The sequence below is a fragment of the Actinoplanes sp. NPDC004185 genome, from assembly GCF_053603475.1.
This window is the reverse complement of the sequence record NZ_JBSGFR010000002.1, coordinates 111377-169047: the sequence shown is the minus strand read 5'-3', so window position 1 is coordinate 169047 and position 57671 is coordinate 111377. Positions and strand designations below refer to the sequence as shown.

Annotated in this window: 47 protein-coding genes and 3 pseudogenes (2 of these 50 running past the window's edge); 16 read left to right on the top strand and 34 right to left on the bottom strand. The window is 70.7% G+C overall.

The window, feature by feature from the left end; genetic code table 11:
* The 5 genes from ACWEOZ_RS02915 to ACWEOZ_RS02895 form a co-directional block, all read left to right on the top strand.
* On the top strand, positions 1-1746 hold the 3' portion of the coding sequence (locus ACWEOZ_RS02915) for an immune inhibitor A domain-containing protein (RefSeq protein WP_451909237.1). The gene continues 660 nt to the left of window position 1, outside the view; 1746 of the gene's 2406 nt are visible here — the last part of the coding sequence; its start codon lies beyond the left edge, outside the window; it ends in the stop codon at positions 1744-1746.
* 115 nt (positions 1747-1861) lie between these two features.
* Positions 1862-2230 carry a hypothetical protein gene (locus tag ACWEOZ_RS02910; RefSeq protein ID WP_451909058.1) on the top strand — a complete coding sequence of 123 codons (369 nt, stop codon included), beginning with the start codon at positions 1862-1864 and terminating at the stop codon, positions 2228-2230.
* 164 nt (positions 2231-2394) lie between these two features.
* Entirely contained in the window at positions 2395-4764 is a 2370-nt protein-coding gene (locus ACWEOZ_RS02905) for an immune inhibitor A domain-containing protein (RefSeq protein ID WP_451909236.1), read from the top strand.
* Between the two features lie 108 nt (positions 4765-4872).
* Entirely contained in the window at positions 4873-5352 is a 480-nt protein-coding gene (locus ACWEOZ_RS02900; RefSeq protein ID WP_451909057.1) for a hypothetical protein, read from the top strand.
* 18 nt (positions 5353-5370) lie between these two features.
* Positions 5371-6291 (top strand): alpha/beta fold hydrolase, encoded by a 921-nt coding sequence (locus tag ACWEOZ_RS02895; protein WP_451909056.1) that lies wholly within the window; start codon positions 5371-5373, stop codon positions 6289-6291.
* A gap of 43 nt (positions 6292-6334) precedes the next feature.
* Here the strand turns inward: ACWEOZ_RS02895 and ACWEOZ_RS02890 are convergent, their stop codons facing one another.
* Both ACWEOZ_RS02890 and ACWEOZ_RS02885 read right to left on the bottom strand, forming a co-directional pair.
* Positions 6335-6700, bottom strand: coding sequence for a hypothetical protein (locus tag ACWEOZ_RS02890; RefSeq protein WP_451909055.1), 366 nt, complete (start codon positions 6698-6700; stop codon positions 6335-6337).
* Positions 6697-7629 (bottom strand): annotated as a pseudogene (locus tag ACWEOZ_RS02885) (SseB family protein); the annotation flags it as partial. The gene ACWEOZ_RS02890 and the pseudogene ACWEOZ_RS02885, both read right to left, overlap by 4 nt.
* Positions 7630-8446: 817 nt before the next feature.
* Here ACWEOZ_RS02885 and ACWEOZ_RS02880 point away from each other — a divergent pair.
* Positions 8447-8674 carry a hypothetical protein gene (locus ACWEOZ_RS02880; protein WP_451909251.1) on the top strand — a complete coding sequence of 76 codons (228 nt, stop codon included), beginning with the start codon at positions 8447-8449 and terminating at the stop codon, positions 8672-8674.
* 1409 nt (positions 8675-10083) lie between these two features.
* On the opposite strand, the pseudogene ACWEOZ_RS02875 reads toward ACWEOZ_RS02880, so the two are convergent.
* From ACWEOZ_RS02875 to ACWEOZ_RS02865, 3 genes and pseudogenes are all read right to left on the bottom strand, one after another.
* Positions 10084-10488 (bottom strand): annotated as a pseudogene (locus tag ACWEOZ_RS02875) (SseB family protein); the annotation flags it as partial.
* A 252-nt stretch (positions 10489-10740) separates the two neighbouring features.
* Positions 10741-11034 carry a WXG100 family type VII secretion target gene (locus tag ACWEOZ_RS02870; protein WP_360550923.1) on the bottom strand — a complete coding sequence of 98 codons (294 nt, stop codon included), beginning with the start codon at positions 11032-11034 and terminating at the stop codon, positions 10741-10743.
* A gap of 24 nt (positions 11035-11058) precedes the next feature.
* Positions 11059-11382, bottom strand: a complete 324-nt coding sequence (locus ACWEOZ_RS02865; protein WP_451909235.1) for a WXG100 family type VII secretion target — start codon at positions 11380-11382, stop codon at positions 11059-11061.
* A 313-nt stretch (positions 11383-11695) separates the two neighbouring features.
* Here ACWEOZ_RS02865 and eccE point away from each other — a divergent pair, with 313 nt between their 5' ends.
* From eccE to rarD, 3 genes are all read left to right on the top strand, one after another.
* Entirely contained in the window at positions 11696-13558 is a 1863-nt protein-coding gene (eccE, locus tag ACWEOZ_RS02860; protein WP_451909054.1) for a type VII secretion protein EccE, read from the top strand.
* A gap of 161 nt (positions 13559-13719) precedes the next feature.
* Positions 13720-14103 (top strand): phage holin family protein, encoded by a 384-nt coding sequence (locus tag ACWEOZ_RS02855; protein WP_451909053.1) that lies wholly within the window; start codon positions 13720-13722, stop codon positions 14101-14103.
* A gap of 90 nt (positions 14104-14193) precedes the next feature.
* Entirely contained in the window at positions 14194-15141 is a 948-nt protein-coding gene (rarD, locus tag ACWEOZ_RS02850) for an EamA family transporter RarD (protein ID WP_451909052.1), read from the top strand.
* 13 nt (positions 15142-15154) lie between these two features.
* Here rarD and ACWEOZ_RS02845 read toward each other — a convergent pair whose 3' ends face one another.
* The 3 genes from ACWEOZ_RS02845 to ACWEOZ_RS02835 form a co-directional block, all read right to left on the bottom strand.
* Positions 15155-15859: an anti-sigma factor family protein gene (locus ACWEOZ_RS02845; RefSeq protein WP_451909051.1), complete on the bottom strand. Its 705-nt coding sequence runs from the start codon at positions 15857-15859 to the stop codon at positions 15155-15157.
* Positions 15856-16371, bottom strand: a complete 516-nt coding sequence (locus ACWEOZ_RS02840) for a sigma-70 family RNA polymerase sigma factor (protein WP_212989641.1) — start codon at positions 16369-16371, stop codon at positions 15856-15858. The genes ACWEOZ_RS02845 and ACWEOZ_RS02840 overlap by 4 nt, the downstream gene beginning before the upstream one ends.
* 91 nt (positions 16372-16462) lie before the next feature.
* Positions 16463-17257 (bottom strand): IclR family transcriptional regulator, encoded by a 795-nt coding sequence (locus ACWEOZ_RS02835; protein ID WP_212989640.1) that lies wholly within the window; start codon positions 17255-17257, stop codon positions 16463-16465.
* A gap of 153 nt (positions 17258-17410) precedes the next feature.
* Here ACWEOZ_RS02835 and ACWEOZ_RS02830 point away from each other — a divergent pair, with 153 nt between their 5' ends.
* Positions 17411-18622 carry an MFS transporter gene (locus tag ACWEOZ_RS02830; protein WP_451909050.1) on the top strand — a complete coding sequence of 404 codons (1212 nt, stop codon included), beginning with the start codon at positions 17411-17413 and terminating at the stop codon, positions 18620-18622.
* Positions 18623-18707: 85 nt separating this feature from the next.
* On the opposite strand, the gene ACWEOZ_RS02825 is transcribed toward ACWEOZ_RS02830, so the two are convergent.
* The 20 genes and pseudogenes from ACWEOZ_RS02825 to ACWEOZ_RS02730 all read right to left on the bottom strand — a co-directional run bounded on the left by ACWEOZ_RS02825 (position 18708) and on the right by ACWEOZ_RS02730 (position 42146).
* Positions 18708-19700 (bottom strand): polyprenyl synthetase family protein, encoded by a 993-nt coding sequence (locus tag ACWEOZ_RS02825; protein WP_451909234.1) that lies wholly within the window; start codon positions 19698-19700, stop codon positions 18708-18710.
* Positions 19701-21087: 1387 nt separating this feature from the next.
* Positions 21088-22620, bottom strand: coding sequence for an NADH-quinone oxidoreductase subunit NuoN (gene nuoN, locus ACWEOZ_RS02820; RefSeq protein WP_451909049.1), 1533 nt, complete (start codon positions 22618-22620; stop codon positions 21088-21090).
* Positions 22621-22622: 2 nt separating this feature from the next.
* Complete coding sequence (locus ACWEOZ_RS02815) at positions 22623-24161, bottom strand: NADH-quinone oxidoreductase subunit M (protein ID WP_451909048.1); 1539 nt, start codon at positions 24159-24161, stop codon at positions 22623-22625.
* Positions 24158-26083, bottom strand: a complete 1926-nt coding sequence (gene nuoL, locus ACWEOZ_RS02810; RefSeq protein WP_451909047.1) for an NADH-quinone oxidoreductase subunit L — start codon at positions 26081-26083, stop codon at positions 24158-24160. The genes ACWEOZ_RS02815 and nuoL overlap by 4 nt, the downstream gene beginning before the upstream one ends.
* Before the next feature lie 12 nt (positions 26084-26095).
* The gene (gene nuoK / locus ACWEOZ_RS02805) at positions 26096-26395 is read right to left on the bottom strand and encodes an NADH-quinone oxidoreductase subunit NuoK (protein WP_203772979.1); all 300 of its coding nucleotides are present in this window, start codon (positions 26393-26395) and stop codon (positions 26096-26098) included.
* Complete coding sequence (locus ACWEOZ_RS02800; RefSeq protein ID WP_451909046.1) at positions 26392-27168, bottom strand: NADH-quinone oxidoreductase subunit J; 777 nt, start codon at positions 27166-27168, stop codon at positions 26392-26394. Before ACWEOZ_RS02800 ends, nuoK begins: the two co-directional genes overlap by 4 nt.
* A gap of 4 nt (positions 27169-27172) precedes the next feature.
* Positions 27173-27821 (bottom strand): annotated as a pseudogene (gene nuoI, locus ACWEOZ_RS02795) (NADH-quinone oxidoreductase subunit NuoI).
* A gap of 1 nt (position 27822) precedes the next feature.
* Positions 27823-29211, bottom strand: coding sequence for an NADH-quinone oxidoreductase subunit NuoH (gene nuoH, locus ACWEOZ_RS02790; protein ID WP_451909045.1), 1389 nt, complete (start codon positions 29209-29211; stop codon positions 27823-27825).
* The gene (locus ACWEOZ_RS02785; RefSeq protein WP_451909044.1) at positions 29208-31682 is read right to left on the bottom strand and encodes an NADH-quinone oxidoreductase subunit G; all 2475 of its coding nucleotides are present in this window, start codon (positions 31680-31682) and stop codon (positions 29208-29210) included. Before ACWEOZ_RS02785 ends, nuoH begins: the two co-directional genes overlap by 4 nt.
* Positions 31682-32998 carry an NADH-quinone oxidoreductase subunit NuoF gene (gene nuoF, locus ACWEOZ_RS02780; RefSeq protein WP_451909043.1) on the bottom strand — a complete coding sequence of 439 codons (1317 nt, stop codon included), beginning with the start codon at positions 32996-32998 and terminating at the stop codon, positions 31682-31684. The genes ACWEOZ_RS02785 and nuoF overlap by 1 nt, the downstream gene beginning before the upstream one ends.
* A complete protein-coding gene (nuoE, locus tag ACWEOZ_RS02775) occupies positions 32995-34188 on the bottom strand; it encodes an NADH-quinone oxidoreductase subunit NuoE (RefSeq protein ID WP_451909042.1) in 1194 nt (397 codons plus the stop codon). Before nuoE ends, nuoF begins: the two co-directional genes overlap by 4 nt.
* On the bottom strand, positions 34189-35529 hold the full coding sequence (locus tag ACWEOZ_RS02770; protein WP_451909041.1) for an NADH-quinone oxidoreductase subunit D: 1341 nt from the start codon (positions 35527-35529) through the stop codon (positions 34189-34191).
* Entirely contained in the window at positions 35526-36239 is a 714-nt protein-coding gene (locus tag ACWEOZ_RS02765; RefSeq protein WP_451909040.1) for an NADH-quinone oxidoreductase subunit C, read from the bottom strand. The genes ACWEOZ_RS02770 and ACWEOZ_RS02765 overlap by 4 nt, the downstream gene beginning before the upstream one ends.
* Complete coding sequence (locus tag ACWEOZ_RS02760; RefSeq protein ID WP_360817463.1) at positions 36236-36907, bottom strand: NuoB/complex I 20 kDa subunit family protein; 672 nt, start codon at positions 36905-36907, stop codon at positions 36236-36238. The genes ACWEOZ_RS02765 and ACWEOZ_RS02760 overlap by 4 nt, the downstream gene beginning before the upstream one ends.
* A 5-nt stretch (positions 36908-36912) precedes the next feature.
* Positions 36913-37278: an NADH-quinone oxidoreductase subunit A gene (locus tag ACWEOZ_RS02755; protein ID WP_433723921.1), complete on the bottom strand. Its 366-nt coding sequence runs from the start codon at positions 37276-37278 to the stop codon at positions 36913-36915.
* A gap of 79 nt (positions 37279-37357) precedes the next feature.
* Positions 37358-38656 (bottom strand): geranylgeranyl reductase family protein, encoded by a 1299-nt coding sequence (locus tag ACWEOZ_RS02750; protein WP_451909039.1) that lies wholly within the window; start codon positions 38654-38656, stop codon positions 37358-37360.
* Between the two features lie 87 nt (positions 38657-38743).
* Positions 38744-39025 (bottom strand): hypothetical protein, encoded by a 282-nt coding sequence (locus tag ACWEOZ_RS02745; RefSeq protein WP_360550881.1) that lies wholly within the window; start codon positions 39023-39025, stop codon positions 38744-38746.
* Positions 39026-39077: 52 nt separating this feature from the next.
* Positions 39078-39773: a demethylmenaquinone methyltransferase gene (locus ACWEOZ_RS02740; RefSeq protein ID WP_451909038.1), complete on the bottom strand. Its 696-nt coding sequence runs from the start codon at positions 39771-39773 to the stop codon at positions 39078-39080.
* A 329-nt stretch (positions 39774-40102) separates the two neighbouring features.
* Positions 40103-41344, bottom strand: a complete 1242-nt coding sequence (gene mqnC / locus ACWEOZ_RS02735; protein WP_451909037.1) for a cyclic dehypoxanthinyl futalosine synthase — start codon at positions 41342-41344, stop codon at positions 40103-40105.
* A gap of 46 nt (positions 41345-41390) precedes the next feature.
* Positions 41391-42146 (bottom strand): TetR/AcrR family transcriptional regulator, encoded by a 756-nt coding sequence (locus ACWEOZ_RS02730; RefSeq protein WP_451909036.1) that lies wholly within the window; start codon positions 42144-42146, stop codon positions 41391-41393.
* Positions 42147-42323: 177 nt separating this feature from the next.
* Here ACWEOZ_RS02730 and ACWEOZ_RS02725 point away from each other — a divergent pair, with 177 nt between their 5' ends.
* On the top strand, positions 42324-45398 hold the full coding sequence (locus ACWEOZ_RS02725; RefSeq protein WP_451909035.1) for an SNF2-related protein: 3075 nt from the start codon (positions 42324-42326) through the stop codon (positions 45396-45398).
* 2 nt (positions 45399-45400) lie between these two features.
* Positions 45401-46231 carry an SWIM zinc finger family protein gene (locus ACWEOZ_RS02720; protein ID WP_451909034.1) on the top strand — a complete coding sequence of 277 codons (831 nt, stop codon included), beginning with the start codon at positions 45401-45403 and terminating at the stop codon, positions 46229-46231.
* A 119-nt stretch (positions 46232-46350) separates the two neighbouring features.
* On the opposite strand, the gene ACWEOZ_RS02715 is transcribed toward ACWEOZ_RS02720, so the two are convergent.
* A complete protein-coding gene (locus ACWEOZ_RS02715) occupies positions 46351-47958 on the bottom strand; it encodes a glycoside hydrolase family 64 protein (protein ID WP_451909033.1) in 1608 nt (535 codons plus the stop codon).
* Between the two features lie 152 nt (positions 47959-48110).
* On the opposite strand from ACWEOZ_RS02715, the gene ACWEOZ_RS02710 reads away from it, so the two are divergent.
* Together ACWEOZ_RS02710 and ACWEOZ_RS02705 are read left to right on the top strand one after the other, a co-directional pair.
* Positions 48111-49073, top strand: coding sequence for an aldo/keto reductase (locus ACWEOZ_RS02710; protein ID WP_451909032.1), 963 nt, complete (start codon positions 48111-48113; stop codon positions 49071-49073).
* A 2-nt stretch (positions 49074-49075) separates the two neighbouring features.
* Positions 49076-50050: an alpha-hydroxy acid oxidase gene (locus ACWEOZ_RS02705; RefSeq protein ID WP_451909031.1), complete on the top strand. Its 975-nt coding sequence runs from the start codon at positions 49076-49078 to the stop codon at positions 50048-50050.
* Positions 50051-50106: 56 nt separating this feature from the next.
* Here ACWEOZ_RS02705 and ACWEOZ_RS02700 read toward each other — a convergent pair whose 3' ends face one another.
* The 4 genes from ACWEOZ_RS02700 to ACWEOZ_RS02685 are packed head-to-tail and all read right to left on the bottom strand — an operon-like array spanning position 50107 to position 54397.
* A complete protein-coding gene (locus ACWEOZ_RS02700) occupies positions 50107-51630 on the bottom strand; it encodes a hypothetical protein (protein WP_451909030.1) in 1524 nt (507 codons plus the stop codon).
* 56 nt (positions 51631-51686) lie between these two features.
* On the bottom strand, positions 51687-52538 hold the full coding sequence (locus tag ACWEOZ_RS02695; protein ID WP_451909029.1) for a menaquinone biosynthetic enzyme MqnA/MqnD family protein: 852 nt from the start codon (positions 52536-52538) through the stop codon (positions 51687-51689).
* On the bottom strand, positions 52535-53785 hold the full coding sequence (locus ACWEOZ_RS02690) for an MFS transporter (protein WP_451909028.1): 1251 nt from the start codon (positions 53783-53785) through the stop codon (positions 52535-52537). The genes ACWEOZ_RS02695 and ACWEOZ_RS02690 overlap by 4 nt, the downstream gene beginning before the upstream one ends.
* 39 nt (positions 53786-53824) lie before the next feature.
* Entirely contained in the window at positions 53825-54397 is a 573-nt protein-coding gene (locus ACWEOZ_RS02685) for an ArsR/SmtB family transcription factor (RefSeq protein WP_451909027.1), read from the bottom strand.
* 249 nt (positions 54398-54646) lie between these two features.
* Between ACWEOZ_RS02685 and ACWEOZ_RS02680 the strand changes: the two genes are divergently transcribed.
* On the top strand, positions 54647-56665 hold the full coding sequence (locus ACWEOZ_RS02680; RefSeq protein WP_451909026.1) for a HelD family protein: 2019 nt from the start codon (positions 54647-54649) through the stop codon (positions 56663-56665).
* Here the strand turns inward: ACWEOZ_RS02680 and ACWEOZ_RS02675 are convergent.
* Positions 56652-57074, bottom strand: coding sequence for a GNAT family N-acetyltransferase (locus tag ACWEOZ_RS02675; protein WP_451909025.1), 423 nt, complete (start codon positions 57072-57074; stop codon positions 56652-56654). The genes ACWEOZ_RS02680 and ACWEOZ_RS02675 overlap by 14 nt on opposite strands.
* Before the next feature lie 72 nt (positions 57075-57146).
* On the opposite strand from ACWEOZ_RS02675, the gene ACWEOZ_RS02670 reads away from it, so the two are divergent.
* Positions 57147-57671, top strand: partial view of a transporter gene (locus ACWEOZ_RS02670; RefSeq protein ID WP_451909024.1) — the 5' portion only. The gene runs 111 nt beyond the window's last position; 525 of the gene's 636 nt are visible here — the first part of the coding sequence; its start codon is at positions 57147-57149; its stop codon lies beyond the right edge, outside the window.

Sequence of the window (57671 nt, the reverse complement as noted above, 5' to 3'; positions counted from 1 at the left end):
TCGAACGACAACCCGACCGACGCCAACGGCGACGACCCGGCTGTCTGCGCGAGCAACGTCTGCAACAACACCTGGGCCCTGGTCCGCGACGCGGCCAACCGCTGGGTCGAGCTGCAGAAGGCGGCCGGGCGCACGGACGCCGAGATCGCCGCCGACATGAAGTCGTTCGACCAGTACGACCGCTACGACTTCGACGGCGACGGCAACTTCAACGAGTCCGACGGCTACATCGACCACTTCCAGATCGTCCACTCCGGCGGCGACCAGGCCGACGGTGACCCGAACCAGGGTGAGGACGCCATCTGGAGCCACCGCTGGTACGCGTACGGCACCGACCAGGGCCGCACCGGCCCGGCCGGCAACCTGCTCGGCGGCACCCAGATCGGCAACACGGGCATCTGGATCGGCGACTACACGATCCAGCCCGAGAACGGCGGCCTGTCCGTCTTCGTGCACGAGTACACGCACGACCTGGGCCTGCCGGACGACTACGACACCTCCGGTGGCGGCGACAACAACAACGAGCACTGGACCCTGATGGCCCAGAGCCGGCTCAGCGCCGCCGGGGACCAGGGCATCGGCACCCGCCCGGGCGACCTCGGCGCCTGGAACAAGCTCCAGCTCGGCTGGCTCGACTACGAGACGATCGTGGCCGGGCAGTCCAAGACCCTGAACATGGGTCCGGAGGAGTACAACTCCGCCAAGGCGCAGGCCGCGGTGGTCGTGCTCCCGGACAAGGAGGTCTCCACCGATCTCGGTGCGCCGTTCGCGGGTGAGGGTCAGTTCTTCTCCGGCAACGCCGACGACCTGAACAACTCGATGAGCAAGACCATCGACCTCACCGGCAAGACCACAGCGGGGGTCACGCTCAAGGGCCGCTACGACATCGAGACCGACTACGACTACCTCTACTTCGAGGCCTCGACGGACAACGGCACCACCTGGACCCGGCTCAACGGCACGGTCAACGGCGCTGCCTTCCCGACGGACGCCAGCGGGACGCCGGCGCTGACCGGCAGCACCGCCGGCGCGTGGGTCGACATCGCGGTGCCGCTGAACGCGTACGCGGGCAAGAAGGTCGACTTCCGCCTGCACTACCTGACGGACGGCGGTGTCTCCGAGGGCGGCTTCTTCGGTGACGACGTCACCATCACCGCGGACGGCGCGACCGTGCTGGCCGACGGCGCCGAGGGCGACACCACCTGGGCCCTCGACGGCTTCTCGATCGTCGGCGCCGCCTCGGTCGAGGAGTTCGACAACTTCTACATCGCCGGCCACCGCAGCTACGTGTCGTACGACAAGTACCTGAAGACCGGCCCGTACTTCTTCGGCTACCCCGCGCAGCCGGACAAGGTCGACCACTACTCGTACCAGGAGGGCCTGCTCATCTCCTACTGGGACACCTCCCAGGTCGACAACAACACCAACGTGCACCCGGGCGTCGGCCGCAACCTCTACATCGACGCGCACCCGGCGCCGTTCTACAACCTCGAGGGGCTGCCCTGGCGGGCCCGCATCCAGGTGTACGACGCGCCGTTCAGCCTGAAGAAGGCGGACTCGTTCACGCTGCACATCAACGGCAAGCCCAGCTACATCCGGGGCCAGGCCGCGCAGCCGCTGTTCGACGACACCAAGAAGTACTTCTACGACGAGCTGCCGAACCACGGCGTCAAGCTGCCCGCCGCCGGCGTCAAGATCAAGGTCGTCGACGTCAACGGCACGTCCATGAAGGTCAAGTTCAGCTGATCACCAGCAGTACGAGCGGCGCCCGGGGAGTGACTCCCCGGGCGCCGTCCCGTTTCCGGGGAACCGCGACGATTGCCGGCACGTCCAAGCGGCCGTGACCAGAACCGGGATCCTCGTGCTCGCCGCCGCCCTGACCGTGCTGTCCGGGTGCGCCGCCGGCAACGAGCCCACCGTCGCTCCCCCGCGGGCCGAGCGGACCGTTTCCCCGCTGCCGACCCTAACCCGGCCCACCGCTCCGCCGAGCGAGCCGACGGACGACATCAAAGCCACCGAGCTCATCGTCGGCACGGTCAACCGCGGCGGCTCAGGCCCGTGCTACGGCCTCGTCACCGACGACGGCGTCCAATATGCCCTCTATGAAGCCAAGGGCCGGACATTGACCATCGGCATTCGGATAAAGGCCGACGTCAGCCCGTCGACGCTGGATATCGCTTGTGGGGCAGGCACTCCGGTCGAGGTCAGCACTTTGACGCCGGTCGGCTGAGCGCTTCCGCGTAAAGATTCTCTTTCTTTTGGGCCCAGCACTTCCATACATCTGACTGTTTGCATACGTTCACCTGAGCCCCGAAACCCGGGGCCGTTTTCCGCCGATCCGCTGCACCCAGCGATCGGTCACGTCAACGGAGGTAGTACGTGCGCAAAGTAGTCGTGGGACTACTCGGTGCCGCAATGGTCAGCAGTGCCGGGATCATGCTCCCGGCCGCGGCGATGGCGGCCCCTCCGGTGGACCCGGCCCCGGCGACGGCCAGCAAGAAGGCCCCCGTGGACGAGCTGCCCAACCCGTTCGAGGACAAGCGCCGCGAGCTGCGCCAGGAGGCCATCAACGGCATCCTCAAGGGCACGGTCAAGACGCAGCAGCGTGGTGGCAGCACCGTGGCCAAGGTCGGCAAGACGCGCGGTGGCGGCGAGACCAACCGCCGCGTCGCCAACGCCGGCCAGGACCAGTACGTCGAGCTCAGCAACGAGCGGACCGACAAGATCTTCGTGATCCTGGCCGAGTTCGGCAACGACCGGCACCCGAACTACCCGGATGTCGACAGCGACCCGCTCACCCCCGGCCCGACCACGTTCGAGGGCCCGCTGCACAACAAGATCCCCTCGCCCGACCGCTCCAAGGACAACACCACGGTGTGGCAGCCCGACTACAACCGGGCCCACTACCAGGAGCTGTACTTCGGTGAGGGCAAGGGCGTCGAGTCGCTGAAGACCTACTACGAGACCCAGTCGTCCGGGCGTTACAGCGTCGACGGCCAGGTCTCCGACTGGGTCAAGGTCAACTACAACGAGGCCCGCTACGGTCGCGACTGCGACGTCAACGGCGTCTGCACCGACACCAACATGTGGGCGCTCGTCACCGACGCCGCCAACAAGTGGGTCGCCGACCAGAAGGCCGCCGGGCGCACCGCCGCTCAGATCAAGGCCGACATGGCGTCCTACGACCAGTGGGACCGGTACGACTTCGACGGCGACGGCGACTTCAACGAGCCCGACGGCTACATCGACCACTTCCAGATCGTGCACGCCGGCGGCGACCAGTCCGACGGTGACCCGCAGCAGGGTGAGGACGCGATCTGGGCGCACCGCTGGTACGCGTACAACACCTCGGCCGGCATCACCGGCCCCGCCACCAACAAGGCGGGTGGCACGCAGATCGGCGACACCGGCATCTGGATCGGTGACTACACCGTCCAGCCCGAGAACGGCGGCCTGAGCGTCTTCGCTCACGAGTACGGTCACGACCTCGGCCTGCCCGACGACTACGACGTCTCCGGTGGCACCAACAACAACAGCGAGTTCTGGACCCTGATGGCCCAGAGCCGTCTCTCCGGCGCCGGCGAGCCCCTCGGCACGCGCCCGGGCGACATCGGTGCCTGGCAGAAGCTGCAGCTCGGCTGGCTGGACTACGAGACTGTGGTCGCGGGTCAGAAGAAGACCCTCGAGCTCGGCCCGCAGGAGTACAACAGCACCAAGGCGCAGGCCGCTGTCGTGGTCCTGCCCGACAAGGAGGTCACCACCGACCTCGGTGCGCCGTTCGCCGGCGAGAAGCAGTACTTCTCCGGCAACGACGACAACCTGAACACCACGCTGACCAAGTCGGTCGACCTCACCGGGGCCACCTCGGCGTCGTTCGACCTCAAGGGCCGCTACAACATCGAAGAGGGTTACGACTACCTCTACTTCGAGGCCTCCACCGACGGCAAGGCGTGGACCGCGCTCGACGGCACGGTCGACGGTGCCCCGCTGGGCGTCGACGGCGCTGTGCCGCCGCGTCCGGCCCTGAGTGGCGACGGTGGCGGTGAGTGGAAGAACATCAGCATCCCGCTGACCGCGTACGCCGGTAAGAAGGTGCAGGTCCGCCTGCACTACATCACCGACGGCGGTTCCTCCGCGGGCGGCTTCTTCGGCGACGACCTCACCATCACGGCGAACGGTGCCGCGGTCTCCACCGACGGTGCCGAGGGCACGCCGGAGTGGACCGCTGCCGGCTTCAGCGTCGAGGGTGACTCGATCACCGCCGATTACGACAACTTCTACATCGCCGGCAACCGCACGTACACGGCGTACGACAAGTACCTGAAGACCGGCCCGTACAACTTCGGCTGGCCGACCAGCAAGCCGGACTGGGCCGAGCACTTCGCGTACCAGCAGGGTCTGCTGATCTCGTACAACGACACGTCGTTCGCCGACAACAACGTCAACCAGCACCCCGGTCAGGGCCGCAACCTGATCGTGGACAGCCACCCGGCGCCGTTCTACAACCTCGAGGGCCAGCCCTGGCGGGCGCGCATCCAGCTCTACGACGCGCCGTTCGGCCTGACCAAGGCCGACTCCTTCACGCTGCACGTCAACGACAAGGCGAGCTACGTGCGGGGCCAGGCGGCCCAGCCGACCTTCGACGACACCAAGAAGTACTTCTACGACGAGATCCCGTGGGCCGGCGTCAAGCTGCCGGCCGTGGGCGTCAAGATCAAGGTCGTCGAGCAGAGCGGTACCTCGCTCAAGGTCAAGTTCTCCTGATCCACCGCAGCACAGCGACGCCCGGGGCCTCGGCCCCGGGCGTCGCCTTTTCTCACCCCCACGGGAACCCGCAGGGCCGGGCCCGGGTCTCACTCACGGAGGTGGGTCATGATCTCGTTTTCCCGTACGGCCGCAGCAACGTTCCTGCTCCTCACGGGCCTGACGGCATGTTCAGCCGGGTCTCCCGTGGCACCGGGCACCTCCGTGCCGGTCACGCCCGGCGGCTCGGCGTCGACGGTCGCGCCCGCACCCAGCGGCTCGGCGTCGACGGTCGCGCCCGCGCCCAGCGGCCCGTACAACTCGGTGCCCACCGGCCCCGCGCCGTCCAAGCCGGCCGGCATCCCCAAGACGCCGACGGACATCGTCCGCTCACCCGGCTGGATCGAGGGCACCATCACCCGCGGCGGCACCGGCCCCTGCTACGGCCTGGTCACCTTCGACGGCGTCGCCTACGCGATGTACTCGGACAAGGGCACGAAGCTGGCCGAAGGTGACCACATCAAGGCCGCACTGACCCCGGCCAGACTGCGCATCGACTGTGGCCCGGGCATCCCGGTGAGCATGGGTGCCATCCAGCACTTTCCCTAGGCCCGTACGCTGGATCGCATGAGTGCCCAGGTGGACGAGGCGTGCGTACTGACGGAGGGTCCCTGGACCCACCGTTTCGTCGGCGCCAACGGCAGCCGCTTCCACGTGGTCGAGGCCGGCACCGGACCGCTCGTCCTGCTGCTGCACGGCTTCCCCGAGTTCTGGTGGGCGTGGCACGACGTGCTGACCCGGCTCGCCGACGCGGGCTTCCGGGCGGTCGCTATCGACCTGCGCGGCTACGGCGCCAGCGACAAGCCCCCGCGTGGCTACGACGGCTACACCATGGCCGCCGACGTGACCGGCCTGATCCGGGCCCTCGGCGAACGCTCCGCGATGATCGTCGGAGCGGGCGCCGGCGGCATGATCGGCTGGGCCGCGGCGGCCTTCCACCCCAAGATGGTGAGCCGGCTCGTGGTGCTCGGCGCGGCCCACCCGTTGCGGCTGCGCGCGGCGCTGTTCGCCGACCCCCGCGGCCAGGCGGCCGCGAGCGCGTCGATCCTGCGGTTCCAGGTCCCCCGCTACGAGCACGTGCTGACGAAGAACGACGCGGCCATGGTCGGCGAGCTGATCGAGCACTGGAGCAGTCCGAGGTGGACCCAGACGGCCGCGTACGAGGAATACGTCGCGCGGTGCCGGGAGGCCATGCAGATCCCGCAGGCGGCGTTCTGTGCGCTGGAGGCGTACAGGTGGGTGTTCCGGTCGGCGCTGCGGTTGCAGGGCTACCGGTTCGTCAAGCTGATGCAGCAGCCGCTGGTCACCCCCACGCTGCAGATGCACGGCGAGCTGGACACGGCGGTGCTGCCCCGCACGGCGCAGGGCTCGGGCCGTTACGTGATCGCGCCGTACGAGTGGCGCCTGATCCCGGATGCCGGCCACTTCCTGCACCAGGAGGCGCCGGATCTCGTCACCGGCGAGATCCTGCGCTGGCTGAAGGCCTGAGGCCCCTCCGTGAAGTTTGCTGGGTTCTCCGCCGCGGGTCAGGTCAGACGCGGTGCTCGTAGAGCTGAGTGACCTCGTTCGCCGGCGCCCAGCCCTGGTAGACCCCGAAGTCGAACTCCTCCAGCCCCAGCTCACGAGCGACCGGCGCCCGGCCACCGGTGTACTCCAAGCGCAGCCAGTTGTCGGCCTCGGCGAGCACGATGAACGGCTCACCCCGCCACGAACACGTCGTACGGATGTAGACGAGCTCACCGAACTCACCCGGCTGAAGCACCCGCACGTAGCGACCGGGCCGCACCTCGGTGAAGCCTTCGGCGGGCTCGGGCGCATAGACCCGCACGTTCTCCCCATCGGGCGCGGCGTCGTACTCCCGGCCGTGCCAGTTGACCACGTAGCCGTCGCGCATCACCGCTCACCGACCCGGCGCCACACCGGCGCGTCACAGTCGAAGACGGCGATCAGCTGCTCGGCACCGTCGGCGATCCGCCACAACTGCGCGCCGTGCGGCAGCCGCACACTGTCCACCTTGAACTCCGCGATGACGTCCTTGCCCTCACCGGGGGCGAAACCGTTGCCCCGGAACGGTGGCCGCTCGATGACCCAGCCGTCCATGGCCCGCAATGCCTGTTCGCTCTGGCCGCCGTACGGGATGCGGTAGAGGCTGGGCCGGTGCGCCGGCCAGCGGAGCACAAAGGCCTCCTTGGCATCCGCCTGATAGGGCGAGCCGTCGTAGACCAGGCCCAGGGCGGAGAAGAGCTCGCCCGGCGTGCGCAGATGCTCGACCTCACCGGCGCGGTGCACGAACCCGGCCACCCGGTCGTAACCCCGCTCGAGGTAGTAGTCGATCTGCTCGGCCGGCACAGCCTTCTGCATGACGGTGAGCTGCGCGGTCGGCTCGGCCGGCCGCTGCGGAAGCTCGAGGGGCGCGTCGACCGGGTCACCGCCGAGCCCGGCCTCCACAGCCCAGCTGGCCAGCGCGATGACCTGCGGACCGGGATACCGGGCGCCGATCGGCGAGGTCGGATTGACCGCGAACGACCAGGCCGGATCGGGCCAGTTGCGGATCAGATCGACGAACCGGACCCCGACCGTGCGGGTCGGCTCGGCGAAATGCTCGGCGAGCCGGTCCCGGCTGGTGAAGACGACCAGGAAACGGTCCCCGTCGATCTCCTCGGTCCGGAACGCGAAACCGGACTCGCCGGGGGCGCTGCCGGGCCGCGAGTTGGGCGCAACGGGCACCAGCACGGTGGCAAGCAGCAAGGTGGAGAGGAAGGAATCGGTGCTGCCCTCATCGACGGCACGGTAGAGGTCACGCTCGACCTCGTTCGCCGGGACGAAGTCTTCCTCGAAGTCGTCCGCGGTGTCGCCGGTCATGCCCGAGGTTGTCGCGGCCGAGCCCGACCCGGCTGGACCGGTCATGCCTGGACGGCTGGCGGCCGAGCCGGTCGCGCCTGGACCGTTGGTTGCCGGGCCGGTTGCGCCTCGATCGGTCATGCCTGAGCCGGTCGTGGCTGGGCCAGTCACGCCTCGGCCTGTTGCGGCTGAGTCGGTTGTGACTGGGCCGGTCGCGGCCCGGCTGGCCGTGGCTGGGCTGGCCGTGGCTGGGCTGGTCGTCGCTGACGCCTGCGGGTCGTTGCTCGGCTGAGGGCTGGAATCATTGCGGCTGTCGGACGAGGTTTGCGGCTGCCCGGTCGACGCCTGTCCGGTCTGCGGTTGATCGTCCGGTGCGGGGAAGTCGCGGGGTCGATCGGCGGGTGCAGGGACGGCCGAGCGCTGATCGGTCGAACCCGGCGCGCCCGAACGCTGATCGGTCGAACCCGGCATGCCCGAACGCTGATCGGTCGAACCCGGCATGCCCGAACGCTGATCGGTCGAACCCGGCATGCCCGAACGCTGATCCCCGGATCCCGGCGTAGCCGAACGCTGATCAGTCGATCCCGGCGTGGTCGCCCACGGGTCCGTGGAGCCGGGCCTGGCGGACCGCTGATCTTCCGAGCCCGGCGTTCCCGGCCGCTGATCAGTCGATGCCGGCGGGATGGTGGGGCGTGCCGCTGCGGCCGGAACGGTCGTGGACCGGCCGGCACCGCCCGCGCCGGGGATGACCGGTGGGGCCAGCCCGGGCTGCGACTGGCCTGAACCACCCGGCTGATTCCCGGTGGCCGGCCCGGTCGAGGGCGCCTGGGTGGTCGACGGCTGGGTGGCCGCCGGGTTGCGGTTCCCGGCGAGCGCCTGGGCGGCCGCGGCCATGGAGGAGGGCCGTTCCTCGGGCGGCGTGACCTGGCGGCGTGGCAGACCACCCGGGCCCTTGCTCTGGTCGTCGGCACCCTGCTCCGCCCGATCCGCGGTGGCCGGCGTGGAGCTTGCCTCCTTGGCGGCAGCCTGACCGGCGAGCTTGGCGGAGACCGCGCCGTCACGCGCGGCGAGCTTGGCCGAGATCGCTCCGGCGCCGCCCACGACCGGCTGATCCGGCGTCGCGTCGTCGGTGTCCGGCGGCGGCGGGATGTGGGCGGGCAGGGGTGGCGTCTGAGCCATCGGGGTTCGCGTGGGCAGCGGCGAGTCCGGCCGCTGCGAGGCAGTCGAGGGCGCATTGCCGGAACTCGCCGGGGCGCCACCGCGGCTGCCCAGGGCGTCAAGCGCACTGGGTGCAGAAGCAGACCGTGCAGGGATGCCGGAGCTGCCGGCCCGTGCCGGGTCACTCGGGGGCAGGGTCGGTGGCCGGTAGGCAGCGGGCACATCAGCTGCGGACCCACCCGTCTGGACGGGGGCAGACCGCGCGCCGCCGCCCTGGATCGAGGACCCGCCGGGCTCCCCCGCGAACGCCCGGGGCTCCTGCACGCCGGGGCTGGCCTGATTTACGTAGCCGGCGGGCTGGTCGGGGTAGCCACCCGGCTGGGCCGGACGAGCACCGCCGGACGTGCCGAAGCCGTTGAACTGCCCGCCGGGAATGCCACCGTCCTGACCGGCCGGGGTGCCCGGCACGCGGGAGGGAAGCCCGCTCGGCAGCACGGCACCCGGCGTCCGCAGCGGCAGCCCGCCCGGACCGACCTGCCCGCCGGAACCGGCGTCGGCCGGCTGCCCAGCGGCCGAGTCGGGGTATCGGCTCCCAGCGGTGGTCCCGCCGACATATCCGGAACCCGCCGACGCCCCAGGCCCAGCCGGTCCGGCTACGGCCGCGCCACCGGACCCCGGACCACCGTAAGCGGGAGCACCCGAGGCGGCGTTGCCATGAGCCGAACGACCAGAACCCGAATCACCGGCCCCGGGATCGCCATAGGCCGAACCACCGGACCCGCGATCAACCGAACCGGATGCACCAGCACCAGACCCGCCCGGACCAGACTCGCCCGGACCAGACCCGCCCGGACCAGACCCGCCCGCGCCCGATCCGCCCGTGCCGGAACCGCCATAAGCCGAACCGCCTGGGCCCGATCCGCCGTAAGCCGGACCAGCAGGACCCGAACCGCCGTAGGCCGGACCAGCAGGACCCGAACCGCCGTAGGCCGGACCAGCAGGACCCGAACCGCCATAAGCCGGACCGCCCGAGCCCGAACCGCCATAGGGCGAGCCACCCGAGCCCGGACCGCCAGATGAGGCGTCGCCGGAGCCGGCAGCGTCAGAGCCCGAAGCACTGTATGAAGAGGCGGCCGCAGGCGCCGGGCTGCCCTGGATCGGCCCGCCGGACGCCGGAGCCGCATAGGCCGAGGCGTTGTAGCCCTGAGCCGCCGCAGTCGCCGCCAGGGTCGCTGCCGCGTGCAGGTCCTGGATGCGGCTCGGGGCGTTGCTGCCGGCCGGGCCCGGTCCACGGGTCGGCAGGCGCAGGTCACCCCGGGAGAGCTGGGCCACGAACCAGGCCGGCAGGTATCCCTCGATGGGCAGGCCGGGGTTGACCGCCAGCCACCATTCGAGGTTTGGCCAGGTGTCGGCCAGTTCCGCGTACGCGACGCGGCGGGCCGAGCCGGTGTAGTCGGCCAGGCAGGCCTGCAGCGCCGACGGCGAGGTGAAGGCAAGGACGTGCGTACGGCCGCCGGTGCTCCACGTGCCCCAGCCGAGCGGGGCGAGGCCGGCGAGGGCGTCCGCCGAGACCGGAAGGAGCAGGTCGACACCGGCGAGAATGCGGAAGTAGGACTCCTGATCGTCGGTGCGCAGTGCGTTGCGCATCGCGATCTCGGCGTCCGTAGCCGGTTCCCACTCGGTCACGTCCACCTCTCCCTTCGCGGCGAACGGGCCATCTCAACGCGTACAACCTACAAGGTCAGGCCACGATCACAATGGGCGGCTGTACGCATACAGCCGAGAAGGTGTCCAGCGGCGTCATCGGTGCCCGTCAGAGCATGATTGTGTCGCGCAGCGATACTGTCCGATGACCCGGGGTAGCCGACCTGTCCGGTGACACGGAAACGGCCGGAACGGGACGTCCCGGCCGTGCCGCGAGATGGGCGCCTCGGGGACTCAGAGGAAGCGCTTCTCCGCGTTGCTCTCGGTCGTCGCGTAGTCCTGCGCGGACTGCTCGACGGCACCCTGGATGTCGCGGAGGATGTTCTTGAGGTCGGTGGCGGCATTCGTCCACTTCAGCTGACGCTGGTGGTACGCCGTCTGGGCCTTGCCCTCCCAGGTGTCCACCAGCGGACGCGCGACGGCGTCGAGGTGGGCGAGCTTGGTGTCGAGCTCGTTGACAGCCTTGTTGATGTCGACGCCGGCCTGAGCCAGGGAACTGAAGTTGACGCGAAGCAGACCGTCACTCATGTCGTGCTCCTTTCCAGGTCGGAGTTAGAGGGGAAGGCTGACGCCGCCGCCACCGGACTTGGTCACCATGCTGGCGGCCGAGGAGTCGGAGGTCTGGTAGCCGCTGCCGGAGGTCTTGATCGACTCGGCGGTGTCCGCGAGGGCCTTGTTGAGCTGCGCGAGGTCCTGCTGGTACTGGTTCTTCACGGACTCGAACGCCCGGCCACCGCTGCCGACCCAGGCGGTCTGCAGCACGGAAAGCTCGTTCATGAGCTTGTTCAGCATTCTGGTCAGATCTTGGTTGACCTGGTCGAACTCACCGGCGACCTTCGCCATGTCCCCGGAATTTGCCTGCGTCGTCTCGGACACCCCGGACGTCACCCCGCTTTCTTGATCGTCTGTCTCGCACCGGGTCCGGTATGGATGAGTCCCGTTGGACGAGCCCTGCTGGACGAGCCCGGGTGCGCTGACGTGGCCCTCAGATTAACTGCTCCCGCACACCGGTGGGGGGCGCCCCTGAGCTGCCGTTCATTCACTGGCGTCGCTGAGGGTAACGGGCCGGACGCGGCCACGGTAGCCCCGTCGGACAACCTGTGGATATCGACGCCGCCCCCTGCTTACGCGGCGCGCGCCATACGATGAGGCCGCTCAGGCAGCGATTCAGGGAGAGGCGGGCGCGACGGTGACGGCAGACCTGGTGGGTGGCCGGGACTTCCCCGAGCTGAGCGGCGCGGGCGAGCGGCTGCCCAAGGTACGCAACCAACGTGTCCGACATGGACGATTGTTCGGTATACGCACCGGTCAGTGGGTCAGCACCCAGGTGGCAGCGGTCGCCTTACTGGTCGGCGCCCGGAACGGCCCGATCGCCCTCGCGGCCGCGGCCTTCGTGGCAATCGTGCTGCTGGCCGTGACGTGGCTGCGGCTGCGCGGTCGCTGGGCCTTCGAATGGCTCGGCACGGCGATGCGCTTCGCCGGCCGCCGGCACACCGCGCCGGCCACGGACGGTCCGGCTGCCCTGCTCGAGTTCGTCGCGCCCGGCGCCCGCATCGAGCAGACCGAGCTCGCCGGCGACCCGGCCGCGGTCATCGTCGACGGCTACGGCCTGACCGCGGTGCTGGAGCTGGGCGACCCGAACGGCCTGCTCGCCGAGGAGACGGTGATCCTGCCGTCGCCCGCGGGCCTGCTGCCGCCCACCGGCGCCGAGCACCCGCCGTGCCGCCTCCAGCTCATCCTCGTGGGGGCGCCGGCCCCGTCGCTGCGGGCCGGCGGCGGCACCCCGGCGAACTCGTACCGTCAGCTCACCGATGGCCGCCTGCTCGGCCACAGCCGGGCCTTGCTGGCCGTGCGCGTGCTGCGCGCCGAGGGCTGGCCGGAGGAGGACCTCCGACGGGCCCTGTCCGGTCTGGTGCGCAAGCTGCTGCGCCGGCTCGGCCCGACGCCGGCCCGGCCGCTCGGCGAGGCCGCGGCCCTGCGGGTCGTCGCCGAGCTGGCCCACGACGACAGCATCGGCGCGGCCCAGGAGACCTGGCCCGGCCTCCGCGTGGGCAGCCTCACGCAGGCCACGTTCCGGCTGGGCCGCTGGCCCGACCTGCGCATCGAGACCTCCCGCCGGCTGGTCGCCCGGATGCTGACCCTGCCGGCCGCCGCGACGACGGTCGCGCTCGGCGTCGGCCCACGCTCCGCCACCGGCACGGACACAGCAACCGACCTGACCGTCCGGCTCGCCGCCCCCGACACCGCGGCTCTCTCCTTCGCCACCCAGGCGCTGCGCAAGCTGCTGGCCGGCGAGCACGCCACTGCCCGGCGGCTGGACGGCGAGCACCTCGACGGCCTGACCGCCACCCTGCCGCTGGGCATCCCGACCAGTCCCGGGCTGCCCGGCCGGCCCAGCCCCGACGTGGCCCGCACCGACCTGCTCGACGACCTGCAGCTCCCCATCAGCAACGCCGGCCTGATGATCGGCAGCAACCGCAAGGGCGAGCCGGTGATCGCCCGGCTGTTCCGGCCGGAGCAGACCCGGGCGCTGCTGGTCGGCGGCGTGCGCTGCGCCCAGCTGGTGGCGTTGCGGGCGATGGCCCTGGGCGCCCGGGTGGTCGTGCAGACGGCGCGCCCCCAGGCGTGGGAGCCGTTCATCCGGGGCGCGGCGGTCCCCGGTGAGGCGATCGCGGTCATCCCGCCGGGCCGGGCCGTGGAGATCCCGCCGGGCTCGGCGCTGCACCCGCTGCTCGTGGTGGTCGACATCGGCCCGGTGGGCGCGGACAACCGCCCGGGCGCCGGCTGGCAGGCCACGCTGGTGGTCCGCGACGACTTCAGCCCGGCCGACGCCGACGCGGCGTCCCGGGCCGACCTGCTGCTCGTCCAGCCGCTGCGCCCGGAGGAGGCGACCCTCGTGGGCGCGGCCCTAGGGCTGGGCGAGGCGGCGAAGTGGCTGACCCAGATCCGCGCCGACATGGTCGGGGTGATCAACCGGCGCGCGGTCCGCTGGGCCGTGCTCTCCCAGACCCCGATCGAGGCCCAGCTGATCGGACCACCGGTGCGCGGCTGATCCAGGACCCGGCCGGCCCAGACCCGGCCGACCCAGAACCGGCTCAGCCGGTGGGCTGACCGAGCCGGGCGAGCGACGCCGGTGGATCAAGCGCAACGACCTGGACAAGATCGTGGAGTGTCGCCCCGCCGGGTGGCCCGGGCATGGCACCATCCCGTGCCATGGGCATCCTCATCCGGCTGGTCATCACCGCCGTATCGCTGTGGATCGCGACCGTGGTGATCGACGGCATCCGCCTCACCACGGACTCCCTCGGGGGTCGGGTCGGCACGCTGCTCGCCGTCGCGGCGATCTTCGGGATCGTCAACGCGGTGCTGCGCCCGATCATCAAGACCATCGGCTGCGGGCTCTACGTGCTGACCCTGGGGCTCATCTCCCTGGTCATCAACGGCCTGCTGTTCCTGCTGGTCAGCTGGATCGCCGGGCAGTTCGACCTGCCGTTCCACGTGGACGACTTCTGGCCCAGCGCGATCCTGGGCGCCCTGCTGGTCGGCGTCGTGAGCTGGGTGCTCAACATGCTGGTCCCGGACGGCGGCGACGACTGAGCCCGGCGCGGGCCGCCACCGCCCGATTGGCCTGGTGAGCTACAACATAAGCAAGGAGCGGACCCGGCGCCGGCAACTTACGGTGAGCGCATGGGCGAGGAACGGCGAGGCTATCTGTACGGCCTCACGGCGTACGCGTTGTGGGGCTTCTTCCCGATCTACTTCAAGCTGCTCGCACCCTCCCCGCCGCTGGAGATCCTCGCGCACCGGGTGATCTGGTCGGTGGTGTTCATCAGCCTCGTGTTGCTCGCCATGCGCAATCTGCGCTTCCTCGGCCGCATCGTGCGCGACCGCCGGCTGCTCGGCGGCATCACGCTCGCCGCCGTGCTGATCGGCGTGAACTGGGCAACCTACATCTACGGGGTCAACTCCTCGCGGGTGGTCGAGACGGCGCTGGGCTACTTCATCACGCCGCTGGTCGTCGTGCTGCTCGGCGTGACCGTGCAGCGGGAACGGCTGCGGTTGTGGCAGTGGATCGCCATCGGGTTCGGCGCGCTGGCCGTCGCGGTGCTGACCGTCGACTACGGGCACCTGCCGTACATCGCGCTCGTACTGGCCGCCAGCTTCGGGTCGTACAGCTTGATCAAGAAGCGGCTCGCGCTGCCGCCCGCCGAGGGCCTGTTCATCGAGTCGGCCGTGCTGGCGCTCCCCGCGCTGGGCTACCTGGGCTGGTTGAACGCGACCGGCGGCGCGGAGTTCGGGCATGTGTCGGCCTGGCACACGGTGCTGATGCTGCTGGCCGGCGTCGCCACCGCCGTACCGTTGATGCTCTTCGCCGCCGCGGCCAACCGGGTGCCGCTGGTCGGCATCGGCATCCTGCAGTACGTCGCGCCGATCCTGCAGCTCGCCTGCGGGGTGCTGCTCTTCCACGAGCCGATGCCGCCGGCCCGGCTGGCCGGCTTCGCGCTGGTCTGGGTCGCGCTGATCATCTTCACCGTGGACGGCCTGCGGGGCGCCCGGGCCGCCGCCAAAGGGAGGACGGCGGCCGCCTCAGCGGCCGCCACCGCCGAGCCGGCCACCGCGCTTCCGCCGCGCTGACGAGCGGAGCCCGTCAGGGCACGTCGTAGGAGAGCAAGGTCCGGTCATCCGTACGCACCAGCGCCAGCCGGGAGAGCGTCCCTCCGGTGAAGTGCGTCAGGCCGGACATCTTGACCTCTTTGCCGGGTGACGCCGTCCACGAGCCGAGCTGCTCGCTCTCGTCGTCCGGCCCGTACGCCATCAGCCGGATCGTGTACGGCTCGGACGCCTTGTCACCGTTGTAGAAGCAGATCAGGTTGATCCGCGTGCCGCCCCCGGCCGAGGCCAGGTTGATCCGGGCGGTCACCGGCACCCGCTCGTTCGCCGGGGTCATCGCGACCGTCGGACCGGGCACCGACGGGTCCGGCGGGGCACCGCGGCCCATCCAGAACACCGCGCCGATGCCGACGACCAGCGCCAGGCACGCCGCGGTCAGCGCCGAGCCGAGCACCCGCCAGCGGACCCGGCGGCGTTCCTCGCGCCGCGTCGACTGCGCGGCCATGACCAGGTCCGGCATGCTGTTGCGCCGGGTCCGCGGCGGCGGCAGGTCGGGGGCGAGCAGCTTGGCGAAGTCGTCGGGGTCGAGCCGGCCCAGCAGGCCGGGCAGGACAGCGATGTCAGCCACGGCTTCGCGGCAGAAGGAACAGGTGGCCAGGTGCCGCTCGTAGGCGGCGCGCTCGGCGGGCGACAGGGCGCCGAGGACGTACGCGCCGTCGTCGTGCTCGTGGTCGCATCTCATCCCGTCACCCCCATCTCGTCCAGAACCAGGCGCAGCGAACGCAGCGCGTAGTGCGTGCGCGACTTGACCGTGCCGGGCGGCACCCCCAGCCGTGCGGCGGCCTCGGCCACCGAACGCCCCTGGTAGAAGCACTCCACCAGGACCTCGCGGTGACTCTGGGACAGCCGTCCCAGGGCTTCCGCGACCGTCCAGGCCTCCACGGCCCGGTCGGCCTCGTCCGCGCTGGGCGGCGGCTCGGGAATCATGTCGGTGACCACCTCGCCCACCCGGACCGACCGGCGTCGCCAGGCGTCGATAGCCAGGTTGCGCGCGGTGGTGAACAGCCATGACCGCACCGCGCCGCGTTCCGGGTCGAGCGCTTCCGGGTAGCGCCAGGCCCGCAGCAGCGTTTCCTGCACCAGGTCCTCCGCCCGCTGCCGGTCGCCCCCGGAGAGGCGTACGGCGTGCGCGAACAGTGCTTCCCCGTGCTCGTCCTGCAGCGCCCGCAAGAGCTCGGCATCCTGATCCTCCAAGCCTGCCGACCTCCTCCGCGCGTTCCAACCCGTACTACGTGCAGTCGGGTCGGGCGGTTCAACGGAGTGGACGAGGCGGCAGTTCAGCAGGTCAGGCGGTGGCGGCGTCCCCCGCGGAGAGGGCTTCGGCGACGCTGCGGGCGGCGGCGGTGAGCTTGGCCCGCACGACCCGGGCCGAGGTCAGCATCTCGGCGGCCGGCAGGGCGCAGGCCAGCACGAGTCGGCGTTCCATGTCCCGGTCGGCGACGACGTTGACCGCGGCGCAGGCCAGGCCCTGGCGGAACTGGCCCATCTCCAGCTGCATCCCGCGGCGCTCGCCGGCGGCCAGGTCGGCCTCGAGTGCCTCCGGCGAGGTCAGCGTGGCCGGGGTGAACGCCCGCATGCCCCAGTCGCGCAGATAGCGGGCGCGCTGGTCGGCGGTGAGGGTGGCGAGCAGCGCCTTGCCGAGCGCGGTGGCGTGACCGCCCTCGTCGAAGCCGGGCACCATGTCGTCCATGAACGGCGACCGGGCGCCCTCGGCGGACGCGGTCACCGCGATCCGGCCGCCGACGAAGCGGCCCAGATAGTGGCTGTAACCGGTCTCGACCGCGGCCCGGCGCAGCGCCTCACCGACGGACGGCGGCCCGCGGAAGGCGGAGACCAGTTCACGGTACCGATCCGCGATCTCCAGACCGACGATGTAGGTGCCGTCCTCGCGACGGATCACATAGCCCTCGTACGCCAAGGTACGGACAAGGTGATACGTCGTCGCAACGGTCAGCTCGCATCGCCGAGCGATCTGTTTCACGGTGAGTCCGCGCGGGGCCCGACCCACCGATTCGAGTACACGCAAGGCGCGTGACACGCTCCGGATGAGATCTGACGGCTCCGCCAGGGGGTCGCGCACAGCCACCTCCGACGCCGGGGACTTACACCATATGAATAATCTTCCTCCGACGGAATGCCTGAAGCGTGTCGACCATGACTGATATCTACGCGACGTGTGGTCATTAACACTCACCGTCCTGGCCGGCGCCGGTCCGGGCATACTCTCCGATTGATGGCCGAACCACCGATCACGCCCGCCCGAACCGCCGCGACCAGCGCGAATGCGGTAACCCCGCGACGGGCCGTGACAAGCGCCCTCACCACCACCATCGCCTGTTCGGTTCCGGTATTCCTCGTCGGCGGTCTTGCCGTCCAGATCAGCGACGAACTCGGATTCAGCCCGGCAGGTCTGGGGCTGGCGGTCTCGGCCTACTTCGGCGCCAGCGCCCTCGCGTCCGTGCCGGCCGGCGCGCTCGTCGAACGCTACGGCTCGACCACGATCGCCCGGGCCGGCATCGCGCTGGCGGCGGCGTCCCTGCTGACGATCGCGGTCGCGGCCCGCTCACTGTGGAGCCTCATCGCGATCCTGGCCCTGGGCGCGGGCGCGAACGCCATGGGCCAGCTGGCGAGCAACACCACCTTGTCCCGGCACGTACCGGTCCGGCGGCAAGGACTGTCGTTCGGCGTGAAACAGGCGGCGATCCCGGTCAGCTCGCTGCTCGCGGGCGCGGCCGTACCCGTGGTGGCGCTGACCCTGGGATGGCGGTGGGCGTTCGTGTTCGCCGCAGCCGGCGCGGTCGCCGCGCTGTGGCTCGTCCCGGTCGAACGCGACGACGGCCGGGCGGCGAAGACAGCAGGCGGCGAACGCGCCACGGCGGCGCTGATCGTGATCGGCATCGGCGCGGCACTGGCGGCCGGCTCGGCGAACGCGCTGGGCACGTTCCTGGTCGACTCGGCGGTCGCGGACGGCATCGCGCCCGCCCCGGCCGGGCTGGCTCTGACGCTGGGCAGCGCAGTCGGGATCGCCGCCCGGATCGTCGGCGGCCGGCTGGCCGACCGCATGCCGGACCGGCAGATCAGCGTGATCGCAGCCATGCTCACGGTGGGCGCGGGCGGCCTGGCGATGCTCGCGGTGCTCAACACGGCGACGCTCATCGTGGGGGTCGTGCTGGGCTTCGGGCTCGGCTGGGCGTGGCCGGGGCTGATGAACTTCGCGGTGGTCCGGCTGCACCCGCAGGCGCCGGCGGCAGCCACGTCCATCACGCAGACCGGCGTGTATGCGGGCGGGTGCATCGGGCCGCTGGGGCTGGGGGCGCTGGCCGCGGCGGCCGGCTACCCGACGATGTGGACGGTGGCGGGGATCGCGATGGTGTGGGCGGCCGGGGCCATGGTGCTCGGGAGCCGCATGCTGCGACGGCACGCGGACCGTGCGGCGGTGGCCTGAGACGGCGGCTGACGCCCCGAACGGGCACGCCTGCGGTGTGGGCGGGGCTTGCTCACTCAGCTCGCGCGAGCGGTGCGTGAGCGGCTCAGCTGGTGCGGTCGGCGATGAAGTCGCAGAGGGACTCCATGGCCTGGCGCGGCGAGCCCTGCGGCAATGGCGCGAGCTGCGACCGGGCCTCCTCCGCGTACGTCCGGACGGTCTCGCGGGCCCGCTTCATCGCGCCGGACTCGCGGAGCAGGCCGAGCGCCTCCGCGTGCAGGGCGTCGTCGACCAGCGGCCCGGAGGAGAGCAGCTCACGGAGCCGGACGGCGGAGGCATCGGTGTCGTCGCCGGCGAGGGCGTAGAGGACCGGCAGCGTCGGGACACCTTCGCGGAGGTCGGTGCCCGGCGTCTTGCCCGACTGCACCGACTCCGACGCGATGTCGAGGAGGTCGTCGGAGAGCTGGAAGGCGACACCGATCGTCTCGCCGTACCCGGTGAGGGCCTCGACCTGCTCGGGGGTGACGCCGGAGAACAGGCCGCCGAACCGCGCCGACGTCGCCATCAGCGACGCGGTCTTCTCGGCGATGACGCCGAGGTAGTGCTCGATCGGATCGGAACCGCGCGGCCCGACGGTCTCGGCGATCTGCCCGTGCACGAGCCGGGCGAACGTCCGCGCCTGCAGCCGCACCGCCTCGGGCCCGAGCGAGGCAGCGATGTCGGCCGCCCGCGCGAAGAGATAGTCGCCGACGAGAATCGCCACGGAATTGCCCCAGCGGGCGTTGGCGCTCGGGGCACCGCGCCGCACGGTGGCCTCGTCCATGACGTCGTCGTGGTACAGCGTCGCGAGGTGGGTGAGCTCGACGACCAGGGCGGCCGGGACAATCTCGGGCCGGGTCGGGTCGCCCATCTGCGCGCCGAGCGCGAGAAGCAGCGGCCGGAACCGCTTGCCGCCGGCATCCATGAGATGCCGGGCGGCCTCCGCCACGAGCGGATCGGCACTGGCGACATTGCTGCGCAGCGCATCCTCCACAGCGGCAAGCGTCGCCGACACCGACGCGTCGACCGCAGGGTCGATGTCGAGGCCGAACGACGTCAGCGCGCTGTCCCGGGTGCTCACCACACTTTCACGATGCCATACGACCCCGACCCGGGCGGGCTCAGGGGTCCCACCAGCAAGATCAAAAAGAACCTGAGGGTACGGATCCGGAAAAGTCCCCTCCGCGCAGGCCAGGACGTAGGTGCCCACTCCCGCTGATCAGGCGGCTACCGGCCGGGTCGCCGCCCAGGGTGGGCGAAATCACCGCCCTCCGGCAAAGATGGCACACCGCCTGAGCCGCGGCCTGGCCGCTTGGGGAGCCGCCCGGCCTTGACGGCCGTGATGCGCGCGGTGCGGCCAGCCCACACATGCGGAAGGGGGCGCGGCTGCGCTTGTTGAAGCTCGGATTGCCTTGCTGGTCGCTATAGGGCGAGTTGGCGGGGCAGCAGCGCGGCCATTGTGGCGCAGCAGCCCAGCGGCAGCTGCCGGATGGCGAGGGCTGGCTGTATGGCGACCCGGGGCGGGAACGAGCGGGCACGCGGGACGCCCGAGCACGAGACGCCGCGGCGCGGCAGCGGCAGTCGGATGGCGAGGGCTGGCTGGCCGGGCCACGCGGGAGCGGGAACGAGCGGGCACGCGGGAGCGGGAACGAGCGGGCACGCGGCGCGGTGGCGGCTGCCGGATGGCGAGGGCTGGCTGTTCGGCCACGCAGGGCGGGAACGAGCGCGCACGCGGCACATGGAACGCGGCACGCGCGAGCCGCCGCGGCGCGGTGGCGGCTGCCGGATAGCGAGCGCTGGCCGCCCGGCCACGCAGGGCGGGAACGAGCGCGCACGCGGCACGCGCGAGCACGAGACGCCGCGGCGCGGTTGCGGCCGCCGGATGGCGAGGGCTGGCTGTCTGACCACGCGGGGCGGGGACTAGCTGCGCGCGAGCACGAGACGCAGCGGCGGAAGTGCGGCAGTTGGGCGCAACGCGGATCTGGGTCCGAGCGCATCCGGGCGGCCCGCCGCAGATGCTCGTGCGGGAGGCAAGCCCGCCCAACGGGGCGACTGTAAGTCGCCTTCTTCACGGCTCTCCCCGCGACGCCCCGCTGCATTCTGCATCCCCGCTTTCAGATCACGAACACCGCCGGCTACTCCCCCCGCACGGCCCCCGCAAGGGAGGTCGGCATCGCGAAGACCCACCAAGATCTGGCGACCGGCCCTCGGCCGCACCACCGGGGGTTTCTTGGAGCACGGACCTGGCAGGGTGGGGCCGCCCGTTCATGAGCCGCCAGGCGATTGGGTGGCCCCGCCCGGTCTCGGCGGGAGCGACGGTCAGGACCATGCAACCAGGCACGACATCAAGCTCTTGACCTTGAACTTGATCTTGAAATTGAGCCGCAGACAGCGAGCAGCCCCGGCCGGAACGAATCCGACCGGGGCTGCCACCGACGATTCCCTCGCTACCGGACGAATTGCGCCGCGTCGTTGGTCAGGTCGAGCAGCGGGGCCGGGATCACGCCGAGCGCCAGCGTCACGATCACGCCGATCACCAGCGCCGCCGAGGTCAGGAAGCCCGGGATCGACACCGTCGGGGTGCTTTCGCCCGGCTCGGACAGCCACATCATCACGATCACCCGCAGGTACGGGAAGGCCAGCACCATGCTCGTGATCACGCCGACGATGACGAGCCAGGTCTGGCCGCCTTCGATCGCTGCGCCGAAGACTGCGAACTTGCTCGTGAAGCCGCTGGTCAGCGGGATGCCGGCGAAGGCCAGCATGATGAACGAGAAGGCGCCCGCGTACAGCGGGTTGCGGCGGCCCAGGCCGGCCCAGCGGGACAGGTGGGTTGCTTCGCCGTCCGCGTCGCGCACCAGCGAGACGATGCCGAATGCCGCCAGCACCGAGAAGCCGTACGCCACCAGGTAGAACATCGTGCTGGACAGGCCCTCCTTGTTGAGCGCCAGGACGCCCACCAGCAGGTAGCCCGCGTTGGCGATCGACGAGTACGCCAGCAGCCGCTTCATGTCGGTCTGGGTCACCGCCAGGATCGCGCCCGTCAGCATCGTCAGGATCGCGATCGCGCCGAGGACCGGCTGGAAGTCCCAGCGGACCCCGTCGAAGGCGACGTAGAGGATGCGGAGCAGGGCCCCGAAGGCCGCGACCTTGGTGCAGGCCGCCATCAGCGCCGTGATCGGGGTGGGCGCGCCCTGGTACACGTCGGGCGTCCACACGTGGAACGGCGCCGCCGCGCTCTTGAACAGCAGGCCGATGGCCACCAGGGCGAGGCCGCCGAAGAGCAGCACCTCGTTGCGGACCGGGTCGGCGACCGCCGCGTGGATCGACGCCAGGTCGACCGCGCCGGCGAAGCCGTAGATCAGGGCCACGCCGAACAGGAAGAACGCCGACGCGTACGAGCCGAGCAGGAAGTACTTCAGGGCCGCTTCCTGGCTGAGCAGGCGACGACGCCGCGCCAGCGCGCACAGCAGGTAGAGCGGCAGGGACAGGACCTCGAGCGCGACGAACATCGTCAGCAGGTCGTTCGCTGCCACGAACAGCAGCATGCCGCCCAGCGAGAAGATCGTCAGCGGGTAGACCTCGGTGCTGCCCGGGTCGCTGCCCGCCTGCCGCAGGTCCTTCTCGGAACCGACCGTGAGCGCCGCCTGCGACACGAACGCGCCGCCGTTCTCGACCGCTCGCTCACCGATCAGCAGCAGCGACACGACGCCGAGCAGCAGGATGCTGCCCTGCAGGAACAGTGTCGGACCGTCGATCGCCACCGCGCCACCGATGGTGACGGTGCGGGTGTTCCGGACGAGGATCACCGCGACGAGCGCGGCGACCAGCGACGCCAGGGCGAGGGTCAGCTGGACCCCGTTGCGCCGGCCGCGCGGCAGCACCGCTTCGAGCAGGATGCCGAGGCAGGCCGCTCCGAAGAGGATCAGCATCGGCGCCAGGGCGCCGTAGTTGATCGCGGGTAGTTGGAGGTCGTCCATGGCTACGGCGCCACCTTTCCGTTTGCGACCGCCGTCGGCGCCGGGTCGGTCGTGCCCACGTCCTGCATGGTGGCCTCGACCGCCGGGTTGATCACATCGGTGACCGGCTTCGGGTAGAAGCCGAGAATCAGCAGCAGCAGGATCAGCGGCGCGACCACGATCTTCTCGCGGAGGCTGATGTCCTTGTGCATCGCCGGGACCGCGACCAGCATCGGGTTGAGCGTGCCCTGCGTGGTGCGCTGCACCATCCACAGCACGTACGCGGCGGCGAGGATGATGCCCACGGTGGCGATCACCGCGTACACCTTGTGCACCGTGAAGGTGCCGATCAGCACCAGGAACTCGCTGACGAACGGCGCCGTGCCGGGCAGGGCCAGCGAGGCCAGACCGGCGAAGAACAGCACACCGGCCAGCACCGGGACCAGCTTGCCGGCCCCGCCGAAGTCGCTCACCAGGGCCGAGCCGCGGCGGGCCACGAACATGCCGACCACCAGGAACAGCAGGCCGGTGGCCAGGCCGTGGTTGACCATGTACAGCACCGAGCCGGTGCCGGCCTGGGTGGTGAAGGCGAAGATGCCGATGCCGATGAAGCCGAAGTGGGCGATCGACGTGTACGACACCAGCCGCTTCAGATCATGCTGGCCGACCGCGAGCAGGGCGGCGTAGATGATCCCGATGACGCCGAGGACCAGCGCCGCCGGGGCGAACCAGCGTGACGCCTCCGGGAACAGCGAGAGGCAGTAGCGCAGGATGCCGAACGTGCCGACCTTGTCCATGACACCGACCAGCAGCGCGGCGGCGGGCGCCGGAGCGGCGACACCGGCGTCGGGCAGCCAGGTGTGGAACGGGAAGAACGGCGCCTTGACCGCGAACGCGATGAAGAAGCCCAGGAACAGCCAGCGGGCGGTGTTGGTGTCGAACGCCGCCGAGACGTCGCTCAGCTTCTGCCAGTCGAACGTGTGCCCGCCGACGACCCACAGGCCGATCACGGCGGCCAGCATGAACAGACCGCCGACCAGCGAGTACAGGAAGAACTTGACCGCCGCGTACTGCCGCCGGGCACCGCCGAACGAACCGATGATGAAGTACATCGGCACGAGCATGACCTCGAAGAACACGTAGAACAGGAACACGTCGGCGGCCGCGAAGACGCCGATCATCGTGCACTCGAGCGCCAGCAGCAGCGCGAAGTAGACCGGCACCGACCGCTGGGTCTCGTCGATGTCGTTCCACGAGGCCAGGATGATGATCGGCACCAGGATCGCGATCAGCATCAGCATCACCAGTGCGATGCCGTCGGCCGCGAACGTGAAGCGCGCGTCCCAGGTGGGGATCCACTGGTAGGACTCGCGGAACTGGAACCGGTCGCCGCCCGCCTCGAACACGATCCACATGACGATGCTCAGCGCGAGCACCGCCAGCGACCAGCCCAGGGCGATCGTCTTGGCCAGTTGGCCCCTGGTCTTCGGGATGAAGGCCACCACCGCCGCCCCCACCAGGGGGAAGAGCGTCAGGATGGACAGGAACGGAAAGTCGGTCACGCCAACCATCCCAACTGGATTGCGAGGAAGGCACCGACGACCAGGACTACGCCGGTGAGCATGGACAACGCGTACGAGCGGACGAAACCGGTCTGCAGCCGGCGCAGGCGACCCGAGCTGCCGCCGACAGCGGCCGCGAGGCCGTTGACCGCACCGTCGATGCCCTTGTTGTCGAGGAAGACCAGCGCGCGGGTCAGGTAGATGCCGGGCCGCTCGAAGACCGCCTCGTTGAAGGCGTCGGTGTAGAGGTTGCGGCGGGCCGCGGTGACGAGCACGCCGGCCGGCTGCTCCTCCTTGGCCGTGCCGTTGCGGAACAGCGCCCAGGCCAGACCCGCACCCAGCACCGTGACGACCAGCGACAGCACCGTGATCAGCGCGTGCGGGATGACCGCCTCGTGCTCCACGGCCTCGGCGCCGAAGGTCGGCTCCAGCCAGTCCGGCACGCTGCTGGCCATCAGGAAGCCGGCCCCGATCGAGCCCAGGGCCAGCAGCATCAGCGGCACGGTCATGATGAGCGGCGACTCGTGCGGATGCTTGTTGTCCTCGGTGTACCGCTCCGGGCCGTGGAAGGTCAGCACGAACAGGCGCGTCATGTAGAACGCGGTCAGGCCCGCGCCGATCAGGGCGGCCATGCCGTACAGCCAGGAGGTCCAGTCGCCGCGCTCGAAGGCCGCCGCGATGATCGGCTCCTTGGAGAAGTAGCCGGACAGCGGCGGGATGCCGATGATGGCGAGCCAGCCCATCATGAACGTCAGCCAGGTCCACTTCATGTACTTGTGCAGGCCACCGAAGCGCCGGATGTCGACCTGGTCGTGCATACCGTGCATGACCGAGCCGGCGCCGAGGAACATGTTGGCCTTGAAGAAGCCGTGCGCGAGCAGGTGGATGATCGCCAGGGCGTACGCCCCGCCGCCCAGCCCGACGCCCAGGAACATGTAGCCGATCTGGCTGACCGTGGACCAGGCCAGGACGCGCTTGATGTCGTCCTTGGCCGCGCCGATGATGCAGCCCATCAGCAGGGTGAGCGCACCGACGCTGACCACGATCGTCTGCAGCGTGGTGTTCGCCGAGAAGATCGGGTTGGACCGGGCGATCAAGTAGACGCCGGCGGTGACCATCGTCGCCGCGTGGATCAGGGCCGAGACCGGGGTCGGGCCCTCCATCGCGTCGGGGAGCCAGGCCTGCAGCGGGAACTGGCCGGACTTACCGGCCGCGCCGAGCAGCAGCAGGATGCCCAGCACCAGGATGGTGGCGCCGGACAGCGCGCCGACGCCGGTGAAGACCTCGTCGTACTGGGTGGTGCCCAGCGTGGCGAACAGCAGGAAGATGCCGATGGCCAGGCCGGCGTCGCCGACCCGGTTCATCAGGAAGGCCTTCTTGCCGGCGGTGGCCGCCGACGGCCGGGTGTACCAGAACGAGATCAGCAGGTACGACGCCAGACCGACGCCCTCCCAGCCGAAGTAGAGCATCACGTAGTTGTTGCCCAGGACCAGCAGCAGCATCGCGGCGACGAAGAGGTTGAAGTAGGCGAAGAACTTCCGCCGCCCCTCGTCGTGCTCCATGTAACCCACCGCGTAGAGGTGGATGAGCGAGCCGACCCCGGTGATCAGCAGGACGAAGACACCGGACAGCGGGTCGAAGAGCAACCCGAAGTCGACGTGCAGCCGGCCGACCGCGATAAAGTCCCACAGGCTCTGCTCGGCCGAGCGCGCATCCGCCTTCAGTCCGGCGAGCTGGAAGAACATGAGCAGGCCCAGCACGAAGGTCGAGGCGACCGCCAGCACGCCGAGCCAGTGCCCCCACTTGTCAGCCCTTTTGCCCAGCAACAGCAGGACCGTGGCGCTGGCGAGCGGGATGGCCACCAGCAGCCAGATTCCGCTCAGCAGCCCCGTCGCGTGGGCATACTCCACTGTCTGTTCCACGTGAAGGCCCCTTTAGTACTTGAGGAGGTTGGCGTCGTCGACGCTGGCCGAGCGCCGCGTCCGGAAGATCGACATGATGATGGCCAGCCCGATGACGACCTCGGCCGCCGCGACCACCATCACGAAGAACGAGATGATCTGGCCGTCGAGCGTGCCGTTGATCCGGCTGAAGGTCACCAGCGCGAGGTTCGCGGCGTTCAGCATCAGCTCGATGCACATGAACAGCACGATCGCGTTGCGGCGGACCAGCACACCGGCGGCACCGATGGTGAAGAGGATCGCCGCCAGCACGAGGTAGTAGTCGGGAGTCACTTCTCTGTCCCCTTCGGTGCGATCTCCTCGGCGGTCAGCTCACGCACCGGGAGGATCGCCGAGATGCTGCGCTCGGAGCCGTTGCCGTCCGGCAGGCGGGCCGGCGCAGCAACCGACATGGTGTTCGCGTAGACGCCCGGGCCGGCCTTCGCGCCCGGGTACGAGCCCGGCCGGAAGCGCGCCTTCATGCGCGTGACCTGGTCGGCGATGTCGCCCCTGGCCCGCTCGACGTGCGCGAGCACCATGGCACCGACCGCTGCGGTGATCAGCAGCGCGGAGGTGACCTCGAAGGCGAAGACGTACTTGGTGAACAGCAGGCGCGCGATGCCCTGCACGTTGCCGCCGGAGGCGCTGTTCGCCTCGGCCAGGCCGACGACCTCGGTGCCGGCCAGCGAGCGGGCCAGCCCGGTCGCGACGAGCACCCCGAACGCGACGCCGAGCAGGATGGCCGCGATGCGCTGCCCCCGCAGGGTCTCGATCAGGGAGTCGGAGGCGTCCCGGCCGACCAGCATCAGCACGAACAGGAACAGCATCATGATCGCGCCGGTGTAGACGATGATCTGCACCGCGCCCAGGAACGGCGCCTGGTTGATCACGTAGATGAAGCCCAGGCAGAGCATCGTGACGACCAGCCAGAGGGCCGAGTGCACCGCGTTGCGCGCGATGACCATGCCCAGGCCGCCGATGACGGCCAGCGAGCCGAGGATCCAGAAGCCCCAGGCCTCACCGGTGGAAACCTGGCCGGCTGCCGCGGCTGCGTACTGGATCATCATCCCTTCACCTCCGCGGGCTGGTCTCCGGCGTCCTTGCGGCGGGAAGTGCCGGCTGTCTCCGGTCGGCTGCCGGCCTGGCCGACGGTCGCCGCGTCGTCGGTGCCCGCGTCGGACCACGGCGCCCGCTCGGCGCCGGCCGACGTGCCCGGGTTGGTCAGCGCACCGAGGTAGTAGTCCTTGTCGGTGTCGCCGAGCCGCATCGGGTGCGGCGGCTGCTCCATGCCGGGCAGCAGCGGCGCCAGGAGCTCCTTCTTGGTGAAGATGAGGTCCTGGCGGCTGTCCCGGGCCAGCTCGTACTCGTTGCTCATGGTCAGCGAACGGGTCGGGCAGGCCTCGATGCACAGTCCGCAGAAGATGCAGCGGGCGTAGTTGATCTGGTAGATGCTGGCGTACCGCTCACCGGGCGAGAAGCGCTGCTCGTCGGTGTTGTCGCCACCCTCGACGTAGATCGCGTCCGCCGGGCAGGCCCAGGCGCACAGCTCGCAGCCGATGCACTTCTCCAGGCCGTCCGGGTGCCGGTTGAGAATGTGCCGCCCGTGGTAGCGCGGCGCCGGCGTCGGCGGTGTGAACGGGTAGTCGGTGGTGATGACCTTGCGGAACATGTGCGCGAAGGTCACCCCGAAGCCCTTGAACGAGCCGGTGAACGTTCCCACGTCACACCTCCTTGTCTGACGTGTCGTCCGGGGTGGGCGTGGTGCCGCCGACCGTGGCCGGCTGCCGTTCGGCGACCGCCCGGCGGGCTCGTGGGCTGGGTGGCACCTGGAGGTCCATCGGCGGGACCGGGAAGCTGCCCGGGGGCCGGGCGGCCAGCTGTTCCTCGATGGAGAACTCGCGGGGCTTCTTGCTGGCCGGCCAGAGCAGCGCGATGCCGAGCACCACCACCGCCGCGGCCAGGTAGACGAGCCAGCGGGCGCCGCCGTCGATCCGGTCGTTGGTCACCCGGACGCCGGCCAGGAACAGGATCCAGACCAGGTTGACCGGGATGAGGACCTTCCAGCCGAAGCGCATGAACTGGTCGTAGCGCATCCGGGGCAGGGTGGCCCGCAGCCAGATGAAGCCGAAGAGCAGCAGCAGCACCTTGCCGAGCCACCAGATCAGCGGGAACCAGCCCGAGTTGGCGCCCTCCCACCAGCTGATCGGCCACGGGGCCCGCCAGCCGCCGAGGAACAGCGTGGTGGCGAACGCCGAGACGGTGATCATGTTGATGTACTCGGCCAGGAAGAACAGCGCGAACTTGAACGACGAGTACTCGGTGTGGAAGCCGCCGACCAGCTCGGACTCCGCCTCGGGCAGGTCGAACGGGGCGCGGTTGGTCTCGCCGACCGCCGCGATGCAGTAGATGACGAAGCTGGGCAGCAGCAGGACCGCGTACCAGCTCGGCGCGGTCGGGCTCCAGCCGAAGATGTCGAACGCCGTGGTGGGGTTGTTACCCGCCTGGGCGGCGACGATCTGCGAGGTGCTCATGGTGCCCGCGGTCATGAAGACCGCCACGATGCTCAGGCCCATCGCGACCTCGTACGAGATCATCTGCGCACTCGACCGCAGCCCGCCCAGCAGCGGATAGGTCGAACCGGACGCCCAGCCGGCCAGCACCACGCCGTAGACGGCCATCGACGAGCAGGCCAGCAGCACCAGCACGGAGACCGGTACGTCGGTGAGCTGCAGCGCCGTCTTGTGGCCGAGGATCGACACGACCGGCCCGAAAGGGATCACCGAGAACGCGGTGAACGCCACCGTCGCCGAGATCACCGGGGCGATGAAGTACACCACCTTGTCGGCGGTCTTCGGGATGATCTCCTCCTTGAACGGCAGCTTGACGCCGTCCGTGAGGCTCTGCAGCCAGCCCTTGGGCCCGACCTGGTTGGGGCCCGGCCGGACCGCCATCCGGGCCACGACCTTGCGCTCGTAGTTGATCGTGAACAGCGTCAGCAGCAGCAGGATGACGAAGACACCCAGCAGCTTGATCAGGACGATCCACCAGACGTCGTTCTCGAACGTCGCCAGCGTCGGGTCCTGAGCCTTCGCAACAATCAGCGAATTCATGCGATTGCCCCCTGAGCGAGGATCGGGCCGGGCTTACCGGCGCTGAGCCGGACCACCGCACCCGAGGTGACGCCGAGGCTGCGACGCAGCGTCGAGCCCGGCGAGTTGGTGGGCAGCCATACCACCTGCGGGGGCAGGTCGGTGATCGCCGCCGGCAGAGTGATCGCACCACGATCGGTGCCGACCGTGACCGCATCGCCGTCGGCCACCCCGAGCGCCTCGGCCAGACCCTTGCCCAGCCGGACCACCGGGGTGCGGGCCGTGCCGGCCAGCACCTCGTCGCCGTCGAGCATCGAGCCGAGGTCGATCAGGTGGTGCCAGGACGCGAGGACCGCTTCCTGGGCACCGAGCTGCGGCAGCGCGGCAGCGGCGACGGCCGGCACTGCCGGACGGTCGGCGCGGCTCGCGGGCATGCTGCCCAGCTCGCGGCGGATGGCGGCCACGTCGCCGGTGGCCAGCGTGACGTCCATGAGAGCCGCGATGGCCTCCAGCACCCGGCCGTCGGTCATCGCCGTGGTGTTGAGCACGGCGTCGAACGTCCGCAGCCGGCCCTCCCAGTCCATGAAAGTGCCGGGCTTCTCGGCAGCCGGTGCGATCGGCAGCACGACGTCGGCGCGGCGGGTGACCGCGCTCTGCCGCAGCTCCAGGCTGACCAGGAACGGCACCGCGTCGAGGGCCTGGTCGGCGAGCCGCGGGTCGGCCAGGTCGGCCGGGTCCACGCCGGCCACCAGCAGGGCGCCCAGGGTGCCGTCCGCGGCGGCCGCGACGATCGCGTCCGTGTCGCGGCCGAGCGTGCCGGGCAGCGCGCCGGCCTCGACGTCCCAGGCCGCGGCGAGCTCGGCCCGCGCACCCGCGTCGGTGACCGGACGGCCGCCGGGCAGGAGGTTGGGCAGGCAACCCGCGTCCACCGCGCCGCGGTCGCCCGCGCGCCGCGGCACCCAGGCGAGCCGGGCACCGGTGCGGGCGGCCAGCGCGGCGGCGGCCGAGAGGCCACCGGGCACGCTCGCGAGCCGCTCGCCGACGATCAGCAGAGCGCCGGGCACGGCGAGCGCGGCACTCACGGCCGCGTCGGTGCCGAGCAGCCGGGCCTCGTCACCGGGCACGGCCGCGACCAGCGTCGCGCCGAGCTTCTCAAAACCCCGGCTGAGGTACGGCGCCACGGCCGTGACCTTGAGCTTCTTCTTCCCGTGGCCCTTGCGCAGGCGCAGGAAGAGGATCGGGCACTCCTCCTCGGGCTCGAGGCCGACGATGACCGCGGCGGGCGCGTTCTCGACGTCCTCGTAGGTGACGTCCGTGACGCCCGCGACGGACGAGGCCAGGAAGTCCGACTCTTCGGTCGACAGCGGGCGGGCCCGGAAGTCGATGTCGTTGGTGCCGAGGGCGACCCGGGCGAACTTCGCGTACGCGTACGCGTCCTCGACCGTGAGGCGGCCACCGGTCAGCACGCCGACGCCGCGGCCCTTCGCAGCCTGCAGCCCCTCGGCGGCAGCCAGCAGCGCCTCACTCCACGAGGCCTCACGCAGCTGGCCGGTCTTGGCGTCGCGCAGCATCGGGGTGGTGATGCGGTCGTAGCCGGTGGTGTAACGGAAGCCCCACCGGCCCTTGTCGCAGTTCCACTCCTCGTTGACCGCCGGGTCGTCGCCGGCCAGGCGCCGCAGCACCTTGCCCCGGCGGTGGTCGGCCCGCATCGAGCAGCCGGCGGCGCAGTGCTCGCAGGCGGTCGGCGAGGAGACCAGGTCGAACGGGCGGGCCCGGAACCTGTACTGCTCGCCGGTCAGCGCGCCGACCGGGCAGATCTGGATGGTGTTGCCGGAGAAGTACGAGTTGAAGGCGACGTCGCCCTCGCCCTCGCCGACCTGACCGTCACCGGTGCCCTCGCCGCCGAAGAAGTCGTCGCGGTAGACGTTGATCTGCTCACCGGACGAGCGGTCCATCAGGTCGATGAACTTGTCCCCGGCGATCTCCTCGGAGAAGCGGGTGCAGCGCTGGCACAGGATGCAGCGCTCCCGGTCCAGCAGCACCTGGCTGGAGATGTGGATCGGCTTCTCGTACTCGCGCTTGTGCTCGTGGAAGCGCGAGTCGACGCGGCCGTTCGACATCGCCTGGTTCTGCAGCGGGCACTCGCCGCCCTTGTCGCAGGTCGGGCAGTCGAGCGGGTGGTTGGCCAGCAGCAGCTCCATCACGCCGCCCTGGGCCTTGGCGGCGACCGGGGAGCTGAGCTGGGTCTTGACCACCATGCCCTCGGCCACCGTCTGGGTGCAGGAGGCGACCGGCTTGCGCTGGCCCTCCACCTCGACCAGACACTGACGGCAGGCGCCGGCCGGGGCCAGCAGCGGGTGGTCGCAGAACCGCGGGATCGCGATGCCCATCCGCTCGGCGACCCGGATGACCAGCTCGCCCTTGGCGGCCGTCACCTCCACGCCGTCGATGGTCAGCGAGACCTCGTCGGTCTTCTTGGCGACATCGGTCATCAGTGCGCTCCTACCAGGGCCTTCTCGGACAGCCGCGGAGCGGTCCGGCCCTCGATGCAGTCCAGGTAGTCCTGGCGGAAGAACTTCAGCGTCGACATGACCGGCGTCGCGGCGCCGTCCCCGAGACCGCAGAACGAGCGGCCGAAGATGTTGTCGGCGGTGTCCTGGAGGGTGTCCAGGTCCTGGTGGGTGCCCTGACCGGAGAGGATCCGGCGGTACGTGCGGACCATCCAGTAGTTGCCCTCGCGGCACGGGGTGCACTTGCCGCAGGACTCGTGGTGGTAGAACTCCAGCCAGCGCCAGGTCGCGTACACCGGGCAGTCCTGGTCGGAGAAGATCTGCATCGCCGTGGTGCCCAGGATCGAGCCCGCCGCGGCCACTCCCTCGAAGTCCATCGGGGTGTCGATGTGCTCGGCCGTCAGCAGCGGCGTCGAGGAGCCACCCGGCGTCCAGAACTTCAGGTTGTGGCCGGGCTTCATGCCGCCGGCCAGCTCGATCAGCTCGCGCAGGGTGATGCCCAGGCCGCACTCGTACTGGCCCGGGTTGGCGATCCGGCCGGAGAGCGAGTAGATCATCGGGCCGGACGACTTCTCCGTGCCCATGCTCTTCCACCAGTCCGCGCCGCCCAGCACGATGTACGGCACCGACGCGATGGTGCCGACGTTGTTGACCACCGTCGGGCTCGCGTACAGGCCGGCGACCGCGGGGAACGGCGGGCGGAGCCGGGGCTGGCCGCGGAAGCCCTCGAGCGAGTCCAGCAGCGCTGTCTCCTCGCCGCAGATGTACGCGCCCGCGCCGCTGTGCACGACGAGGTCCAGGTCGAACCCGGAGCCGAGGATGTTCTCGCCGAGGTAGCCCCGGGCGTACGCCTCCTTGACCGCGTTGCGCAGCCGGCGGGTGGCGTGCACGGCCTCGCCGCGGATGTAGATGAACGCCCGGCTGGCCCGGATCGCGTAGGCCGCGATGATCGCGCCCTCCACGAGCGAGTGCGGGTCGTACGTCATCAGCGGCAGGTCCTTGCAGGTGCCGGGCTCGCCCTCGTCGGCGTTGATGACGAGGTAGTGCGGCTTGCCGTCGCCCTGCGGGATGAAGCCCCACTTGAGACCGGTCGGGAAGCCGGCCCCGCCGCGGCCGCGCAGGCCGGAGTCCTTGATGAGCTGGATCAGGTCGTCGGGGTGGACGTCCAGCGCCTTGCGGACGGCGGCGTAACCGTCGAGCCGCTCGTAGGTGTCGATCTGCCAGGCGTCGGGCGACAGCCAGCGCTTGGTGAGGACGGGGGTGAGCTTCTGAAGAACCTCACGCCGGGGCTGAGTCACTTCTTCTCCTCGTTGCCGCGCGGAGCGTTCTGCCAGCCGGGGTTGTCGTTCGTGGTGGCCGGCTGCTTCTGAGCGGCTGCGCTCTCCTGCACGATGCTTTCGCCGCGCTCGGTGTCGCCGGCCGGCTTGCCGTCGCCGGCGACCTCGTTCTTGGCCGCACCGGCCGCCTCGGCCGCGTTGGTGGGCGCCGGCGTCTGGTTCGGCAGCCCGGCGCTGGTCGCGTCCGGGGCCGGGGTGTCGCCGGTGGGGTTGCGCGCTTCGGCGGCCCGGGTCTCCGGGTCCTTGTCGTCGCCGGCCTTGACCGGGGCACCGGCCTTGCGGTGCTCGACCTTGTCGACCACCGTGGCCGCCGCGGCCTTGACCTTGGAGGCCACGTTGGCGATGAGGCCGCCGTGCTTCTCCTCGGCCGGCTTGGCCGCGGAGACCGGGCCGGGGTCCTTGACGGCCTTGGCGGACTCGTCGCGGGCCGGCTTGGTGGTGGTGATCGGGGTGTCGATGTTGAAGTTCGCCACCGCGACGCCGTGCTCCTGGGCCAGGGTCACGCCGCGCAGCGTGGGCGCCCCGGCCGGACCGTCGGCGACCGCGCCCTCGCGCTCGTCGGCGAAACCGGCCAGCTGGAACTGCATCTCCTTGAGCGAGCAGATGCGCGCGCCGCGGGACGGCATCGGCCGCTCCCCCTGGCGCAGCTGCTCGACCAGCTCGACCGCCGCCTGCGGGGTGCTGTTGTCCACCGCGAAGTCGTAGTTGACCGTCACGACCGGCGCGTAGTCGCAGGCCGCGAGGCACTCGGCGTGCTCCAGGGTGATCTTGCCGTCGGCCGTGGTCTGGTCGTGGCCGACCCCGAGGTGCTCGACCAGGCCGTCGTAGATCTCCTGGCCGCCGAGCACGTTGCACAGCGTGTTGGTGCAGACGCTGACCAGGTATTCGCCGGTCGGCTTGCGCTTGTACATGGTGTAGAAGGTCGCCACCGCGCCGACCTGGGCCTTGTTGATGCCCAGGATCTCGGCGCAGAACGCGACGCCGTTGGGGCTGACGAAGCCCTCCTCGGTCTGCACCAGGTGCAGCAGCGGGAGCAGCGCCGAACGCTCACGACCCGCCGGGTAGCGCGCGAGGATCTCGCGCGCCGGCTCCAGGAGCTTCTCGGCCAGCGGCGCTGCGGCCGGGGAGAAGTCCACAGTCACATCGGACATTTAGCGGTCACACCCACCCATCACGGGGTCCAGGGAGGCGCCGCCGGCAATCACGTCGGCCAGCAGCGCACCCTCGGCCATCGCGGGGATGGCCTGGAGATTCACGAAGCTCGGGTCGCGGTAGTGCACCCGGTACGGGTGGGTGCCACCGTCGGAGACGGCGTGCACACCCAACTCACCGCGCGGGTGCTCGATGCCGACGTAGACCTGGCCGGGCGGCACCCGGAAGCCTTCGGTCACGAGCTTGAAGTGGTGGATCAGCGACTCCATCGACTGACCCATGATCTTGGCGACGTGCTCGAGCGAGTTGCCCATGCCGTCGACGCCCACGGCCAGCTGGGCCGGCCAGGCGATCTTCTTGTCCGCGATCATCACCGGGCCGGGCTTGAGCCGGTCCAGCGCCTGCTCGACGATCTTCAGCGACTCCCGGATCTCCGCCATCCGGACCAGGTAGCGGCCCCAGACGTCGGCGGTGGTCGCGGTCGGCACGTCGAACTCGTAGTTCTCGTAACCGCAGTACGGCATGGTCTTGCGCAGGTCCCAGGCCAGGCCGGCCGAGCGCAGCACCGGGCCGGTGATGCCCAGCGACAGGCAGCCCGTCACGTCGAGGACGGCGACGCCCTGGGTGCGCTCCTGCCAGATGACCTGGCCGGAGAGCATGGCCTCGTATTCCTTGAGCTTCTTGGGCAGGTAGACGAGCAGGTCCCGGATCTTGCGGATCGCCGAGTCCGGCACGTCCTGCGCGACCCCGCCCGGGCGGATGTACGCGTGGTTCATCCGCAGGCCGGAGGTCTCCTCGAAGATGTCGAGGATGTACTCACGCTCGCGGAAGCCGTACAGCATCATCGAGATCGCGCCGAGCTCCATGCCCGTGGTGGCGATCCAGACCAGGTGCGAGGAGATCCGGTTGAGCTCCATGAAGAGCACCCGGATGGTGTTCGCCCGCTCGGTGATCTCGTCGGTGATGCCGAGCAGCTTCTCCACCGCGAGGCAGTAGCCGGTCTCGTTGAACAGCGGCGCCAGGTAGTCCATCCGGGTCACGAAGGTCGTGCCCTGGGTCCAGTTGCGGTACTCGAGGTTCTTCTCGATGCCGGTGTGCAGGTAACCGACGACCGGGCGGACCTGGGTGACGGTCTCGCCCTCGAGCTCCAGCACCAGCCGCAGCACGCCGTGCGTCGACGGGTGCTGCGGGCCCATGTTGACGACGATCTTCTCGTTGCTGAGCGGATCGATGCCACCGGTGATGGTGTCCCAGTCGCCACCGGTGACGTTGAAGACCCGGCCCTCGGTGGTCTCGCGCTCGGTGGCGTACCCGGCTCCGCTGGTCGTCTGGCTTGTCATTGGTAGACCCTCCGCTGGTCCGGCGGCGGAATTTCGGCGCCCTTGTACTCGACGGGCACGCCGCCGAGCGGATAGTCCTTGCGCTGCGGGTGGCCTTCCCAGTCATCCGGCATCAGGATCCGGGTGAGGTTGGGGTGGCCGTCGAAGACGACGCCGAACATGTCGTAGACCTCGCGCTCCTGCCAGTCGGCAGTGGGGTACACGCTGGTCACGCTCGGCAGGCTGACGCCCTCCGCCACGGCCGCCTCCAGGCGGACCCGGCGGCGGTACGTCATGGAGGTGAGCTGGTAGGAGACGTGGAAGCGGCGGTTGTCGCTGCCCAGGTAGTCGACCGCGTCCACCGAGGAGCACAGCTCGAAGCGCAGCGACTCGTCGTCGCGCATGATCTGGCAGACCTCGGCGATCCGCTCGGCCTTGATGTGCAGGGTCAGCTCGCCGCGGTCGACGACGACCTTCTCGATCGCGTCGGCGAAGCCCGGGTAGGCCTCCTCCAGCGCGTCGTGCACCTCGTCGAAGTAGCCGCCGAACGGGCGCGGGGTGTCGGCCGTGGTCGGTCGCCGGCGGGCCAGGCCACCGAAGCCGGACACGTCGCCGGTGCCCTTGACGCCGAACATGCCCTTGTCGGGGCTCGGCGGCGTCTGGGCCGGAGCGTCGAGGTCGGCGCCGACCGGCTGAGTGGCGGGTACGCCGCCGTCGGACTCGTTGGTCACTTGCCACCCTCCCGAAGGTGCGGTTGCAGCTTCATCCAGTTCTCGATGCGCAACTGCTCCTCGCGGCCTTCCTTGACGGCCTGCGTCCACTCGGCGCGACGGACCTTGTCGACCCGGTACGACGACGGCATGGCGCCCGGGGCGACGATCGGCAGCTTGCCCTCGGCCCGGCGGGCCTCGAGCATCTTGCGGCCGTTCGGGCCGAGCGGGGCGGCCATGACCTTCTCGCGCATCTTGAGGATCGCGTCGATCAGCATCTCCGGCCGCGGCGGGCAGCCGGGCAGGTAGATGTCGACCGGGACGATGTGGTCCACGCCCTGCACGATGGCGTAGTTGTTGAACATGCCGCCGGACGAGGCGCACACGCCCATCGAGATGACCGAGCGCGGCTCGGGCATCTGGTCGTAGATCTGGCGCACGACGGGGGCCATCTTCTGGCTCACCCGGCCGGCCACGATCATCAGGTCGGCCTGCCGCGGCGAGGCCCGGAAGACCTCCATGCCCCAGCGGCCGAGGTCGTAGTGCGGTCCGCCGGCGGCCATCATCTCGATGGCGCAGCAGGCGAGGCCGAAGGTGGCGCCCCAGAACGACGACTTGCGGGCCCAGTTGGAGAGCTTCTCCACCGAGGTCAGCAGAATGCCGCTGGGCAGCTTCTCTTCGATTCCCATGTCAATCAGTCCCAGTTCAATCCGCCGCGTCGCCACACGTACGTGTAGGCGATGAAGACAGTGACGATGAAGAGGACCATCTCGACGAAGCCGAACAGGCCGAGCGCCTCGAAGGACACCGCCCACGGGTAGAGGAAAATGGTCTCGATGTCGAAGACGATGAACAGCATCGCGGTCAAGTAGAACTTGACCGGGAAGCGACCGCCACCGATGGGCTGCGGAGCCGGCTCGATGCCGCACTCGTACGCCTCCAGCTTGGCCCGGTTGTAGCGCTTCGGGCCCACGATCGGCGCGATCGACACCGAGAACAGGGCGAAGAGCATACCGAGGATCAGCAGCCCGACGATCGGTACGTAGGGATTGAGCGTCATACCGTCTCCTGCTCGACTGTTAGCCGCTTCACACTATTAATCCGCTTTGGCGTCTCGTCGACCGGGGTCCTGATATTCCTCATACGGCCGGTGCGACCTTCGTGAGTCCGTTGATGATCCGGTCCATGGCGTCGCCGTCCCGGGGGTCCGTCAGGTTCGCCAGCAGCTTGAGCACGAACCGCATCAGGGTCGGGTGCGGCATGCCGTGCTTGGTGGCGATCCGCATGATCTGCGGGTTGCCGATGAGCTTCACGAAGACCCCGCCGAGGCGGTAATACCCCCCGAATCGGATCTTCAACTCCGACGGGTAGGCCTGCAGGGCGCGCTCGCGGTCGGCTCCGGCCGGGCGCGCGAGGGCCTGGACGGCCACCTCCGCGGCCAGCTCACCGGACTCCATCGCGTACGCGATGCCCTCGCCGTTCATGGGGTTGACCATGCCACCGGAGTCGCCGACCAGCATGACGCCGCGCGTGTAGTGCGGCACCCGGTTGAAGCCCATCGGCAGCGCGGCTCCCAGGACCGGGCCGTCGGCGTTGTCCTCGCCGCGCATGCCCCACTCCTCGGGCGTGGTGTTCAGCCAGTCGGTGAGCATGGCGCGGTAGTTGGTCTTGCCGAAGGCGCTGGAGGAGTTGAGGATGCCCAGGCCCACGTTGACCCGGCCGTCACCCAGGCCGAAGATCCAGCCGTAGCCGGGGAGCAGCCGGTCGCGGTCCTGGGCGCTGCGCAGCTCCAGCCAGGACTCCAGGTAGTCGTCGTCGGCGCGTACCGGGGATTGGTAGTAGCGCCGAACGGCCACGCCGAGCGGGCGGTCGTCGCGCTTGGCCAGTCCCATCGCGAGCGGGAACTTGCCGGACACGCCGTCCGCCGCGATCACCAGCGGGGCGCGATACTGGACGGGTTCCTTACCGGGGCCGGCCTTGGCCTCGACACCGATGGCGCGGCCGTCGGCGTCGAGCACCGGGCCGGTGACGTTGACGCCGGTGCGCAGCAGGGCGCCGGCTTCCACCGCGCGCTGGGCCAGCATGTCGTCGAAGTCGAGGCGGGTGCGCACGAGACCGTAGTTGGGGAAGCTCGCCAGCTCCGGCCAGTCGAGCTCCAGGCGGACGCCGCCGCCGATCACCCGCAGGCCGCGGTTGTGCAGCCAGCCGGCCTTCTCGGAGGTGTCCACACCCATCCGGATCAGCTGGCGGGTCGCGCGTGGAGTGAGGCCGTCACCGCAGACCTTCTCGCGCGGGAACTCGGTCTTCTCCAGCAGCAGCACGCGCAGGCCGTGGCGCGCCATGTGGTACGCCGCGGCGGAGCCACCCGGCCCAGCCCCGACCACGATCACGTCGGCCTCGTCGGCGACGGTTCCCCCTGCGACAGCGAGGTCGTTCACGGCTCACCTCCGTCAAGCGCGGGCTCGTGAAACAGTTCACAAGCCAGCCCAGTCGGAGTCTAAGACGGCCATCGAAGCGGATAGGGGTTAGGGAACCCTAACTGTTTCAGAACTGTTCCGGCTTCTCGCGAGAGCCCGCTGCAGGACCTCGCGGGCGACTCCGTCCAGGTGCTCGGAAAACGTACCGCCCATCGCGGCATCGAGCGCGACGATCAGCTCATCCACCAACCGCTGCGCCTGTTCCGGGTCCCGCACGGCCACCAACCGGATACGATGCGCCAGCTCCAGGGCCCGGCGCTCGCCCTCGTCACGGTCGTCGATCGGGACGTCGATGTCCGAGTCGTCGACCAGGCAGTCGATTGTCGTCATGCCCCCGAGTCAAACACCCCGGACCGGCGACAACCGGGCAAACGCTCATTTTTCAGATCTTCGTGGCCCGGTGCAGGGCAACCACCCCACCGGTGAGGTTGCGCCACCCGACCCGCGCCCACGGGCCCGCGCCCACGATGCGGGCGGCCAGCCCGGACTGGTCCGGCCAGGCGCGGATCGACTCGGCCAGATAGACGTACGCCTCCGGGTTGCTCGACACGCCGCGGGCCACAGTGGGCAGGCTGCGCATCAGGTACGACAGGTAGACGGTGCGGAACGCGGCGTTGGTCGGGTGGCTGAACTCGCACACCACCAGGCGCCCACCCGGCCGGGTGACCCGGCCCAGCTCCCGCAGCGCCGCGCCGGTGTCGACGACGTTGCGCAGGGCGAAGGAGATCGTCACGGCGTCGAACGTCCCGTCGGGGAACGGCAGCTTGAGCGCGTCCCCGGCGACGAGCGGCACAGCCCGGCCGGCGGCCCGGCCGGCCCGCAGCATCCCGGTGGAGAGATCGGCACCCACCGCGTACGCCCCCGAGCGGCCCAGCTCCTCGGTCGACACCCCGGTGCCCGCGCCGACGTCCAGGACCCGCTCCCCCGGCCGCAGCCCCAGGGCGGCCCGGGTGGCCCGGCGCCAGCCGCGGTCCTGGCCGAAGGAGAGCACCGTGTTGGTGAGGTCGTACCGCTCGGCCACACCGTCGAACATCTCGGCGACCTCGTGCGGCTGCTTGTCCAAGTCTGCGCGTGTCACGCCTACGTACTCTGCCAGCCCGGCACCTAGAACGGGCGGGATGGTGACCCATCCCGCCCGTGCCTCTTGCGTTATATATACGACCGCCATCGGTCGGGTCCGACCCCGCCGCCGACGGTCATGAGTCGTGGCGACGCTTCAGTGTTGCGGTGTTACGCAGGCAACGTAACCAGCGTGAACGCGCCGGACCAGAGACACACGCGGCTCGTTACCGAGGAGCAATCAGCCCCTCACCGCTTCACCGAGGCGCACCTGGCCGATCGGCCGGTGACCTCGGTCATCCGGCCCATCGACACCCCTCAGCGCGGGGGCCATCAGGTCTCGGGAAGCTATCGGGCCTCGACGAGCGGCAGTTCGGTGCGGCCCGCGCCGCCACCGGGCATCGCGATCGACGAGAAGTGCGACACCACGCGCTCGTCCGTCGGGTCGTCGGCCTCGGTCGCGTGCACCGCGAGGTGCCGGTAGAGGGTGTCGCGCTGGGCCGGGATCCGGCCCGCCGTGCGGATCATCCAGATCAGCTCGTGGAGATTCGACCGGTGCCGGGCACCCGCCGAGGAGATCACGTTCTCCTCCAGCATGATCGAGCCGAGATCGTCGACGCCCAGGTGCAGCGCGAGCTGGCCGACGTCCTTGCCGGTGGTCAGCCAGGACGCCTGCAGGTGGGCGATGTTGTCGAAGAAGAGCCGGGAGACCGCGATGAACCGCAGGTATTCCATCGCGGTGGCCTGGGTGCGGCCCTTGAGGTGGTTGTTCTCCGCCTGGTAGGTCCACGGGATGAACGCGCGGAAGCCGCCCACGCTGCCCTCGGCCTCGACGGCCGAGTCCACGTAGCCGTTCGCCACGGCGAGGTCCTGCACGTCGCGGATCATCCGGATGTGCTCGATGCGCTCGGCGTTGGTCTCGCCGGTGCCCATCATCATCGTGGCCGTGGAGCTCAGGCCGTTGCGGTGCGCGACCGCCATGACCTCCAGCCAGCGCGCGCCGGACTCCTTGAGCGGCGCGATCGCCTTGCGCGGCCGGTCGGGCAGCATCTCGGCGCCGGCACCCGCGATGGAGTCGAGGCCGGCGGCCTTGATCCGGAGCACCGCCTCCTCGATGGAGACGCCGGAGACTTTGGCCATGTGCAGGATCTCGCTGGGGCCGATCGAGTGGATGGCCAGCTGCGGATAGGCCTGCTTGACCGAGGAGAAGAGATTCTCGTAATACTCCACGCCGTAGTCCGGGTGGTGGCCGCCCTGGAGCATGACCTGGGTCGCGCCGAGCTCGACCGCCTCGCCGCACCGGTGCAGGATCTCCTCCATCGGGTGCGACCAGCCCTCGGCGTGCTTCGGCGCCCGGTAGAAGGCGCAGAACTTGCAAGCCGTGACGCAGACGTTGGTGTAGTTGATGTTGCGATCGATCAGGTAGGTGACGATCCCGTCCGGGTAGCGCCGGCGCCGGACCGCGTCAGCCGCCTCGCCGAGGGCGTGGAAGGGCGCTTCGGTGTAGAGCAGCAGCGCCTCCTCGGGCGTGATCCGCCCACCGTCGGCCGCACGCTGCAGGATGCTGTCGATCTCCGGGTTCGCCGTCACGTCCCGAAGCCTACGTCCCGGATCCGGCAGTCGTCAGCGGCGTCGGTCACTGACGGACCGCGCTGCTGCGGCGCTCGATCAGCACACCGAGGCCGTCCAGGACCCGTTCGAGGCCGAACGCGTACGCATGGCCGGGGTCGAAGGCGGCACCCAGCTCGGCGCCCGCCGCGGCGCCGACCCGCACGGCCGTCGGGTAGGCGGCCGGATCGAAGACCTTCGCCAGCAGCGGGCCGTTCTCGGCCCACCACTGCTGGTCGCTGCGGGCGCTGCGCTCGGCCGCGGCCTGCGCGTCCGCGGCGGCCCGGGCGGAGGCCTGCACGAAACCGAGCAGGAACGTCAGGGCGGAGTCGGTCTGCACGTCGTCGAGCCCGGTGCCGTCGAAGGCGCGCAGTTCGTACTCGTACTTCGCCATCAGGCCGGGGCCCAGCGGGGGCCGGCTCTGCGAGATGCCCGCCGCCCACGGGTGCTGCGCGAAGAGCAGCCTGTTGTCCTCCGCCACCGCCGCCAGCCGCTCCCGCCACGACCCGCCCACGGCTTCCTCCCGCGACATCCGCAGATAGACGGCGTCGAGCATGAGGTCCAGCAGAGCGGCTTTGTCCGGCACGTAGGTGTACAGCGTCATCGGCACGACGCCCAGCTCCTGAGCCACCCGCCGCATGCTCACCGCGTCGATCCCCTCGTCGTCGGCGAGCGTGATGGCGGCGTCGACGACCTGGGCGACGGTCAGGCCCTTCTTGCGCCCTCGCCGGCTCGCCGGCTCGTCGAACCAGAGCAGGTCGATGGTGCGTCGCGCCTCGGCCACAGGGTGGCACTCCTTTCTTGTACGGCGTATCTTATACGGCGTCCGACTAAACGGCTCGGAGGGATCCAGTGCACGTTTCGTCATCCAACCACTTCCGCTTCGCCTCGCCGGGGCGCACCTGAGCCACGGGCGGGCTCAGTCGTTAACCTCGACAGGTCGATCGGAATCGGAGTCGCAGTGCTCGTCGTGCATGGCGTGTGGATCGCCGGTGAGTCGGCGCCCGGGAGGCTCGCGCTCTGGGCCGAGGATCCCGCTCTCCCGCTGACCACCTCTTCCCGGGCTCGCCGCCGCCCCCATCCGTTCGCGGTGCCGGCCGGGGGCCTCGCCGCGGCGCTGACCGGCTCGTCGGACGACGTCCGTGACGCGCTGGCCAAGGCCGCCGAGTCGGAGCTGGTCCTGCAGCTGCCCGGCACGGCCAAGGGCCCGCTGCCGTCGCCGGAGGCCGGCAGTGAGGCGCCCGGCCGAGGTCTGCGGCTCGGGCCCTGGGAGACACCGGCGCTGGTGCTGCCGGGCGAGCTGGCCCTGACCGCCCTGGGAGCGCTGGCCGAGCCTGATCCGGACGGCCCCTGGATCGCCGCGGCATCGCTGCGCTACCTGTGCGTGCTGGCCGGGCACGCCTGTGACATGGCTCGCCGCGGGCGGATGCTGCCGCAGCTGGTGGTGGAGTCGGGCACGCCCGCCGGGCGCTGGCGGCCGGTGCTGACCGGCGCCGACGCGGCCGGCTACCGGGACTTCGCGGCGGCCATGCCCCCGGTGTGCCGCTCGGCCGCGGTGGGCGGGTCGTCCGACGACGCCGACAGCAGCGCCACCGGCAGTGTCGGCCGCACGTTGCGGGACGCGCTCGAGGTCCTGGTGGATGCCGCCGCCCGGTCCCTGATGCCGGAGCGGATGCTGCTGGGGCTGCGGCCCGGCCCCAGGACCGCGCTCGCGGAGCGGTGGCTCTTCTCGCTGACCGGGGCTGACCCTTCCCTGCCGGGGGCCAAGCCGGCCGACGTCGCCGAGCTGTCCAAGCCACTGGTCGGCTGGTTGCGGTCGGCGCACGACGCCAACGGCCCGATCCGGGTGAGCTTCCGGCTGACCGAGCCCGCCCCCGGCACCGACGACTGGGCGCTCGACTTCGCCCTGCAGTCGGCCGAGGACCCGAGTCTCTACCTGCCCGCCGACGATCTCTGGAACGGCACGCGCATGCCCGGCCTGCCGGCCAACCCCGACGAGACGCTGCTCGCCGGGCTCGGCCGCGCGGTCCGGCTGTTCCCCGCCCTGCACGAGGCGCTCCTGGATGCCCGGCCGGCGGCCATGGCTCTGAACACGGGTGAGGCGCACGACTTCCTCCGGCAGGCCGCTCCCCTGCTGCAGGCGGCCGGCTTCGGCGTGCAGCTCCCGGCCTGGGCCGGACGCAAGGCGGTCGGGCTCAAGCTGACCACCCGCACCCGCAGCAAGACGCCGTCCGGCAAGGCCGCCGCCGACTCCGGGTTCGGTCTCGAGCAGCTGGTCGACTTCCGCATCGACCTGATCATCGGTGACGGCACGGTCAGCGCGGAGGAGCTGGCCGAGCTGGCCCGGCTCAAGGTGCCGCTGGTCCGGGTCCGGGGGCAGTGGGTCGAGCTGGATGATCGCCAGCTCAAGGCCGCCCTGAAAGCCGTCGGCCGGCGCCGCGAGGGTGCGCTGACCGCCGGCGAGGTGCTGCAGCAGGTGGTCGACGGCGGTGAGGAGGATCTGCCGCTCGTCGAGGTGGACGCGGACGGCGCGCTCGGTGACCTGATCTCCGGGCAGGCGGCCGAGCGGCTCACGCCGGTGCCGACGCCCCCGGGGTTTCAGGGGACGCTGCGGCCGTATCAGGAGCGGGGGCTGTCGTGGCTGCACTTCCTGGCCCGGCTCGGCCTCGGCGGCATCCTCGCGGACGACATGGGCCTCGGCAAGACGGCGCAGACACTGTCGCTCCTGCTCGCCGAGCGCGTGGATCCCGATGTGCCGGTTGCGCCGACTCTGCTCGTCTGTCCTATGTCACTGGTTAGCAACTGGCAGAAGGAAGCCGCCAGGTTCGCGCCTTCGCTGCGGGTGCACGTTCATCACGGCGGGGCACGCAAGCGCGACGACGACTTCCGGTCCGTGGTCGCCGCAGCCGATCTCGTCATCACCACCTACGGCACCGCCCTGCGCGACCTCGGCGCCCTCCGCGAGGTCCAGTGGGGACGGATTGCCTGCGACGAGGCCCAGGCGATCAAGAACAGCGGCACCCGGCAGGCCCAGGCGGTGCGGTCCATCCCGGCCCGGACCAGGCTGGCCCTGACCGGTACGCCGGTGGAGAACCATCTCGCCGAGCTGTGGTCCATCATGGAGTTCTGCAATCCCGGCCTGCTCGGGCCCGCGAAGAGGTTCCGGCGTCGCTTCCAGGAGCCGATCGAGGTGCGCGGCGACGCCGATGCCACCGCCGCACTCAAGCGCGCCACCGGACCGTTCGTCCTGCGCCGCCTCAAGACCGACAAGTCGATCATCTCCGACCTGCCGGAGAAGAACGAGATGAAGGTCTGGTGCACGCTCACCGCCGAGCAGGCGACGCTCTACCAGGCCGTCGTCGAGGACATGATGGCCGTCATCGACAACAGCGAGGGCATCCAGCGGCGGGGCAACGTGATCGCCGCGATGACCAAGCTCAAGCAGGTCTGCAACCACCCGGCCCACCTGCTCAAGGACGGCTCCCGGCTGCCCGGTCGCTCCGGCAAGCTGGCCCGGCTGGAGGAGCTGACCGAGGAGATCATCGAGGACGGCGACAAGGCGCTGGTCTTCACGCAGTATTCGGAGTTCGGGACGATGCTCCAGCCGTACCTGGCCGCGCATCTCGACCGGCCGGTGCTGTGGCTCCACGGTGGACTGTCGAAGGCCCGCCGGGACGAGCTGGTCGAGCGGTTCCAGCACGATACCGAGCCGATGCTGTTCCTGCTCTCGCTCAAGGCGGCCGGCACGGGCCTGAACCTGACGGCCGCCAACCACGTCATCCACGTGGACCGCTGGTGGAACCCGGCAGTCGAGGACCAGGCCACCGACCGCGCATTCCGCATCGGACAGTCGCGCAACGTGCAGGTGCGCAAGTTCATCTGCACCGGCACGCTGGAGGAGAAGATCGACGCGATGATCGAGCGCAAGAAGGCCCTGGCGTCCTCAGTGGTCGGTACGGGTGAGGACTGGGTGACCGACCTCGACACCGATCAGCTGCGCGAGCTGTTCTCCCTCGACCCGGTGGCGGTGAGCTGACCATGCCCGTGGACCCGCAGGGACGCTGGTTCGACAACACCGGGCCGATCCGGGTGGACGGCGGCCTCGCCGTGCGGGCCAAGCGCGGCAAGATCGGCGAGCAGTGGTGGTCACGGCGCTTCGTCGACATCCTGGAACGCACCTGCGACCCCGGACGGCTGGCGCGCGGGCGGGCCTACGCGCGCAAGGGCCAGGTCATCGACTTCGAGCTCACCCCCGGCCGGGTCACGGGGAGGGTGCAAGGATCACGACCGCAGCCGTACGAGGTGACGATCGCGATCCCGGCTTATGACGAAGCACAGTGGACTCGGGTGCTCGCCGCGCTGGGATCACAGGCTCTGTACCGCGCGGCGCTGCTCGCCGGCGAAATCCCGCACGAGCTGGTGGACCTGTTCGACGAGCTGGAGCTGCCGCTGTTCCCGTCCACACTGGAGATGAGTTGCTCGTGCCCGGACTGGGGCACGCCGTGCAAGCACGTGTCCGCGGTCCTCTACGTGCTGGCCGAGGCCTTCGACGACGACCCGTTCCTGGTGCTGGCCTGGCGCGGACGCGGCCGCGACGAGCTGCTGACCGCCCTGCGCGGCCTGCCCGAACCGGTCGAGACCATCGATCCGCTCGCGGTGGAGGAGGTCGAGCTGCAGACGCGCCTGACCGACTTCTACACCCCGGCCATCTCGCTGAGCCGCCTGCGGGAGCGCCCGGGCCGGGTGACGGTGCCGCCGGAGCTGTTGCTGCGGGTGCTGGACGCCCCGCAGATCCGGGTCCGCCACATCCCGCTGGTCGACATCCTCCGCCCGGCTTACCGCGACCTCGCCGACCCACCGTCCACATAGCTCCGGCCCGGCGGCCGGATCCCGGTGGGCCTGCGCCCGCCACGCGGGCCCACCGGATACCGCAACGCGACGGCAGACGGGCCTGCGTATGCCGCGCCGGCCCGTCCGTCACCGCACCGTCAGCTCTTGTGCCACTTCTGGTTCGCCGAGCCCCCGCAGTCCCAGAGCTGGAGACGGCCACCGTCGGCGCCGTTCCAGTCCTTGATGTCGACACAGCGGTTCGCCTGCGGGTTCACCAGGTCGCCCGCGCCCGACAGGACGAACTGCTGGGCCGCCGTACCGTTGCAGGTGTAGAGCTGCACCGGCGTGCCGTTCGCCGTTCCGCCGCCGGCCACGTCCATGCACTTGTTGTTCTGCGCCTGCAGGGCGCCGCCCGCTGACGTCCACTTCTGCGCGTTCGACCCGTTGCAGGTCCACGTCTGCAGCGGCGCGCTGTCGACGAAGTTGGCGCTCGGCACGTCGATGCACTTGCCGTTCCAGTCGCTGATCAGAGCCTGTCCTCCGCCCGTCGGCGGCGGCGTGGTCGGTCCGCCCGCGCCGAACGGGGTCAGGATCAGGCCGGCCGCACGCGGGTCGCCGTCGTGCACCAGCGACTCGAAGGCACCGACGTCGTCGAAGGCGAACGCGTACGCCTTACCATCGGCCATGTTCTGGTGAATGATCTTGGCGTACTGGTTGGTCGGGTTGTTCTGGTAGAACTGCGCCGCGTTGGTGCTCGGCTGGGTGTCGATGGTGCCCAGCGTGCCGCGGTTCAGCGCCGCGCAGAGGGTGCGCGAGATCGGCCCCTTCACCAGGTCGTTCGGCGCCGGCAGGTCGCCGTCGCAGCCCCAGACGCTGGCCGATGAGGGCTTGTTGAACGACGCCACCTGCTGGCCCGCGCTGTTCGTGAAGTTCATGACGTTGCCGGAGGTCCGGCCGAAGTACTTGGTGTTCGGCTGGTCACCGAACGGCACCACGGTCAGCGTCTTGCTCGTGTACGCGTTCCACGCCGACGTGATGTACGAGTCCAGGTAGTTCGCGCTCATCAGCCCGGCCCCGGCGGCCTTGCCCGGCGCCAGCGCACGCAGCACGGTCCCGTCCGACCGGGTGTAGACCGTGTTCGCCCAGCCCGCCTGCGCCTTGATCCCGTTGATGACGTTGTTGCGGCCGTTGTTGAGCAGCTCGCCGGTCTTCTTCGTGGCGCCGGAGGATCCGGTCACCGTCACCGCGTGCGGCACCGCGAACATGTCGACCTGCGAGCTGTTGAGCCACAGGCCGGCGTCGTTGTAGGTGAACTCGCTCCAGTCGAACAGGATGTTGTAGTTGGCGTCACCGCTGGCCCACGGCGCCGGCTGCACCAGGCCGTCCGGGGTGAGGAAGAACTTCAGCTTCTCCCCCAGCGAGAAGTAGACCCGCCCGGAGAAGCCGCGCGGGAAGTTGATCGTCGTGGCGCCGCCGTTGCCGGGACCGCCGATCGCCACGTCAGGGGCGGGCGAGGGCGGGAGCGAGCCGGCCGGCCAGGGGGTGAAGGCGCCGCCCTGGTTGACGTAGCCGAGGCGGTTCGTGCTCAGGTTGATGCCGATCACGTACAGGTAGACGGCTTCGCCGCGGCCGGTGTTGTTGGTGACGGTGACCGGCAGCACAGCCGGGCCGACCGCCTGGGCCGGCGCGGCCGCCGCCACGGCCGCGAGCGGCACAGTGACGGTCAGCGCGGCCAGCGCATGCAGAAGTTTTGAGCGGATACGCACGATGACTCCTCGGGAGACGGACGGCGCAGGGGATGGGGGACGGCTCCTGAGAGCGCTCTCACAGCATCAAATGGTTAACACTGTGTGTCAATAGACAGCAGCTGATGTATTACCAGATTATTTCGGCAACCTCGTCGACATAGGCTCGGATCATGAGTGACATGACCTACCGCCGCCTCGGCACCTCGGGCCTGGTCGTCTCGGTCGTCGGCATCGGCTGCAACAACTTCGGCCGCAAGCTCGACGTCGACGGCACCCGGGCGGTCGTCGACGCGGCGCTCGACGCGGGGATCACCCTGTTCGACACCGCCGACATCTACGGGACCCCGCACGGCAGTTCCGAGGAGTGCCTGGGTGCGGCCCTGAAGGGCCGGCGCGACGAGGTCGTGCTGGCGACCAAGTTCGGCATGGACATGGAAGGTCTCAACGGCGCGGACCACGGCGCCCGCGGCTCCCGGTCGTACATCATCCGGGCGGTTGAGGCCTCGCTGCGCCGGCTCGGCACCGACCACATCGACCTGTACCAGATCCACACCCCCGACGAGGCCACGCCGATCGAGGAGACCCTGTCGGCCCTGGATGACCTGGTCCGCAGCGGCAAGGTCCGCTACCTGGGCAACTCCAACTTCGCGGGCTGGCAGATCGCCGACGCGGACTGGACCGCCCGGACCGCCGGCCTCACCCCGTTCATCAGTGCGCAAAATCAGTACAGCCTGTTGCACCGCGAGGTCGAGGACGAGGTCGTGCCGGCGTGTGAGCAGTTCGGGCTGGGCCTGCTGCCGTTCTTCCCGCTGGACAGCGGCCTGCTGAGCGGCAAGTACCAGCGCGGCACACCGCCGCCCGAGGGCACCCGGCTGGCCCAGGAGCGGTATCAGCGCTGGCTGGACGGGGCCGACTGGGACACCATCGAGGCGCTGACGGCGTACGGCAAGGAGCGCGGGCACAGCCTGCTCGACGTAGCGATCGCCGGCCTCGCCGCGCAGCCGGCGGTGACCAGCGTGATCGCCGGCGCCACCACCCCGGACCAGGTACGGGCGAACGCCGCCGCCGGGCAGTGGCGCCTCACCGCGGACGACGTGGCCGCCCTGGACCGGATCCTGACCCCCGGAGCCTGACGATGCCGGAGGAAGCCGCCCGGGCGATCCTCCCCGCAGCCGTCCACGACTACTACCGGGACGGCTTCGGCGCCCAGGTCACCCGGGACGAGGCCACGGCGGCCTGGCGCGAGTGGCGGTTCGTGCCGCGGCTCTTCCGTGATGTCTCCCGGGTCAGCACCGAGGTCGAGCTGTTCGGCGCCCGGCTCACCGCCCCGGTGCTGGCCGGACCGACCGCCCTGCACACGCTCGCGCATCCCGAGGGTGAGGCGGCGACCGCCCGGGGCGTCGCGGCGGCCGGCTCGCTGCTGGTGCTCAGCGCCCGCGCGGGCCGGCCGCCGGCCGAGATCCCGATGACCGGGCCCTGGTGGTTCCAGGCCTACGTGCTGCGGGACCGGGACATCACCGAGCATCAGGTACGCGCGGCCGTCGCCGCCGGGGCAGGCGCGATCGTGCTGACCGCCGATGCCCCGTATGTGCACCCGCGGCCGGTGCCGCAGGCCGGCGCGCTGTCCCCGGCGACCCGGCCGGTGGGCCGGGAGCAGGACCCGGCCCTCGATGCCGGCGCGATCGGCTGGCTGGCGGCGATCTCCGGCCGGCCGGTGCTGGTCAAGGGCGTACTCGGGCCGCGGGACGCGATCGCCTGCGTCGAAGCGGGCGCCGCCGGGGTGATCGTGTCGAACCACGGCGGCCGGCAGCTGGACCGGGTGGTCGCCACTGCGCGGGCGCTCGGCCCGGTGGTCGAGGCGGTCGCGGGGCGGGTGCCGGTGCTGGTGGACGGCGGCATCCGGGACGGCGGCGACATGCTGACGGCTCTGGCGCTGGGCGCGCAGGCTGTGCTCATCGGCCGCCCGGTGCTGTGGGCTCTGGCCACCGGCGGCGCGGAAGGCGTCCGCGACTGCCTGGACTATTACCGCACCGACCTGGCCCGGACGATGGCACAAGCCGGCCTACCAACCATCAGCGACATCGACGCCGAGGTGGTTACCCGGCCCTGACCGGCGGGCGACGCCGCGCCCACCCGCCGGCGCGGAAGACAACCGCCCGGGAAAGATCAGACCGGGCGGCAACGGCGGGTCAGCACCAACGCCAACGCACCGGTCAACACCAGCAACATCCCCGCGCCGGCGATCCGCCCCGCCGGCGCACCCGTGATGGGCAGCCCACCGCCGGACCCGCCACCGGATCCACCCGAGCCGCCGCCCGTGGTCAGCTTGACCTCGATCTTGGCCACGTTGTTCGTCGTCTTCTGGTCCTGCACGCCACCGTCGACCGTGATCGAGCCCTCGTCCTCGTTCTCGCCGTCCTCGATCTCGGCGGTGAACGCGAACAGCTGCTGCTCATCCTTGGCCAGCGGCTTGCTCGCCACGCACAGATAGTCGTGGCCGCTGACCTGGCCGGGCTTGTCCCAGCTGGGGTCGCCGTCGCCATTCGGGACGCAGTGCTTGTCCACCTCGGTCAGGGCCAGGCCGGATGGGATGCGCACCTTGGCCGCGTGGATCCACGACGGCGTCCGGCCGAGCACGGTGGCCGGGCCGTCGTTGCGGAAGCCGACCTGCACCGTACGGGTGTCGCCGATCTTGCCCTCGAAACTGTCGCCGATGGCCACGCTGTCCGCCGGGTTGAGCGGCACCTTCACCTGGAACGAGGTGGCGTTGTCCCATTCGTTCAGCTCGCGCCGGCCGGCCGCGAGGCTCGGCGCGGCGGGCACCAGCTGGAGCTTGAGGCCCGGCTTCCGGGCCGCCCTGGTCGCCGCGGCGAGGCCGGCTTCGTCGTCGTCGAGGCCCAGAGCCGCCACGCCGGCGGTGTAACTCGCCGGGCCGGGGGCGGCCGCGTCGGCCGCGACGGTGAGCGGCGTCTCCGGCGACATGCCGAAGGTCGAGCCGGGGGCGAGGACCAGGTCGAAGACGCAGACGACGCCGGGCCGGCCCGCGGTCTTGACGCAGTTGCTGTAGACGTTCGGGTACGAGATGGAGCGGGGACCGGCCAGCGCGAGGGCGACACCCTCGGCGGCCGTGTCGCCGTTGTTGCGGACCGAGATCGGCAGCACGGCCGACTTGCCCGCGGCCAGCTCGAGGTCCGGGATGCGGGCGGTCTCGAGGTCGACCCCGGCCGCTTCGCGCACCACCGTGACGGTGGCCGATTCCTTCCACTCGCTCGCCGCGTCGTGGACCGCCAGGCCGATGGCGGCCCCGGTCGCGGGCAGCGCGGCGGTGGGCGTCACGGTGAAGGACAACGCCTTGCGGGCGCCCGGCGCGAGGTCACCGATCGCACACCCGATCGCGGTGCAGCCCGGCGCGGGCTTGAAGCCGAGGCCCGGGTCCACCGCGGTGCCGGTGAAGGTGAAGTCGAGGATCAGACCGGTCGCCGCGGTCCCGCCCGCGTTGACGACCTCGAACGGGACGGTCTTGGTGGCGCCGCTGGTGGTGACCACCCGCTCGGGCACCGAGATCTCGATCGCCGGCCGTTCGGCCGCGGTCCCGGCGCGCGCCGGGGTGGCCACGCCGACGGCGCTCAGCCCGATCATGGCGAGGGGCAGCGCGAGACGGATCGCGAGGTCGTTCGGTCGGAGGGCCACCTGTCAATGCTCCATTGCGGACCGACCCGGCGCTACCCCCTGTGGAGCAAAGCGGTCTATACCTGGGCGAAGATCGGTCCGTCGGCCGGCAGCGCCGGCGCCTCGCCGCGGGCGGCGGCCCGGCGGGCGAACTCGCGCACCCCGGCGACCTGCTGCTCACCCAGCGAGAAGTCCAGCGCCCGGAAGTACGTGGCCAGCGTCGCGGCGTCGAACGGCTCCCAGCGCGCCGCCGCCTCGGCCACCTCGTCCAGCTCGCCGAGGCACAGATCGCGTGACCGCTGGAACGCCTCGTGCACCTCCTTGACCACGCCCGGGTGGGCGGCGGCGAACTCCTTGCGGACCGCCCAGACGGCGAAGACCATCGGTAGGCCGGTCCACTCCTTCCACGCCTGAGCCAGGTCGATCACCTGCAGGCCGAGCTCCGGGGCCTCGTACATGGCGCGCAGGGCCGGGTCGCCGATCAGCACTGCGGCGTCGGCCTCCAGCAGCATCTGGTTGAGCTCCGGGGGGCACCGGAAGTATTCGGGCTCAGCCCCGTACTGCTCGGCCAGCAGCATCTGGGCCAGCAGCACGCCGGTCCGCGAGGTCGAGCCGAGCGCGACCGGGCGGCCGTCGAGCTCGGCCGGCGGCCGGGTCGAGACCAGGTTGACCGACAGCACCGGCCCGTCGCTGCCGACCGCGAGGTTCGGCAGCAGCAGCAGGTCGTCGGCGTTGCGCAGATACTCGACCAGGGAGATCGGGCCGATGTCCAGGTCACCGGCGACCAGGGCGGCGTTGAGCCGGTCGGGGGTGTCCTTGTGCAGGTCGACGTCGAGCAGCGCGCCTGAGCGCATGAGGCCCCAGTAGATCGGCAGACAGTTGAGGAACTGGATGTGGCCTACCCGGGGTCGCCGGACTACGTCGCTCATGGTCCGACGCTATCTCCGGCGGGTTGCCCATGCCGGGGCTCCACCTGCGGCGAGGGACCTATCTCACGTTCGGCCCGGCGGACGACGGGCAGGCAGACGGCCACCGCGACCAGCCCGGCGAGACCGGCCGCGGCGACCAGCGGCCGCGGCGCGAAGTGGTCGACGAGCGGGCCGCCGACCAGGTAACCCACCATGCCGGCGCCCTGAACAGCGGCGCCCATCGCGGCGAACGCACGTCCGCGGGCCGCCGCCGGCACCCGTTGGGCCATGACCACGCTGGTGAAGACGTTGATCCCGCCGTTGCCCAGGCCGCCGGCGAACCAGAGCGGCACCAGCAGCAGCGCGTGCCAGACACCGGCCCCGCCCAGCACAGCGGCGCAGGTGGCCCCGGCCAGCAGCAGCGAGATCCGTACCAGCCGTGCGGGATGGGTCCAGCGCCGGCCGAGCCGGCCGAACAGCAGTGCGCCGACCAGCATCCCGGCGGTCCAGGTGCCGCTGATCAGGCCGAACACCGTGGTGGAGGCGCCGAGCGTCGCCCGGATGAAGAACACCTCGATGACGTTGATGGCACCGACGCCGGCCACGACGGCCGCGATCGCACCGACCATCACGGCGACCAACCTGTCGTCGCGCAGCCGCCAGGAGACGGGCACGGCCGCGGCGGGCCGGGCCGCGGGCGATCTCCGGGTACGGATGAGCAGCCCGGCCACCACCAGCGACAGGTACGTGACGGCGTCCAGCAGCAGCGGCACCCGTACGCCGAACTGCCCCACCAGCACCCCGGCCAGTGCGGGAGCGATCAGCATGCCGGTCAGTCCCGCCGTCTGGTTGATCCCGCTCGCCTTGGCCAGGTCCTCCCGCCGGACCATGGCCGGCAGCAGCGCGGCGAGGGTCGGCTGGGTGACCGCGAGCCCGCTCGCCAGCACCGCGACCAGCGCGATGATCACCAACGGGTGCTCGGCGAAGGCCAGCGCCGTGCACACTGCCGCCTGCCCGATCCCGGCCACGATCAGCAGCTTGCGGCTGTCCACCCGATCGGCGATCCGGCCGGTCACCGGGGCCAGCACCGCCAGCGGCAGGGCGGCGGCCAGGAGCAGCCCCGAGACGGCCACCCCACCGGCCCCGGCCTGCTGCAACGCGAGCGCCAGGGCGGTGGCGGCGAGGAAGTCACCACAGGCGCTGACGCCGCGGGCGCCGGCGGCCAGGTAGACGTCCCCCCAGCGCGAACCGTCAGATGTGAAGGACATACTTCGAAAATAATCCTTCACATCTGCTCAGCACAAGGGCTACTCCACCGGGAAGACGGCGTAGTGCACCGCAACCGGCCGCGCATCATCAGGCGCGTCCTCCATCCGCTCCCGCCGCCGGTACGGCGCCAGCACCTCCTTGACCCGCCGGTTGACCTCGGCCAACTCCTCGGCGTTGAGCAGCAGCATCGGACTCATCAACGCGCTCGCGTCCTGCCAGGCCTTCGACTCCTCGTGCGCCCGGGCGACCCACTCCCGCAACCGCGCGAAGTCACGGTTCAGATAGACATCGACCAGCGCCCGCTGACTGGCCCGGGTCTCCGGCTCGGCCAGGTCACCGTCGACGTTGAGCCCCGAGGTGGTGCTGCGCCAGACCCGCTCCCGGCCGTCCCCCCGGCTCGGCGCCTGCTCGACAAGCCCGTACTTGGCCAGCTCACGCAGGTGATAGCTGGTGGCGCTGGGCGACAGCCCGACCAGCCCGGCGCACTCGGTGGCGGTGACGACCGCGCCGGTGCTGCCGAGATGCTCGATGATCGCGATCCGGGCCGGGTGCGCGAGAGCCCGCATCACCTTGGGGTCGGTGATCCGTGCGGTGGGTTGCCCGTCAGCCATGCCACCCATGATCCCGCGTCACCCGCGGCACCGACGCACCCGGGCGATCAGCGGCCGCCGGGAACGCGGCACGCCGCCGGCCGACCGGAAGGCGAAAATCGGTGGCCCCGGCCGGCGGGGTTGCGTATCGTACGTGGCCGCTTGACGGCCGCGGTGAGTCGACACCGCAGCGGACGTCTCCGCGCCGGACGACGGCCACCCGTCGCCGGATACGCGAGCGAGCAGCGAGCTACCGCGATAGGAATCAGCGTGCCCGCATCCGAACTCGACCACGAACTCATTTCCGAACGCCGGCACCTCAGCCAGTCCCGCGCCGCGCTGGGGCGGATGCGGGGGCGGGCCGAGTCCCTGTTCGCTTCCGGCGCCGACATCGCCGGGGACGCCTACAGCGCGGAGACGCTCGGGCGGACCCTGTCGCGCCGGGTGGCCGAGCTGGCCGACGATCCCGACACTCCGCTCTTCTTCGGCAAGCTGGACATCGAGCAGACGGCGTACCACATCGGGCGGCGGCACGTCACCGATGATTCCGGTGAGCCGATGGTGCTGGACTGGCGGGCGCCGCTCTCCCAGTCGTTCTACCGGGCCAGCGTGCGGGATCCGCAGGGTGTCGCCACCCGGCGCCGGTTCGGTTTCGTCAAAGGGGAGCTCACCAGCTTCGAGGACGAGCACCTGGACCGCGGCGAGGAGCTCGGCACCAAGAGCCGGATCCTGACCGCCGAGATCGAGCGGCCGCGCGTCGGGCCGATGCGGGACATCGTCGCCACCATCCAGCCCGAGCAGGACGAGCTGGTCCGCGCCGAGCTCGAGGACTCCATCTGTGTGCAGGGCGCGCCCGGCACCGGTAAGACCGCCGTCGGGCTGCACCGGGCCGCGTACCTGCTCTATGTGCACCGGGAGCGGTTGCGTCGCTCCGGGGTGCTGATCGTCGGGCCCAACACCGCGTTCCTGTCCTACATCTCGGCGGTGCTGCCGGCGCTCGGTGAGGTCGAGGTGCAGCAGGCCACGGTCGACGACCTGATCGCGCGGGCACCGGTACGCGGCCAGGACGCCGAAGCCACCGCCCTGCTCAAGCACGATCCGCGGCTGGCCGCCGTGCTGCGCAAGGCACTGTGGAGCCGGCTGGCCAAACCGGTGGAGCCGATCATGGTGTCGGACGGCTCGTACCGCTGGCGGATCGATCCGGGACCGCTGCGCCAGATCGTGGACGAGGCGCGCCGGGAGGAGCTGCCGTACGCGGTCGGCCGTGAACGGGTCCGGGCCCGGGTCGTCGCGCTGCTGCAGCGCCAGTCGGAGTACCGCACCGGGAACTCGCCGAACGAGGGCTGGCTGCGCCGGATGGGCAAGATCCCACCGGTACGCGACTTCCTGGACAACGCCTGGCCCGCGCTGACCCCCGAGGGGCTGGTCGTGGCGCTGCTCAGTGACGCCGGGCTGCTGGCCACCGCGGCCGAGGGCATTCTCACCGAGGCGGAGCAGGAGCTGCTGCTCTGGCCCAAGGCACCGCGCACGGTGAAGGCGGCCAAGTTCAGTGCCGCTGATCTGGTGCTGATCGACGAGGCCGCCGGGCTGCTGGAGCGTGAGCAGAGCTTCGGGCACGTGGTGGTGGACGAGGCTCAGGACCTGTCACCGATGCAGGCGCGGGCGATCGCGCGGCGCAGCGAGCACGGCTCGATCACTCTGCTCGGCGACCTGGCGCAGGGCACCGCGCCGTGGGCCGCCGCCGATTGGCGGGACACGTTGCGGCATCTCGGTAAGCCGGACGCCGTGGTGGTGCCGCTGACGGTCGGTTTCCGCGTACCCGCTGTGGTTGTGGCCCTGGCCAACCGCCTGCTGCCGGCGCTCGGGGTGGACGTGCCGGAGGCCGTCTCGCTGCGCCGCGACGGTGATCTTTCCGTCGTCGGCGTGCCGTCGGCGGCCGAGGTGGATGCCGCGATGCTGGTCGAGGTGACCGCGGCGCTGGAGCACGAGGGTTCGGTCGCGGTCATCGCGGCCGACGCGGCGGTCGACCGGCTGCGGGCGCATCTCGCGGCGGCGGGTCTGCCGGCCGCGACGCCGGACGACGTCGACTCCGAGGCGCGCGTCACGGTCGTGCCGGCCACGATCGTCAAGGGCCTGGAGTACGACCATGTGGTGGTCGTGGAACCGGCCCAGATCGTGGCCGCCGAGCCCCGCGGCCTGCACCGGCTCTACGTCGTGCTGACCCGCGCGGTGTCCCGGCTGTCCGTGGTGCACGCCGAGCCGCTGCCCGCACCGCTCAGAGCGGCTTGATCCAGCGGGACCAGTCCGGCTGGCGGTGGTAGCCCCGGGCGGCCCAGATGGCGTGGGCGCCCGGGTTGTCGTCCAGCACCATCGCGTCGATCCGGGTGCCACCCAGCGCCCGGATGCGGCTCTCCGCCGCCTCGATCAGGGCCCGGCCGATGCCGTTGCGGCGGCGTTGCGGGTCGACCGCGAGGCGGTACAGGTGGCACCGCCAGCCGTCCCAGCCGGCGATGATCGTGCCGACGATCCGGTCCTCCTCGACGGCCACGATGAGCGCGTCCGGGTCCCGCAGATGCAGCGCCGCCAGGGCACCAGGAGTGTCCGGTGGGCGACTGGCGTTCTCGGCGGCCGTCGCCCAGAACGTCAGCACCTCCCCCAGCTCGCGGGAGTCGGCGGCCCGCAGTACGAGATGGCTCACCGCGCGATGCTAAGCGAGCCGCCGAGGTTTATGGCACAAAGTTCTTTGACTTTGTGCGGTAAAGTTCTTTGCATGGAAGCCAGAGATGACGAGCTCTCCCCGCTGGACCCCGCCGAGTCGCTCCGGCTGATCGCCCGGGAGCAGGCCACCACCGCCCGCCGGCTCACGCCCGACCCCCGCCTGCTGCTCTGGCCGTGGGGGCTGGCCTGGCTGATCGGCTTCGGCGTCTTCTTCCTGCGCTTCGGCCCCGATGAACGCGTCCTGGTGGACATGCCGGACTGGGTGCCGCTCACCGTGCTGCTCGGCTCGATGGTCGTGGCGGGCATCATCACCGGCATCGTCGGCGCCCGGGCCGCCCGCCAGGTCAGCGGCCCGTCCTCCCGGCAGGGCGCCATGTACGGCTTCACCTGGTCCGTCGCGTTCATCGGCATGGCCACCCTGTTCAGCCGGATCAGCAACCTGCTGCCCGTGCCGGAGGCCAACCTGCTGTGGGCCGGCGCGATGGTCGCCCTCACCGGCGCCCTGCACATGGCCGGCGGTGCCATCTGGAACGACCGGCTCCTGTTCGTCCTCGGGCTCTCGATCAGCGTCGTCAAC

What these genes read in the sequence shown, in the direction of transcription:
- ACWEOZ_RS02855 (WP_451909053.1), top strand. Translation starts at nt 13,720, where the DNA reads ATGGGCATCCTCATCCGGCTGGTCATCACCGCCGTATCGCTGTGGATC.
- ACWEOZ_RS02895 (WP_451909056.1), top strand. Translation starts at nt 5,371, where the DNA reads ATGAGTGCCCAGGTGGACGAGGCGTGCGTACTGACGGAGGGTCCCTGG.
- ACWEOZ_RS02770 (WP_451909041.1), bottom strand. Translation starts at nt 35,529, where the DNA reads ATGACAAGCCAGACGACCAGCGGAGCCGGGTACGCCACCGAGCGCGAG.
- nuoE (WP_451909042.1), bottom strand. Translation starts at nt 34,188, where the DNA reads ATGTCCGATGTGACTGTGGACTTCTCCCCGGCCGCAGCGCCGCTGGCC.
- ACWEOZ_RS02900 (WP_451909057.1), top strand. Translation starts at nt 4,873, where the DNA reads ATGATCTCGTTTTCCCGTACGGCCGCAGCAACGTTCCTGCTCCTCACG.
- ACWEOZ_RS02745 (WP_360550881.1), bottom strand. Translation starts at nt 39,025, where the DNA reads ATGACGACAATCGACTGCCTGGTCGACGACTCGGACATCGACGTCCCG.
- ACWEOZ_RS02800 (WP_451909046.1), bottom strand. Translation starts at nt 27,168, where the DNA reads ATGATGATCCAGTACGCAGCCGCGGCAGCCGGCCAGGTTTCCACCGGT.
- nuoH (WP_451909045.1), bottom strand. Translation starts at nt 29,211, where the DNA reads ATGAATTCGCTGATTGTTGCGAAGGCTCAGGACCCGACGCTGGCGACG.
- ACWEOZ_RS02690 (WP_451909028.1), bottom strand. Translation starts at nt 53,785, where the DNA reads ATGTCCTTCACATCTGACGGTTCGCGCTGGGGGGACGTCTACCTGGCC.
- ACWEOZ_RS02845 (WP_451909051.1), bottom strand. Translation starts at nt 15,859, where the DNA reads ATGAGATGCGACCACGAGCACGACGACGGCGCGTACGTCCTCGGCGCC.
- ACWEOZ_RS02720 (WP_451909034.1), top strand. Translation starts at nt 45,401, where the DNA reads ATGCCCGTGGACCCGCAGGGACGCTGGTTCGACAACACCGGGCCGATC.
- ACWEOZ_RS02705 (WP_451909031.1), top strand. Translation starts at nt 49,076, where the DNA reads ATGCCGGAGGAAGCCGCCCGGGCGATCCTCCCCGCAGCCGTCCACGAC.
- ACWEOZ_RS02870 (WP_360550923.1), bottom strand. Translation starts at nt 11,034, where the DNA reads ATGAGTGACGGTCTGCTTCGCGTCAACTTCAGTTCCCTGGCTCAGGCC.
- ACWEOZ_RS02785 (WP_451909044.1), bottom strand. Translation starts at nt 31,682, where the DNA reads ATGACCGATGTCGCCAAGAAGACCGACGAGGTCTCGCTGACCATCGAC.
- ACWEOZ_RS02755 (WP_433723921.1), bottom strand. Translation starts at nt 37,278, where the DNA reads ATGACGCTCAATCCCTACGTACCGATCGTCGGGCTGCTGATCCTCGGT.
- ACWEOZ_RS02685 (WP_451909027.1), bottom strand. Translation starts at nt 54,397, where the DNA reads ATGGCTGACGGGCAACCCACCGCACGGATCACCGACCCCAAGGTGATG.
- rarD (WP_451909052.1), top strand. Translation starts at nt 14,194, where the DNA reads ATGGGCGAGGAACGGCGAGGCTATCTGTACGGCCTCACGGCGTACGCG.
- ACWEOZ_RS02760 (WP_360817463.1), bottom strand. Translation starts at nt 36,907, where the DNA reads ATGGGAATCGAAGAGAAGCTGCCCAGCGGCATTCTGCTGACCTCGGTG.
- ACWEOZ_RS02710 (WP_451909032.1), top strand. Translation starts at nt 48,111, where the DNA reads ATGAGTGACATGACCTACCGCCGCCTCGGCACCTCGGGCCTGGTCGTC.
- ACWEOZ_RS02830 (WP_451909050.1), top strand. Translation starts at nt 17,411, where the DNA reads ATGGCCGAACCACCGATCACGCCCGCCCGAACCGCCGCGACCAGCGCG.
- nuoN (WP_451909049.1), bottom strand. Translation starts at nt 22,620, where the DNA reads ATGGACGACCTCCAACTACCCGCGATCAACTACGGCGCCCTGGCGCCG.
- ACWEOZ_RS02695 (WP_451909029.1), bottom strand. Translation starts at nt 52,538, where the DNA reads ATGAGCGACGTAGTCCGGCGACCCCGGGTAGGCCACATCCAGTTCCTC.